Source organism: Streptomyces sp. NPDC053069, assembly GCF_044546895.1.
Taxonomy (GTDB): Bacteria; Actinomycetota; Actinomycetes; order Streptomycetales; family Streptomycetaceae; genus Streptomyces.
In genome coordinates this window covers 113,883-169,816 of record NZ_JBITZN010000008.1, presented here as the reverse complement: position 1 = coordinate 169,816, position 55,934 = coordinate 113,883, and the positions used below count along the sequence as shown (strand labels likewise).

Below are 55,934 nucleotides of genomic sequence, written 5' to 3'. Positions count from 1 at the left end.
AGGATTCCGACGCTGCGGCCGGTTTCGTCGGCCGCCTTGCGCACGCGCTGATATCGCTCCTCGTGTTCGACGTGCGTGCCATGGCTGAGGTTGAACCGGGCGACGTCCATTCCGGCCTCGACCAGTGCCTTGATCTGGTCGTACGAGTCGGTGGCGGGCCCCAGAGTGCAGACGATCTTTGCTCGGCGCATAAGTCGAGCCTAGGCCTTACCCGCGGGTAGCGATTCCGGAGCGGATGTCCGCTCAACAACCTTTGGGTGAAGCCTTATTGACAAGTGTTGAATTGTGCGGCGACTCGCTCCGATGAGCGAGCCGGCCGGCCGTTCCCTACCTCACTTCGACCAGCGGTGTGAGCCGCGGTGCCTGCCGGGCCCGCGGGATCCGGGGCCGGGACTCCTGGAGGCCGAAGGTGGTGAAGGCCGTGCGGGTGGGCAGCGTGTACGGCTCCTTTCCGGTGAGGGAGTTGAGGATGCCGGCGCTGCGCCAGGCGGCGAGGCCGAGGTCGGGCGCGCCGACACCGTGGGTGTGCAGTTCGGCGTTCTGGACGTACACCGAGCCGGTGACCGAGGGGTCGAGGACGAGCCGGAACTCCTCGTCGATCCGCGGGCGTTCGCTGCTGTCGCGGCGCACATAGGCGTCGAGCCCGGCGAGCAGGCGGCCGAGAGGGCGCTCCCGGTAGCCGGTGGCGAGGACGACGGCGTCCGTCGTCAGCCGGGAGCGGCTGTTCTGCTGGAGGTGTTCCAGATGCAGCTCGATCTTGGTGGTGGCGATGCGGCCCGCCGTACGGACCCGGACGCCGGGGGTGAGGACGGCGTCGGGCCAGCCGCCGTGCAGGGTGCGCCGGTACAGCTCGTCGTGGATGGCGGCGAGGGTGCCGGCGTCGATGCCCTTGTGCAGCTGCCCCTGGGCGGCGACCAGCCGGTCGCGGACGGGCTCGGCGAGGGCGTGGAAGTAGCGGGTGTAGTCGGGCGTGAAGTGCTCCAGGCCGAGCTTGGAGTACTCCATCGGCGCGAACGCCTCGCTGCGGCCGATCCAGTGCAGCTTCTCGCGGCCGGCGGGGCGGTGGCGCAGCAGGTCGAGGAAGACCTCGGCGCCGGACTGTCCGGAGCCGACGACGGTGACGTGCTCGGCGGCCAGGACGGCGGAGCGGTGGTCCAGGTAGTCGGCGGCGTGGATGACGGGCACGCCCGGGGCGTCCACCAGCGGCTGGAGCGCGTCGGGCACATAGGGAGCGGTGCCGACGCCGATGACGACGTTCCGGGTGTAGGTACGGCCCAGGGCCTCCGTCTCGCCGTCGGCGCCCAGCTGGGTGAAGTCCACCTCGAACACGTCCCGTTCGGGGTTCCAGCAGACCGAGTCGACCTGGTGGCCGAATCTCAGCCCGGGCAGGCTCTGCGCGACCCAGCGGCAGTAGGCGTCGTACTCGGCGCGCTGGATGTGGAAGCGCTCGCCGAAGTAGAAGGGGAAGAGCCGTTCGTGCGTTCTGAGGTAGTTCAGGAAGCTCCAGGGACTGGTCGGGTCGGCGAGGGTCACCAGGTCGGCCAGGAAGGGCACTTGGATGGTGGCACCCTCGATGAGCAGGCCGGGGTGCCAGTCGAAGCCGGGGCGCTGTTCGTAGAAGACGGCGTCCAGTTCGGCGAGCGGATGGGCGAGGGCGGCCAGGGAGAGGTTGCACGGTCCGATGCCGATACCGACCAGGTCGCGGGGGGAGGCCGGCTCGTGGCATGGGGGGTTGGTCATGCGAGGGTGCCTTCTTCCACGAGTTTCAGGAGCTGGGCCAGGTCGCCCGGCCGGGTGTGCGGGTTGAGGAGCGTGGCCTTGAGCCAGAGCCGGCCGTCGAGCCGGGCGCGCCCCAGGACGGCCCGGCCCTCGTGCAGCAGCCTGCGGCGTACGGCGGCCACGGTGTCGTCGGCGGCGCCTGCGGGCCGGAACAGGACCGTGCTGATCACCGGCCGGTCGTACAGCTCGAAGCCGGGGTGTTCCTGGATCAGCGCGGCGAACTCGGCTGCCCGGGCGCAGACGTGGTCGACCAGGGCGCCGAGTCCGGTGCGGCCGAGGGTCTTCAGGGTGACGGCGGTCTTGAGGATGTCGGGGCGGCGGGTCGTGCGCAGGGAGCGGTCGAGCAGGTCGGGGAGTCCGGCCTCGGTGTCGTCGTCGGCGTTCAGGTAGTCGGCACGGTGGTGGAGCACGGCGAGTTCGGCGGGGCGGGCGACGGCGAGGAGGCCGGCGGCGACCGGCTGCCAGCCGAGCTTGTGCAGGTCGAGGGTGGCGGTGTGGGCGGCCTCCAGGCCGGCGAGTTTCTCCCGGTGCCGGTCGCTGAAGAGGAGGCCACCGCCGTAGGCGGCGTCGATGTGCAGGCGGGCGCCGTGGGCGGTGCACAGTCCGGCGATCTCCGGCAGCGGGTCGATGAGCCCGGCGTCCGTGGTGCCGGCGGTGGCGGCGACCAGCAGTGGGCCGGAGAGCGCGGTGAGGGCCTCGTCGAGGGCGGCGAGGTCGAGCGTCCCGGCCGCGGCCGGGACGACGACCGGGTCGGGCAGGCCGAGCAGCCAGGCGGCGCGCGGCAGCGAGTGGTGGGCGTTGGCCCCGCACACGAGGCGCACGCTGCCGCCGTGGGCCTCGCGCGCCAGCAGCAGGGCGAGCTGGTTGGACTCGGTGCCTCCGGAGGTGACGAGGGCGTCGGCGAGCCCTGCGGCGTGGGCGAGTGCGCGAGTGACGGCGGCTTCCAGGGCGGAGGCGGCCGGGGCCTGGTCCCAGGAGTCCAGGGACGGGTTGAGGGCGCTGACGGCGAGGTCGGCGGCGGTGGCCACGGCGAGCGGGGGGCAGTGCAGATGGGCGGCGCACAGCGGGTCGGCCGGATCGGCGGCGCCCTCCGCCAGGGCCTGCACGAGCGCGTGCAGGGCATCGGGGTCGCCGTGGTCCGCCAGGACGTCCCCGAGGACATCGGCGACGCGCGCGGCGACGGCCTCGGGTCCCCCGGCGGGCAGCGGCCCCCCGCGCTCCCGGCTTCCGGCCGCGAGCGCGTCGAGGACGGTGCCGAGGAGGGGGCGCAGGGTGCCGGGACCGTGGGGGCCCGAGGCGAGGGGCGGCGTATGCAGAGGTTCCGCACCGCTCATCGGCTGTCCTCCCGCTCATAAGCTGACCTTCGGTATCCAGCTTGTACGGGAAGAGGACCGCTTGTCCCGAAAGAACGACGATCGCACCCGAAAGTGGGTACTGCCGTGTGAGGAAGGCGTGTTGGGGAAGAGCCTGGGTTTCGGGCGAGCCGTTCAGCCCCCTCCGCCGGAGTCCTCCCCGTGGTCCCGGGCCCGCTGAGCGCCGGCGCGACGGCAGGGACCAGCCACGCCCCGGATCACCGGATCTGCTTCTCCGGCAGCCCCTTTCCCTTCCGTTCCTCCTGTCCGCCGTTCTCCGCCTGCGCCCCCTGCTCCTGCCTGCCGCGCACCCGCAGGGCGCGGGCCAGGTCGTCGAGACGGTCGGCGAGGGTGCGGCGCAGGGCCGGGGTGGGGTCGGCGTCGCGCAGACAGGCCTCCCCCAGCCGCAGGTTCTCGGTGTCGACGGCATGCGCCGGGAAGGCCCAGCGGCCGGCTGCGACCGCTATGGCGGGGCCGCGCCGGGCGCTGACGGCGACCGCGTCCGCGTAGAAGCGCGGCACGTACTCCCGCACCAGACCGGCCTGTTCGGGCTGCCAGAAGCCCTGGGCGGTGGCCGTGAAGAGGTAGTTGGACAGGTCGTCGCCGGCGAACATCGCCTCCCAGGCCGCGCGCTTGGCGTCCGGGTCGGGCAGGGCGGCCCGGCAGCGGGCGGCGCCCTCCTGGCCGGTGGCGGAGGGGTCGCGCTCCAGCTCGGCGGCGATGGCGGCCTCGTCGGTGGCGCCGAGCGCGGCGAGCCGGCCGAGGATGCGCCAGCGCAGCTCGGGGTCGAGTTCCGGACCGCCGGGCACCGTGCCGTCGGCGAGCCAGGCGGCGATGGTGTCGGGGTGGGCGGCCACGGAGATCAGGTGCCGTACGGCGATCAGGCGCAGGCCCGGGTGGTCGCCGTCCTCGGTGCGGCGCAGCAGGTCGCGGCAGAGGGCGGTGAGGGTCGACAGGGCGGCCGGGCGGTCCTCGGGCCTCAGGTACTGGTCGGCGATCTGCCCGGAGGCGAAGGCGAGGACGCCCTGGGCGAGGGCCAGGTCCGTCTCGCGCGGGAGGTGGGCGCGGGCCGCCTCCAGGTAGGCCTCGGGCGGGAGTTCGCCGTCGCGCACGGCGTCCCGCAGGGCGTTCCAGACGACCGCGCGGGTGAGCGGGTCGGGCAGGCCGGACAGGCCGGAGCGGACCGTGGCGAAGGACTCGGCGTCGAAGCGGACCTTGGCGTAGGTGAGGTCGCGGTCGTTGAGCAGCAGCAGCGCGGGACGCTTGCCGATGGGCTGCGGGGCGGTCTGCGGGACGTCGACGTCGAGGCGCTCGCGCAGCACCAGCCGGCCCTCGTCGGCCACGTCGTGGTCGTACAGGCCGGCGGTGAGGCGGTGCGGGCGGGCGCCCGTGCGGTCGACGGTCAGGGTGCAGCTGCCGTCGGCGGCGGCGATGACCGGCGTGAGCTGGTCCACGCCGGTGGTGCGCAGCCAGCTGTCGGCCCAGGCGGGCACATCGCGGTCGGTGGCGGAGGCGAGGGAGTCGATGAAGTCGGCGAGGGTGGCGTTGCCGAACCTGTGCCGGGCGAAGTGGGTGTTGATGCCGGCGAGGAAGTCCTTCTCGCCGAGCCAGGCGGCCAGCTGGCGCAGCGCGGAGGCGCCCTTGGCGTAGGAGATGCCGTCGAAGTTGAGCAGCGCGGAGGCCGTGTCGTCGACCTTCTCGGGGGCGACCGGGTGGGTGGTGGGCCGCTGGTCGGCGTCGTAGCCCCAGGCCTTGCGGGTCACGCCGAACTCGGTCCAGGGACCGGTGAAGCGGGTTGCCTCGGCGGTGGTCTGGTAGCCCATGTACTCGGCGAAGGACTCGTTGAGCCAGATGTCGTCCCACCACTTGAGCGTGACGAGGTCGCCGAACCACATGTGGGCCATCTCGTGTGCGATGACCATGGCGCGGGTCTGCCGCTCGGTGTCGGTGACGGCGGAGCGGTAGACGAAGTCGTCGCGAAAGGTGACCAGGCCCGGGTTCTCCATGGCGCCCGCGTTGAACTCGGGGACGAAGGCCTGGTCGTAGGAGTCGAAGGGGTACGGCTCCTCGAACTTCTCGTGGTAGCGGTCGAAGCACGCGCGCGTGACGTCGAAGATCTCGTCGGCGTCGGTGTCGAGGTACGGCGCGAGGGAGCGGCGGCAGTGGATGCCGAAGGGCAGTCCCTGGTGCTCGGTGCGCACCGAGTGCCAGGGGCCGGCGGCGACGGCGACCAGGTAGGTGGAGATCAGCGGGGTGGGTGCGGCCTGCCAGACGCCGTCGCCCCGGTGCTCGGTGACGCCGTTGGCGAGTACGGTCCAGCCCTCGGGCGCCTTGACGGAGACCTCGAAGACGGCCTTGAGGTCGGGCTGGTCGAAGGCGGCGAAGACGCGCTGGACGTCGTCCATGAACATCTGCGTGTAGACGTACGTCTCGCCGTCGCTCGGGTCGGTGAAGCGGTGCATGCCCTCGCCGGTACGGGAGTAACGCATGGCCGCGTCGACACGCAGTTCGTGTGCGCCCGCGGCGAGGTTCGTCAGCGCCAGCCGGCCGTCCTGCAGCGACTCGGGGTCGAGGGGCGCCCCGTCGAGCGTGACAGCGCGCAACTCGGCGGGCTTCAGCTCGACGAAAGTGTCCCCGGCGGACCGCGCGGTGAACCGGATCACGGTACGGGAGTCGAAGGTCTCGTCCCCGGTCGTGAGGTCCAGTTCGACGGTGTAGCGGTGGACGTCGAGGAGCTGTGCTCGGAGCTGCGCTTCGTCGCGCGTGAGTACGGACATGCAGGCCATGCTGCCTGATCCCGCTGACACCGCACAGAGGGTGGGCAGCTTCACGCCTTATGTCCCACTCGTCCCCCAGCCACTCCCCCGAGCCGGTCCCGCGAGCCAGTCCCCCGACCCCGTGTCCCGACCCGTCCCCCCGACCCGGCCGCGCGCGCCTCGGCGCGAGATCAGGCCTGCGTCTGCTGTCCGTTGGCGGCGTCCTCGGCGATGCGCTCGTGGTGGCGGATCACCTCCGCGATGATGAAGTTCAGGAACTTCTCCGCGAAGGCCGGGTCGAGTTTGGCGTTCTCCGCCAGGCGGCGCAGCCGCTCGATCTGGCGGGCCTCACGGGCCGGGTCGGCGGGCGGCAGCTGGTGCACCGCCTTGAGCCTGCCGACCTGCTGGGTGGCCTTGAAACGCTCGGCGAGCAGGTGGACGACGGCCGCGTCGATGTTGTCGATGCTGTCGCGCAGCCGCTCCAGCTCCTGACGGACCTCGGGGTCCACGTCACCGTTTCCGATGTTGCTGGTGGTCATGGGCGTCAGCCTAGGGGGTCGCCGGGCCCGGCCTCGGCGGTGTCCGGAGAGTGGATCATCGGCGGATCCTCGGGGTCCGGGACGCGGTCGCTCCAGCCACCGGGGACGGTGCGGCCCTGCTGGGCGCGGAAGCGGGCCGGTGCGAGGCCCACGCGGCGGGTGAACAGCCGGGAGAAGTAGGCGGGGTCGTCGTAGCCGACGCGGCGGGCGACGGCGGCGACGGGCAGCTCGGTGGCGGCGAGGAGTTCCTTGGCGCGGCCGAGGCGGATGCCCAGCAGATAGTCCTTCGGGCTGCAGCCCGCGGCCCGGCGGACGGCGCTGCGCAGCTCGGCGGGGGTCATGCCGTGCACGCGCGCGTGGTCGGCGACGCTCATCGGCGTGCAGGCGTCCCGCGCGAGCGCCTCGAGCACCTGGTCGCCGTCCGGGGCGAGGTCGGCACGGGCACGGCGCAGGGTGACGAGGAGCTCGTGCACGGCGGCGCCGGTCTCCACCTCCAGCAGCGGGTTGCCACGGCGGGCGGCACGGGCGATACGGGCGACCACCGCGCGGGGCCCGGAGGCGTCGGAGAGCGGGACGACGGGCCGGTCCGGCTCGATGTAGCCGAGTTCGGTGTATGTGGCGGTTGCGGGTCCCGCGAAGTCCACGAAGCCCTCGTCCCAGCCGGTGTCCGGGTCGGGCGCGTAGTGGTGGGACACACCGGGGGTGAGCCAGAGCAGCGCGGGCGCGGTGACGGTCGTACGGTGGGCAGCACGCCGTGCTGGAGGCCGACGCCCAGGCACACCAGGCCGAGGCCGTGGTGGGCGGGGCCGGGGCTGAAGAACCGCATCCAGGTCTGGTACATCGGTGCTCCTCCCGGCGTCGGCGGCCGCGGACTTTTGTCCAAGCAGCGCCGATCTTCGTCCATGGTGCTGACCGCCGGAAGGGGTGAGGCTGAGGCGCATGAGCGAGTTCACGGTGGGGGCACGCGACTTCCTGCTGGACGGGCGGCCGCTGCGGCTGCTGTCCGGGGCGCTGCACTACGTCCGGGTGCACGAGGGGCACTGGCGGCACCGCCTTGCGATGCTGCGTGCGATGGGCCTGAACTGCGTGGAGACGTATGTCCCCTGGAACCTGCACCAGCCCGCCCCGGGCGACTACCGGGACGTGCAGGCGCTCGGCCGGTTCCTGGACGCGGTGCGGGAGGCCGGCCTGTGGGCGATCGTGCGGCCGGGCCCCTACATCTGCGCCGAGTGGGAGAACGGCGGACTGCCGCCCTGGGTGACGGGCGAGCCGGGCACGCGCGTGCGCACGCGTGACGAGCGTTATCTGTCGCATGTGAAGCACTGGTTCCACCATCTGATGCCCCAGGTCGTGCCCCGGCAGATCGACCGCGGCGGCCCGGTGATCCTGGTGCAGGCCGAGAACGAGTACGGCAGCTACGGCAGCGACACCGGCCATCTGGAGGAGCTGGCCGCTCTGCTGCGCGCCGAGGGCGTCACGGTACCGCTGGTCACCTCGGACGGCCCCGAGGACCACATGCTGACCGGCGGCTCGCTGCCCGGGGTGCTCGCCACGGTCAATTTCGGCTCCCACGCGCGCGAGGCCTTCGGGACACTGCGCCGACACCGCCCCGAGGGCCCGCTGATGTGCATGGAGTTCTGGTGCGGCTGGTTCGACCACTGGGCCGGCGAGCATGTCGTACGGGACCCGGAGGAGGCCGCCGGGGCGCTGCGGGAGATCCTGGAGTGCGGGGCGTCGGTGAACCTCTACATGGCGCACGGCGGCACCAGCTTCGGCGGCTGGTCGGGCGCCAACCGGGGCGGCGGCGAGCTGCACGAGGGCCCGCTGGAGCCCGATGTGACCTCGTACGACTACGACGCCCCGGTGGACGAGTACGGCCGCCCCACGGAGAAGTTCTGGCGCTTCCGCGAGGTGCTGGCCGCGTACCACTCCGAACCGCTGCCCGAACTCCCGCCCCTGCCGGCCCCGTTGGCCCGCCCGACGGAGGTCACGTTCGACGGCTGGGCGCCCTTGGGTGACGTCCTGGAGACACTGGGCGGCGCGGAGACGGTCGCACCGCTGCCGCCCTCCTTCGAGGAACTGCACGTCACCCGCGGCCTGGTGCGCTACCAGGTCGACGTGCCCGGCCCGCGGCAGCCGTACCCGCTGACCCTGCGCGGGCTGCGGGACCTCGCGGTGGTGTACGTCGACGGGGAGCGGGCCGGGGTGCTCACCGAGGAGGAGCCGCGCCTGAAGGAGCCGGTGGCGGGCCCCGCGCGCGTGGAGCTGTGGGTGGAGTCCCTCGGGCGGGTGAACTACGGGCCGCGCTTCGGCGAGGTGAAGGGCATCACCGGCGGCATCCTGCACGAGCGGCAGTTTCTGCACGGGGTACGCGCGCGTGGCCTGGATCTGGGCGCGTTCGACGGGGGCGTGGACGCGGTGCCGTTCGGTGCCCTGCCGCAGGAGGGCGCACCGGGCCTGTACCGGGGCTCGGTCGTGGTCCACGGAGCCGGCGACGCCCGGCTGGAGCTGCCCGGCAGGACCCGTGGCTTCGTCTGGATCAACGGCTTCAACCTGGGCCGTTACTGGTCGGTGGGCCCCCAGCGGTCCCTGTACGTCCCCGGCCCGGTGCTGCGGGAGGGCGCGAACGAGGTGTGGGTGCTGGAGCTGCAGCAGACGGACGCGGACCACCCGGCGCCGCCCCGTCTGCTGCCCGTGTGACCAGCCGTCCCCGCCGCCTACAGTGGAAAGGGGTTCCGGCGTCTTTGGGGGTGCGGACGTGGCGAACGGCGGACCGGTCCAGCACGGCTACCCGCACCTGGAGACGGTGCGGGCCGCCATCACCGCGCTGTACAAGCGCCTGTCCTACACCACCGTCCAGACGTTCTCGACCAGCGTGGTCCCCGCCGACGTGGCCTTCTGCGACACCGACGACCTGCATCTGGGCGCGCAGCGGGTGGCCCGCGAGATCGTGCGGCACTTCCGGCTGCCGGACGCGCGGCTGATCGTCGGCTTCCGGGAGATGACCCATGCGGCGAACGTCGAACTGGCGGCCGGCCCCGAGTACTTCGTGGAACTGAACGACCGTTTCCGCACCCACCGCAGGGACATCGGCGCGGCGCTCGCCCACGAGGTGGCGCACGTCTACCTGCACCGCCTGGACCTGTCCTTCCCGACCACGGCGGAGAACGAGATCCTCACGGACACGGTGACGACCTACCTGGGTGCGGGCTGGCTGCTGCTGGACGCCTACCGGGAGGACGCGGTCTCCTCGCAGAAGCTCGGCTACCTCACCCCGGAGGAGTTCGGTTACGTCCTGGCCAAGCGGGCGCTGCTCTTCCAGGAGGACCCCTCGGTGTGGTTCACCAGCCCGCAGGCCTACGACGCGTACGGCAAGGGGATGGCCCTGGCCCGCCGGGACGAGCAGCAGCCGCCGCTGACCGGGGCCGGCTGGGCGGGCCGGCGGCGGTACGCCCACGACCGCCGGCACGCGTCCGGTGTCCAGCCGACGGCCGCCTACGCCTTCTCCCCCGACCCCGCCGGCCGGCTCCGGGTGACCTTTCCCTGCCCTACCTGCCAGCAGCGGATCAGGGTGCCGGTGAAGGGGCGGGTGCGGGCGCGGTGCGGCTTGTGCCGGACGGTGCTGGAGTGCGACACATAGGTCCACGGCACCGCGCCGGGGGCTCCGTGTGTCAGCCGAGCTGCTCGGACGCCGCCCGCCGGGGAAGCGCCGCACACAACACCCCGCACGCCACGAACACCCCGGTCACCCACGGCATCGCATCGCCCAACGCCCTGGTCATTCCCTCCCCGACGGCCCCGAAGAACACCGTGCCGATCACGGCGGCCCCCACCGCTCCCCCGAACTGCTGAGCCGTGGAGAAGATCCCGGACGCCCCGCCGGCCAACTCCCCCGGCACCGCCGACAGCACCACGTTCACCAGCGGCACCACCAGGAAGCCCAGCCCCGCCCCGGCGACGAGCAGCCCCGGCACCAGCGGCCACGCCCCGGTGTGCGCGGCCTGCGCCCCCTCGGCCACGGCCCCGACCCAGCCGAGGCCGCCGGCCATCATCAGCGCCCCGGCACCGAGCACCAGCCGCCCGTACCGTACGGCGAGCCCGTCCGCGGCCGGCGCGGTGAGGAAACCGCCCGCCGAGAAGGCGACCGTCACCAGCCCGGCCTGCATCGGCGTGTACTCCTCGCCGGCCTGCAGCCAGACCGCGAAGGCCAGGAAGAAGCCCTGCATACCGACGGAGAACAGCAACTGGACGAGCACACCCACCGAGAACACGGGGAGCCGGAAGGCACGGGCCGGCAGCAGCGGCACCGTCCCGGGCCGGTGCCGCCGGGCCTCGTACACCCCGAGCCCCACCACGGCCACGGCACCCGCCCCCAGGCAGGCCCAGCCCCACAGCGGCCAGCCGTTCTCCCGGCCCTGCACCAGCGGCAGCACGATCGCGACCAGGCCCCCGGCCAGCAGCACACTGCCCACGACGTCCGGCCGGCCCGCCGACCGCTCCCGCGTGGCGGGGACCAGCAACAGCCCGCCGACGAAGGTCGCCGCGGCCACCGGCACGTTCACCAGGAACACCGAGCGCCAGCCCCAGCCGAACAGGTCGGCGTCCGTGAGCACCCCGCCGAGCAGCAGCCCGACGGCGGAGGCGAACCCGGCGACGGCGCCGTACATCCCGAAGGCGGCCCCGCGTTCCCTGCCCTGGAAGAGGGTGCGGAACGAGCCGATCACCTGCGGCACCAGCACGGCCGCCAGCACGCCCTGGACGGCGCGGGCGGCGATCAGCTGCCCCGGTGACCGGGCGATCCCGCAGGCCAGGCTCGCCAGTCCGAAACCGGCCGTGCCGGCGAGGAAGAGCGAGCGGCGGCCGATGCGGTCGCCGAGGTGGCCGGAGACGATCAGGGCGGCGGCGAAGCCGAGCAGGTAGGCGGAGACGACCCATTGCAGGTCGCTGGCCGAGGCGTGCAGATCACGGCTGATGGAGGGCACGGCCACGTTGACGATCGTGGTGTCCAGCAGATCCATGAGCGCCGCGATCATCATCACGACGGCGGCGGCCCAGCGGCGCGGATGGGGTGCCGTCGCGCCGGCGGGATGTTCGGCGAGCGTTGCGGACATGACGGTCTCCTCGGCTCCTGGACGGGATTTATTTCGTTCGACCTAACGAAAGAGTTGCACCGACGCAGTCGTTGCCGCAAGTAGTTAGTTCGATCGAACGAAATTTTTGCTAGCATGGAGACATGGCCGAGGAAGACGAGAAACGGGACGAGACGGCGCGGTCCGAGGCGCTGGAGCAGCTCATGCAGGTGGGCCGGGCGCACAGCGCGGTCACGGTCATGTTCCACTCGGCGGTCGCCGCCAAGCAGGGCCTGAACGCGACGGAGACGAAGACCCTCGATCTCCTCCAGCGGCACGGCCCGCTCACCGCGAAGGACCTCGCCGGGCTGACCGGACTCGCCCCCGCGTCCGTCACGGGGCTGCTCGACCGGCTGGAGGGCAAGGGTTTTGTGCGCAGGGTCGGGCACCCGACGGACAAACGCCGGGTGCTGGTCGAACTGAACCAGGGCAAGCTCGCCGAGCTGGCCGCGTTCTTCGAGGACTGGGCGCGGGACGTCGTCGAGGCGTGCGAGGAGTTCAGCACGGACGAGCTCAGGACGGTGATCCGCTTCCTGTCGGTGATGAGCGAGCGGCAGCACGCGGCGGCGGCCCGCCTGACCGGCTGACCATCGCTACGCCCCGTAGACCGCCCCCGGCCGCGCCGCCTCCGCCAGCAGCTTGCGTGCCGTCTCCCCCGCCTCGGCCGGCGTCCGGCGTGTGCCCTGGTCGGCGGTGGGGCCCGGCCGCCAGCCCTCCATGACGGTGATCCGGCCGCCTTCCGCCTCGAAGACCCGGCCGGTGACCCCCGCGCTCGCGGCCGAGCCCAGCCAGACCACCAGCGGGGAGACGTTCTCGGGGGCCATGGCGTCGAAACCGGTGGCCGGGGCCGCCATGGCCTGGGCGAAGGCGCGTTCCGTCATGCGGGTGCGGGCGGCGGGCGCGACGGCGTTGACCTGTACGCCGTAGCGGGCGAGTTCGGCCGCCGCGACCAGGGTCAGCCCGACGATGCCGGCCTTGGCGGCGCTGTAGTTGCCCTGCCCGACCGAGCCCAGCAGACCGGCCCCGCTGCTGGTGTGGACGATCCGGGCCTGCGGGACACGCCCGGCCTTGGCCTCGCCCCGCCAGTGCGCGGCAGCGTGCTTCAGGGGCAGGAAGTGCCCTTTGAGGTGAACGCGGATCACGGCGTCCCAGTCGTCCTCGTCGAGATTGACCAGCATCCGGTCGCGCAGGAACCCGGCGTTGCTCACGAGCGTGTCGAGCCGGCCGTACACGTCCAGGGCGGTACGGACCAGGGAGGCGGCGCCGTCGGTCGTGGCGATGTCACCGCCGTGCGCGACCGCCTCGCCGCCGGCGGCCCGGATCTCCGCGACGACGGCCTCGGCCGGGCTCTCCGCGCCGGGCGCCCCGTCCAGTCCCACACCCAGGTCGTTGACGACGACCCGGGCGCCCTCGGCCGCGAAGGCCAGGGCATGCGCGCGGCCGAGCCCGCGGCCGGCTCCGGTGACGGCGACCACCCGGCCCTCGCAGATTCCGCTCATCTCACTTCTCCCTGTTGACGGTTGCGGCGTCCAGAAAGACGGGCCGCTCCCCGCCCCCGTGCACGTGCAGACTGGCTCCGCTGATGTAGGCGGCGGCGTCGGAGGCGAGGAAGACGGCGGCGGACCCGATGTCGGCCGGGACGGCCAGCCGGCCGAGCGGGACGGTACGGGAGACGGCGGCGATGCCGTCGGGGCCGCCGTAGTGCAGATGCGACAGCTCGGTGTGGACCATGCCGACCACGAGCGTGTTGACGCGGACCTCCGGCGCCCATTCCACGGCCATGGAGGCGGCCAGGTTCGCCAGACCGGCCTTGGCCGCGCCGTACGCCGCCGAACCGGGCGAGGGCCGGCCGCCGCTGACGCTGCCGACCATGACGACCGAGCCCCGGCTGCGCCGCAGGTGCTCGTGCGCGGCGAGCGAGGCGGTCAGCGGGGCGATCAGATTCAGTTCGACCACCCGGGCATGCCGTTCGGCGTCGGCGTCCGCGAGCCGCCGGTAGGGCGTGCCGCCCGCGTTGTTGACGAGGACGTCGAGCCGGGGCAGCGCGGCGAAGAAGGCCCGTACGGCGGGCGGGTCGCGCACATCGAGTGGGGCGAACTCGACGCCGTCCAGGGGCTGTTCGGGCGGCCGGCGGGCGCAGGCCACGACCCGGGCACCGGTCTCGGCGAACGCCCGGGCGATCCCGGCTCCGACCCCCCGGGTGCCGCCCGTGACGACCACGGTTCTGTCACTGGTCCTGTCGCCGGTCGTGTCGCCGGTCCTGTCGCGCGGCAACTTGTCCACAGGCTCTCCCGCTTGTCTGCGCAGACTGCTAGCTTCGAAGCCTCGCACCTAACAAATGTTTGGTGGAAAGGTAGCTGATGCGCCCATGGGTGTCTCCTGTTCGTCCCCGGAAAAAGGGATTTCCGTGGTCACGGTCGACTTCCCACCGGTGAACGCACTGCCGGTGCGCGGCTGGTTCGACCTGGCCGACGCCGTGCGCGCCTCGGGCCGCGACGCCGGTGTCCGGTGCGTGGTGCTGACCGCCGAGGGCCGCGGGTTCAACGCAGGCGTGGACATCAAGGAGATACAGGCGCAGGGGCAGCAGGCGCTGATCGGCGCCAACCACGGCTGCGCCGAGGCTTTCGCGGCGGTCTACGACTGCGCGGTCCCGGTCGTCGCGGCGGTGCAGGGCTTCTGCCTGGGCGGCGGGATAGGCCTGGTGGGCAACGCGGACGCGATCGTGGCGAGCGAGGACGCCGCCTTCGGTCTGCCCGAGCTGGACAGGGGCGCGCTGGGGGCGGCGACCCATCTGGCCCGGCTGGTCCCGCAGCACGTGATGCGCGCCTTGTACTACACGGGGCGCACGGCGAGCGCCGAGGAGCTGCACCGGCACGGGTCGGTGTGGCGCGTGGTGCCGCGTGCGCGGTTACGGGCGGCGGCGCTGGAGCTGGCCCGCGAGATCGCCGCCAAGGACGGGCGGCTGCTGCGCATGGCCAAGGCCGCCATCAACGGCATCGATCCGGTCGACGTACGCCGCAGTTACCGGTTCGAACAGGGCTTCACCTTCGAGGCGGGCCTCAGCGGCCTGGCCGACCGGGTGCGCGACACGTTCGGGAAGGAGGGGGCATAGATGGGTGACAAGACGATGACCGCCGACGAGGTGGTCTCCCGGCTGGAGAGCGGAATGGTCCTCGGCATCGGCGGCTGGGGTTCCCGCCGCAAGCCGATGGCACTGGTCAGAGCCCTGCTGCGGACCGGGATCAGCGACCTCACGGTCGTGTCGTACGGCGGCCCGGACGTAGGGATGCTGGCCGCGGCCGGCCGGATCCGCAAGCTGGTCACCGCCTTCGTCACCCTCGACTCCATCCCTCTGGAACCGCACTACCGGGCGGCACGCGAGCGCGGCGCCTTCGAGCTGATGGAGATCGACGAGGCGATGTTCATGTGGGGGCTGCGCGCTGCCGCGCACCGGCTGCCCTTCCTGCCGGTCCGGGCGGGCCTCGGCTCGGACGTCATGCGGGTCAACCCCGGCCTGCGGACGGTCACTTCGCCGTACGAGGACGGGGAGACGTTCGTCGCCGTGCCCGCCCTGCGCCTGGATGCCGCCCTGGTGCACGTCAACCGCGCCGACCGGCTGGGCAACGGCCAGTATCTCGGCCCGGACCCGTACTTCGACGACCTGTTCTGCGAGGCGGCGGACGCGGCGTACGTCTCCTGCGAACGGATCGTGGACACGGCGGAGCTGACGAAGGCGGCGGCGCCGCAGACCCTGCTGGTCAAGCGGCATGTGGTGACCGGGGTCGTGGAGGCCCCGGGCGGCGCGCACTTCACGTCCTGCGCCCCCGACTACGGCCGGGACGAGACGTTCCAGAAGCGGTACGCGACCACGCCCTGGGCCCGGTTCGCGGCGCGCTACCTGGCCGGCGACGAACGTCACTACCGGACGGCGGTCGAGGAGGAGTCATGAGCGGAGCCGACCCTGCGGCCGCCCCGGTCGGACACGGCGTCGCGTCCCGCGCCGAGTACTGCGTCATCGCCTGCGCCGAGGCCTGGCGGGACGGGGGCGAGATCCTGGCGAGCCCGATGGGCCCGGTCCCGTCGGTGGCCGCCCGTCTCGCCAAGCGGACCTTCGCACCCGACCTGCTGCTGACCGACGGGGAGGCGATGCTCGTGGGCCCGGACGGCACGGTCGAGGGCTGGCTGCCGTACCGCAGGCATCTGGAACTGGTCACCGGGGGCCGCCGGCACGTGATGATGGGCGCGAGCCAGATCGACCGGTACGGCAACCAGAACATCTCCTGCATCGGCGACTGGGCGAAGCCGGCGCGGCAGCTGCTCGGGGTGCGCGGGGCACCGGTCAACACGCTGAACAACCCGACGAGTTACTGGATCCCGAAGCATTCCCGGCGGGTCTTCGTCGAGAAGGTCGACATGGTGTGCGGGGTCGGGTACGACCACGCGGCCGGTGCGCGGTACCACCGCATCCCGCGGGTCGTCTCCGACCTCGGCGTCTTCGACTTCGCCACGCCGGGCCGCACGATGCGGCTGGTCTCGGTGCATCCGGGGGTGACGGTGGAGCAGGTGCAAGAGGCGACCGGGTTCGACCTCGTGATCCCGGACGAGGTGCCGTACACGCGTGCACCGACGGCCGCCGAACTGCTCCTGATCCGTGAGGTGATCGATCCCGGCAACACCCGGGCCGGGGAGGTTCCGGTCTGATGGACACCGCGCTGACCCGGCTGGTCGGGGTCCGCCATCCGATCGTCCAGACCGGGATGGGCTGGGTGGCCGGCCCGCGGCTGGTCTCGGCCGCGGCGAACGCGGGCGCGCTCGGCATCCTGGCGTCCGCGACGATGACACGGGACCGGCTGCGCGAGGCGATACGGGAGGTGCAGTCCCGTACCGACGCGCCGTTCGGGGTGAACCTGCGCGCCGACGCGGGCGACGCGGCGGACCGCGTGGAGATCATGCTGGCGGAGGGCGTCCGGGTGGCGTCCTTCGCGCTGGCGCCCACGCGTGAGCTGATCACCGCGCTCAAGGAGGCGGGTGTGGTCGTCGTCCCGTCGGTCGGTGCGCGCCGGCACGCCGAGAAGGTGGCCGCCTGGGGCGCGGACGCGGTGATCGTGCAGGGTGGCGAGGGCGGCGGGCACACCGGCGAGGTGGCGACGAGCGTGCTGCTGCCGCAGGTGGTGGACGCGGTGGACATCCCGGTCGTGGCGGCGGGCGGCTTCTTCGACGGGCGGGGTCTGGTGGCGGCGCTGGCGTACGGGGCGGCCGGGGTGGCGATGGGCACGCGCTTCCTGCTCACCTCCGACTCGACGGTGCCGGACGCGGTGAAGGCCCGGTACCTGGCGGCGACGGTCCGGGACATCACGGTCACCCGGGCGGTGGACGGCCTGCCGCACCGGGTGCTGCGCACGGACCTGGTGGCCACGCTGGAGCGGTCGGGCCGGGCACGGGTCCTGGCCCATGCGATAGGGAAGGCGGCCGGTTTCCGGCGGCTGTCGGGGCTGACCTGGCGGCAGCTGGTCCGGGACGGACTCGCGCTCAAGCAGGGCAAGGAGCTGTCCTGGAGCCAGGTCCTGCTGGCCGCGAACACGCCGATGCTGCTGAAGTCCGCGATGGTGGACGGCCGTACTGACCTCGGCGTGATGGCGTCCGGGCAGGTCGCCGGGCTGATCGACGACCTGCCGTCCTGCGCGGAGCTGGTGGAGCGGATCGTGGAGGAGGCGGAAGAGGTACTGGAAGGGCTTGCGGGGCCGGGAGCACTCAGAGGCGTTCGATGATCGTGACGTTGGCCTGGCCGCCGCCTTCGCACATGGTCTGCAGGCCGTAGCGGCCGCCGGTGCGTTCCAGTTCGTGCAGCAGGGTGGTCATCAGGCGGGCGCCGGTCGCGCCGAGCGGGTGGCCGAGGGCGATGGCGCCGCCGTTGACATTGACCTTCTCCGGGTCGGCGCCGGTCTCCTTCAGCCAGGCCAGGACGACCGGGGCGAAGGCCTCGTTGATCTCGACGAGGTCGATGGCGTCGATGGTGAGGCCGGTCCTCTTCAGGGCGTGCGCCGTGGCCGGGATGGGGGCGGAGAGCATCCGGATGGGGTCCTCGCCGCGCACGGAGAGATGGTGGACGCGGGCGCGCGGGCGCAGCCCGTGGTCGCGTACCGCCCGCTCGGAGGCGAGCAGCAGGGCGGCGGCGCCGTCAGAGACCTGGGAGGAGCAGGCGGCGGTGATGGTGCCGCCGTCGAGGACGGGTTTCAGCGCGGCCATCCTCGCCGGCGTGGTGTCCCGGCGCGGCCCCTCGTCCACGGCGACCTCGCCGTAGGGGACCGTCTCGCGGGCGAAGCGGCCGGTGTCGATGGCGCGGACCGCCCTTCGGTGGGAGCCGAGGGCGAACTGCTCCTGCTCCTCGCGGCCGATGCCCCACTTGGCGGCGATCATCTCGGCACCGGTGAACTGGTTGACGGGCTGGTCGCCGTAGCGGGCGCGCCAGCCGGTGCTGCCGAGGAAGGGCCCGTCGGTCAGACCGAGGGGTTCGGCGGCCTGGCGGGAGGCGAAGGCGATGGGGATCTGGGACATGTTCTGCACCCCGCCGGCGACCACCAGGTCCTGGGTGCCGGACAGCACGGCCTGCGCGGCGAAGTGCACGGCCTGCTGGGAGGAGCCGCACTGCCGGTCGACGGTCACACCGGGCACCTCCTCGGGGAGCCCGGCGGCCAGCCAGCAGGTGCGGGCGATGTCCCCGGCCTGCGGCCCCACCGCGTCCAGACAGCCGAAGACCACGTCGTCCACGGCGGCCGGGTCGATCCCGGCGCGCGCCACCAGCGCCGTCAGCACATGGGCGCCCAGGTCGGCGGGATGGACGGCGCCGAGCCCTCCCCCGCGCCGCCCGACGGGTGTGCGGACCGCTTCGACGATGTAGGCCTCGGCCATGGCAACTCCCTCACAGGAAAGGGGCGTTATGCGAACGGTGTCACTCACGTACGGCGATCCCGTCCAGCACCATCGACAGGTACTGGCGGGCGATCTCCTCCGGGCTGTGCTGTCCGCCGGGCCGGTACCAGGAGGCGGCGACCCACACGGTGTCGCGCACGAACCGGTAGGTGAGGCGGACGTCGAGGTCGGCGCGGAAGGCGTGCTCGGCGACCCCGCGTTCCAGCGTGCTGAGCCAGGCCTTCTCGAACCGGCGCTGGGACTCGGCGAGGAACGCGAACCGGTCCTGGGCGGCGAGTTGCCTGCTCTCCTTCTGGTAGATCGCGACGGCCGCGCGGTGCCGGTCGATCTCCCGGAAGGACTCGGTGACGAGCGCCTCCAGCGTCTCGCGGGGCCCGAGTCCCGCGGCGAGGACGGAGTCGTAGCCGTCCCACAGCTCGTCGAGGAAGGAGCGCAGGATCTCCTCGAGCATCGACTCCTTGGAGTCGAAGTGGTAGTACAGGCTGCCCGCGAGCATCCCGGCGTGGTCGGCGATCCTGCGGACGGTGGTGGCGTTGTATCCGTGCTCGGCGAAGACCTCGGCAGCGGTGCTGAGGAGCTCGCCGCGCCGGGCCGCTGCCGGGGTCACCTGGGGCTTCTTCTTGGTCGGCACGCACCCATTGTGGTCTGTCCGTCAGGGATGCTGGCTGCTGACGGCGACGACCTCGCCGGTCAGATAGGAGGAGTAGCCGGAGGCCAGGAAGACGATCACGTTGGCCACCTCCCAGGGCTCGGCGTACCGTCCGAAGGCTTCCCGTTCGGTCAGTTCCCGCAGCAGTTCGGGCGAGGTGACCTTCGCCAGGTGCGGGTGCATGGCGAGGCTCGGGGCCACCGCGTTGACCCGCACGCCGTACGCGGCGGCCTCGATCGCCGCGCAGCGGGTCAGGGCCATCACCCCGGCCTTGGCGGCGGCGTAGTGCGCCTGACCGGCCTGGGCGCGCCAGCCGACGACGGAGGCGTTGTTGACGATCACCCCGCCGCCGGTCTCCCGCATCGCCCGCAGGGCGGCGCGCGTGCACCGGAAGGTGCCGTTCAACGTGACGTCCAGGACTCTGGACCACTGCTCGTCGGTCATGTCGACGAGGTCGGAAGTGCCGCCCAGGCCGGCGTTGTTGACGACGACGTCCAGCCTTCCGTGCTCGGCCGCGGCCGCCTCGAACAAGGCCCGCACCTGGCCCTCGTCGGTGACGTCGCACGGTACGGCGGTCACCCGGGCCGGGAACTTGCGGCCGAGTTCGGCCTCCTGCTCCTTCAGCCGGCGCGTGTGCGCGTCGCTGATCAGCACATGCGCGCCCTCTTCCAGGAAGCGGCGCGCGGTCGCTCCGCCGATGCCGGCGCCGGCCGCCGCGGTGATGACGGCGGTGCGGCCCCTGAGCAGTCCGTGCCCGGGCACGTAGGCCGGGCTCTCGACGCCTGTCATGGGGCCACGCTAACCTACCAAACACTTGTTAGGGAAGCTGCCGGAAGGGAGGCGACGGCGGTGGATCTGTCCCACTCCGAGGCGGACGAGGCGTTCCGTGCCGAGGCCAGGGCCTGGCTGCAGGCGCATGTGCCGCGCGCACCGCTGCCGTCCCTGGAGACGGCGGAGGGCTTCGCGGCGCACCGCGCCTGGGAGGCCGAACTCGCCGCGGACCGCTGGTCGGTGGTGTCCTGGCCGGAGCGGTACGGCGGCCGGGACGCGGGACTGCTGCGCTGGCTGGTCTTCGAGGAGGAGTACTGGGCGGCGGGCGCGCCGGGCCGGGTCGGCCAGAACGGCATCAGCCTGCTCGCCCCGACGCTCTTCGACCACGGCACCGAGGAGCAACGCGCACGCGTGCTGCCGCCGATGGCCACCGGCGAGGTGGTCTGGGCGCAGGCCTGGTCCGAGCCGGAGGCGGGTTCCGACCTGGCCTCGCTGACCTCCAGGGCGCTGCGGACGGACGGCGGCTGGCTGCTCAGCGGGCACAAGACCTGGTCCTCGCGGGCGGCCTTCGCCGACCGGGCCTTCGGCCTGTTCCGCAGCGACCCGGGCACCCCGAAACCCCATCAGGGGCTGACGTACCTGATGTTCGACCTGCGGGCACCGGGCGTCACGGTCCGTCCGATCGGCCGCCTGGACGGCAAGCCGGCCTTCGCCGAGCTGTTCCTGGACGACGTGTTCGTGCCGGACGAGGACGTCATCGGCGAGCCCGGGCAGGGCTGGCGGATCGCGATGTCCACGGCGGGCAACGAACGCGGGCTGACCCTGCGCGCACCGGGCCGCTTCCTCGCCTCGGCGCACCGGCTGGCCGAGCTGTGGCGGGCGCGCGGCTGCCCGGAGCACGCCCGAGCACGGGTGGCCGACGCCCTGATCGGCGCCCGTGCCTATCAGCTGTTCACCTACGCCGCCGCCTCCCGCTTCCTGGAGGGCGCGGAGCTCGGCGCCGAGTCCAGCATGAACAAGGTCTTCTGGTCCGAACTGGACCTCGCGCTGCATGAGACGGCCCTCGATCTGCTGGGTCCGGAAGGCGAGGCGGCGGACACGGACTGGTCCGAGGGGTACGTCTTCTCGCTCGCCGGTCCTGTCTATGCGGGCACCAACGAGATCCAGCGCGACATCATCGCCGAGCGGCTGCTCGGCCTGCCGAAGGGACGCCGCTGATGCGCTTCCTCGTCGACGCCGAACAGCGTGCCTTCACCGACTCCCTGCACGCGATGCTGTCGGCCGCGGACACCCCGGCGGTGATCCGGGACTGGAGCCGCGGCGACCATGCGAGCGGGCGCGCGCTGTGGTCGCGGATCGCCGAGGCGGGGGTGTTCGGCCTCGTGGTACCGGAGGAGTACGGCGGGCTGGGGCCCCATCCCGTGGAACTGGCGCTCGCCTTCGTGGAGTTGGGGCGGCATGCGGTGCCGGGTCCACTGGCGGAGACGGTCGCCGCGGCGGTCCTCGTCCAGGGCCTGCCCTCGGCCAAGCGTTTCCTGCCGGGACTCGCGGCAGGGACGGACCTGGCGACGGTGGCGGCGCCCATCGGGCACGCCCTCGGCACCGGAGCCACCACTCAAACATCCGCCGGCCACGCCCTCGACGCCGACGCGGCCACCGTCCGCCTCGCGCTCACCGCCGACGGTCTCCGCCTGTCCGCCACGGCCGCCGGTCCCCTGCGCCGCTCCTTCGACCCCGCCCGCCGCCTCACCCCGCTCACCCCGGACGGCGAACTCCTCACCCCCGATCCGCCGCGCGACCGCGCCCTCACCTGGGCCCGCCTGGCCACCGCCGCCCAGGCTCTCGGCGTCGGACTCGCTCTCCTCGACCGCACGGTCGCCCACGTCCGCCGGCGCACTCAGTTCGGCGTCCCCGTCGGATCCTTCCAGGCGGTCAAGCACCGTCTCGCGGATGCCAGGACCGCACTGGAGTTCGCCCGTCCCCTGGTCCTCGGCGCCGCGCTTTCCCTGCGCCCCGCGGACGTGGCCGCCGCCAAGCTCACGGCGTGCGAGGCGGCGTACGGCACGGCCCGTACGGCACTGCAGCTGCACGGCGCGATCGGCTACACCGCGGAATACGACCTGTCCCTGTGGCTGACCAAGGCCCGCGCGCTGCGCACGGCGTGGGGCACGCCGGAGGAGTGCCGGGAGGCGGTGCTCGCCGACGCGGTCGGGAGAGCCGGGCCGTGAGTCACGCAGGCCGCACGACGCCCGCGGCGCGTGCCGCCGCGAGCCACTGCGGGAACTCGCCGACGAGCCGGTCGTACAGCTCGGCGTCACAGACGCGCCGCGGGTCCTGGCCGGCGTGGAAGAAGCCGGCGTTGTCGACGATCCGCTTGCCCGGTACGGCCAGCTCGTCCAGCTTCCGCAGGAACTCGAACTGCCGGCTGCCGGGGTCGCCGAAGCCGACGAACTGCCAGAACAGGGGGAGTTCGGCCGCCTTGCACAGATAGCGCTCGGCGGCGAGCTTGTTGATCGGTCCCCCGTCGGTCTGGAACACCACCAGGGCGGGGTCGGTGGCGCCGCTGTCCAGGTAGTGGTCGATAACGGCGTCCATCGCCAGGTGATAGCTGGTCCTGCCCATGTGCCCGAGTCCGGTCACGATCCGCTCGACGCTGTTGTGGTGGCGGTCCAGGTGGATGTCGGTGACCGCGTCGACGTCCGTGGAGAAGAACACCACCGGCACCCGGCCGTCGTCGTCCAGATGTGCGGACAGGCCCAGCACCCGGTCGGCGAGCAGCTGCACGCTGCCGTCCTTGTAGTACGGCTTCATCGAGCCGGAGTAGTCGACCACCAGATAGACCGCGGCGCGCAGGCCGTCCAGGCCGTGCTTGGTGAGCGACACCCCGGCCGACTTGTAGGCGCCGACGAGCGCGGGCGCGGTCTGCTCCACCTTGCGCAGGCTGATCGCGGCCATGGTCTCCCCCTGGGCTGGTCAGGCGCCCGAGCCTACATGCTGCGGCGCCTGCCCAGTCCGGTCGGGGACAGTGGGCAGGCGCCGCGGTGTTCCGTACGCCGTTGTACGGGACGTTCTTCGGGGTGCCGTCAGACCGCCAGGGCGCGGTCCGTCGGGCGGATCGGGGCCGGCAGGTCGCTGGCACCGGTCAGGAACCGGTCGACACCGCGGGCGGCCGAGCGGCCCTCCGCGATCGCCCACACGATGAGGGACTGTCCGCGGCCGGCGTCACCGGCGACGAACACACCCGGCACGTTGGTCTGGAAGTCGGCGTCGCGGGCGATGTTACCGCGTTCGTCGAGGTCCAGGCCGAACTGCTCCACCAGGCCGTTCTCCCGGTCGGTGCCGGTGAAGCCCATGGCGAGGGTGACCAGCTGGGCGGGGATCTTGCGCTCGGTACCCGGCTTGGAGGTCAACTTGCCGTCGACGAACTCCACTTCCGCCAGGTGCAGCCACTGGACGTTGCCGTCCTCGTCGCCCTCGAAGTGGGTCGTGGAGACGGAGTAGACCCGCTCGCCGCCCTCCTCGTGCGCGCTGGTGACCTTGTAGAGCATCGGGAAGGTCGGCCAGGGCTGGTTGGTCGGGTGCCGCTCGTCGTTCGGGCGGGGCATGATCTCCAGCTGGGTGACGGAGGCCGCGCCCTGGCGGTGGGCGGTGCCCACGCAGTCCGCGCCGGTGTCACCGCCGCCGATGACGACGACGTGCTTGCCCTCGGCCGAGATCGGCGCGGTGACGTAGTCGCCCTCCTGGACCTTGTTGGCCAGCGGCAGGTACTCCATCGCCTGGTGGATGCCCTTGAGCTCGCGGCCCGGCACCGGCAGGTCGCGGGCCGTGGTCGCACCGGCGGCGATCACGATCGCGTCGTACCGCTTCTTCAGGTCGGTCGCCTTGAGGTCGCGGCCGATCTCGATGCCGGTGCGGAAGCGGGTGCCCTCCGCGCGCATCTGCTCGATACGGCGGTTGATGTGCCGCTTCTCCATCTTGAACTCGGGGATGCCGTACCGGAGGAGGCCTCCGACGCGGTCCGCGCGCTCGTAGACGGCGACCGTGTGGCCGGCCCGGGTCAGCTGCTGGGCGGCGGCGAGACCCGCCGGGCCCGAGCCGATGACCGCGACCGTCTTGCCGGACAGGCGCTCGGGGATCTGCGGGGCGACGTCCCCGGTCTCCCACGCCTTGTCGATGATCGAGACCTCGACGTTCTTGATGGTGACCGGCGGCTGGTTGATGCCCAGCACGCACGCCGACTCGCAGGGGGCCGGGCAGAGACGACCGGTGAACTCCGGGAAGTTGTTGGTCGCGTGCAGCCGCTCCTGGGCGGCGGCCCAGTCCTCGCGGTAGGCGTAGTCGTTCCACTCGGGGATCAGGTTCCCCAGCGGACAGCCGTTGTGGCAGAACGGGATGCCGCAGTCCATGCACCGGCTGGCCTGCTTGCTGATGATCGGCAGCAGGGAGCCGGGGACGTAGACCTCGTTCCAGTCCTTGACGCGCTCACCGACGGGCCGGGTCTTGGCGACCTCGCGGCCGTGGTTCAGGAAGCCCTTCGGGTCAGCCATTGATCGCCGCCTCCATCATCTTCTCGGTGATCGCGGTCTCGGAGAGACCGGCTCGCTCGGCGGCGTCCTTGGCGGCGAGCACTGCCTTGTACGTGCTGGGGATGATCTTGCTGAAGCGGGCCACGGCCGCGTCCCAGTCGGCGAGCAGCTTCTCGGCGACCGTCGAGCCGGTCTCCTCGGCGTGGCGGCGCACCACGTCGTGCAGCCACTGCTTGTCCGTGTCGTCCAGCGCCTCGACCGAGTCGACGTTGCCGACGTTGACGTTGTCGCGGTCGAGGTCGATGACGTAGGCGACACCGCCGGACATGCCCGCCGCGAAGTTGCGGCCGGTCGGGCCGAGGACGACCGCGTGACCGCCGGTCATGTACTCGCAGCCGTGGTCGCCCACGCCCTCGGAGACGACCAGCGCACCGGAGTTGCGGACGCAGAACCGCTCACCGGTACGGCCGCGCAGGAACAGCTCGCCGCCGGTGGCGCCGTAGGCGATGGTGTTGCCCGCGATGGTCGAGTACTCGGCGAGGTGGTCGGCCGCACGGTCCGGGCGGACGACGACGCGGCCACCGGAGAGGCCCTTGCCGACGTAGTCGTTGGCGTCGCCCTCCAGGCGCAGCGTGACACCGCGCGGCAGGAACGCGCCGAAGGACTGGCCGGCCGAGCCGGTGAAGGTGATGTCGATGGTGTCGTCGGGCAGGCCCGCACCGCCGAACTTCTTCGTCACCTCGTGGCCGAGCATGGTGCCGACCGTGCGGTTGATGTTGCGGATGGCGACCTGGGCGCGCACCGGCTGTGCCTCGGTGGCGTCGTTCGCGGCGAGGGCGTCGGCCGCGAGCTTGATCAGCTCGTTGTCCAGCGCCTTCTCCAGGCCGTGGTCCTGCTCGATCAGCTGGTGGCGGACCGCGCCCTCGGGCAGGTCGGGCACGTGGAACAGCGGCTCCAGGTCCAGGCCCTGCGCCTTCCAGTGGTCCACGGCGCGCTCGACGTCCAGCACCTCGGCGTGGCCGACGGCCTCCTCGATGGAGCGGAAGCCCAGCTCGGCCAGCAGCTCGCGGACCTCCTCGGCGATGAACTGGAAGAAGTTCACCACGTACTCGGCCTTGCCGGCGAAGCGGTCGCGCAGCGTCGGGTTCTGGGTGGCGATACCGACCGGGCAGGTGTCCAGGTGGCAGACGCGCATCATCACGCAGCCGGAGACGACGAGCGGAGCGGTCGCGAAACCGAACTCCTCGGCGCCGAGCAGCGCGGCGATGATCACGTCTCGGCCGGTCTTCAGCTGGCCGTCGGTCTGGACGACGATGCGGTCGCGCAGGCCGTTGAGCAGCAGGGTCTGCTGGGTCTCGGCGAGGCCGAGCTCCCAGGGACCACCGGCGTGCTTCAGCGAGGTCAGCGGGGAGGCACCCGTACCACCGTCGTGGCCCGAGATGAGCACGACGTCCGCGTGCGCCTTGGACACACCCGCGGCGACCGTGCCGACGCCGACCTCGGAGACCAGCTTGACGTGAATCCGCGCCTGCGGGTTCGCGTTCTTGAGGTCGTGGATCAGCTGGGCCAGGTCCTCGATGGAGTAGATGTCGTGGTGCGGCGGCGGGGAGATCAGGCCCACGCCCGGGGTCGAGTGACGCGTCTTGGCGACCCACGGGTAGACCTTGTGGCCGGGCAGCTGGCCGCCCTCGCCGGGCTTGGCGCCCTGGGCCATCTTGATCTGGATGTCGTCCGCGTTGACCAGGTACTCGGAGGTGACGCCGAAGCGGCCGGAGGCGACCTGCTTGATGGCGGACCGGCGGGCCGGGTCGTACAGGCGCTCCGGGTCCTCGCCGCCCTCACCGGTGTTGGACTTGCCGCCCAGCTGGTTCATGGCGATGGCGAGGGTCTCGTGCGCCTCCTTGGAGATGGAGCCGTACGACATCGCGCCCGTCGAGAACCGCTTGACGATCTCGGAGACCGGCTCGACCTCGTCGATCGGGATCGGCTGACGGTCGGACTTGAAGCCGAACAGGCCGCGCAGCGTCATCAGGCGCTCGGACTGCTCGTTCACCCGCTCGGTGTACTTCTTGAAGATGTCGAAGCGGCCGGTGCGCGTGGAGTGCTGGAGGCGGAAGACCGTCTCCGGGTCGAACAGGTGCGGCTCGCCCTCGCGGCGCCACTGGTACTCGCCACCGATCTCCAGCGCACGGTGCGCCGGGGCGATGCCGGAGGCCGGGTAGGCCTTGGCGTGGCGGGCGGCGACCTCCCGGGCGATGACGTCGATGCCGACGCCGCCGATCTTGGTCGCGGTGCCGTTGAAGTACTTCTCCACGAAGGCCTCGTCCAGGCCGACGGCCTCGAAGACCTGGGCGCCGCGGTAGGAGGCGACGGTGGAGATGCCCATCTTCGACATGACCTTGAGCACGCCCTTGCCGAGGGCGTAGATCAGGTTCTTGATGGCCTTCTCGGGCTCGATGCCGTCGATGAAGGTGCCCGCGCGCAGCAGGTCCTCCACCGACTCCATCGCCAGGTACGGGTTGACCGCGGCGGCACCGTAGCCGATGAGCAGGGCGACGTGGTGGACCTCGCGGACGTCACCGGCCTCGACCAGCAGGCCCACCTGGGTGCGCTGCTTGGTGCGGATGAGGTGGTGGTGCACGGCCGCGGTGAGCAGCAGCGACGGGATCGGCGCGTGCTCGGCGTCGGAGTGCCGGTCCGAGAGGACGATCAGCCGGGCGCCGTTCTCGATGGCCGCGTCGGCCTCGGCGCAGATCTCCTCGATGCGCGCGGCGAGGGCGTCACCGCCGCCGGAGACCCGGTACAGGCCGGACAGGGTCGCGGCCTTGAAGCCGGGCATGTCGCCGTCGGCGTTGATGTGGATGAGCTTGGCCAGCTCGTCGTTGTCGATGACCGGGAAGGGCAGGGTGACCGAGCGGCAGGAGGCGGCCGTCGGGTCGAGCAGGTTGCCCTCCGGGCCCAGCGAGGAGCGCAGGGAGGTGACCAGCTCCTCGCGGATCGCGTCCAGCGGCGGGTTGGTGACCTGCGCGAACAGTTGGGTGAAGTAGTCGAAGAGGAGGCGCGGGCGCTCGGACAGGGCCGCGATCGGCGAGTCCGTGCCCATGGAGCCGATCGGCTCGGCGCCGGAGCGGGCCATCGGGGCGAGGATGACGCGCAGCTCCTCCTCGGTGTACCCGAAGGTCTGCTGGCGGCGGGTGACCGAGGCGTGGGTGTGGACGATGTGCTCGCGCTCGGGCAGGTCGCCCAGCTCGATCTCGCCGGCCTCCAGCCACTCCGCGTACGGCTTCTCGGCGGCCAGGGACGCCTTGATCTCGTCGTCCTCGATGATGCGGTGCTCGGCGGTGTCCACGAGGAACATACGGCCGGGCTGCAGACGGCCCTTGCGGACGACCTTGGCCGGGTCGATGTCGAGCACGCCGACCTCGGAGCCGAGGACGACGAGGCCGTCGTCGGTCACCCAGTAGCGGCCGGGGCGCAGGCCGTTGCGGTCGAGCACGGCGCCGACCTGGGTGCCGTCGGTGAAGGTGACGCAGGCGGGGCCGTCCCAGGGCTCCATCATCGTGGAGTGGAACTGGTAGAAGGCGCGCCGGGCCGGGTCCATGGAAGCGTGGTTCTCCCACGCTTCGGGGATCATCATCAGCACGGAGTGCGGCAGCGAACGGCCGCCCAGGTGCAGCAGCTCCAGCACCTCGTCGAAGGACGCCGAGTCGGAGGCGTCCGGCGTGCACACGGGGAAGATCCGCTCAAGGTCGCGGTCGCCGAAGAGGTCCGAGACCAGCTGCGACTCGCGGGCGCGCATCCAGTTGCGGTTGCCCTTGACGGTGTTGATCTCACCGTTGTGCGCGACGAAGCGGTACGGGTGCGCGAGCGGCCACGACGGGAAGGTGTTCGTGGAGAAGCGCGAGTGGACGAGCGCGACGGCCGAGGCGAAGCGGCGGTCGGACAGGTCCGGGAAGAAGGGCTCCAGCTGGCCGGTGGTCAGCATGCCCTTGTACACGATCGTGCGGGCGGAGAGGGACGGGAAGTAGACACCGGCCTCCCGCTCGGCGCGCTTGCGCAGCACGAACGCCTTGCGGTCCAGCGCGATGCCCTCGCTGGCGCCGTCGGCGACGAAAATCTGCCGGAAGACCGGCATGGTGGAACGGGCGGTGGCGCCCAGCAGCTCCGGGGCGACCGGGACCTCACGCCAGCCGAGGACGGTGAGGCCCTCCTCGTCGGCGATCGTCTCGATCTGCGAGACGGCGGCAGCGGTCCCGTCCTCCGGCAGGAAGGCGATGCCCACGGCGTAGGAGCCCGCCGCGGGGAGGTCGAATCCGGCCACCTCGCGGAAGAAGGCGTCGGGCACCTGCGAGAGCAGACCCGCGCCGTCGCCCGAGTCGGGCTCGGAGCCGGTGGCACCGCGGTGCTCCAGGTTGCGCAGCACGGTGAGCGCCTGCTCGACCAGCGTGTGGGACGCCTCGCCGGTAAGGGTGGCGACGAAACCGACACCACAGGCGTCGTGTTCGTTGCGGGGGTCGTACATACCCTGCGCAGCAGGGCGAGCATCCATGAACGACCAGTTCTGGCCATTCGCGGAATGCTGGGACGGCTGGCGCGGCGTACGCATCGGCTCTCCCGTCGTCGTCATGAGGCATGTGGCAAGTGCCGAGGGACGACGTTGGCCCTCTGCGTGGAGTGCAAAATTTCGTGCAGATTACATGATGGGGTGGTACCCGGGAAGCGGATACTCCGTTCCAACATGCGGACGCCACGGGGTCCGTGGCAACGGTGCCGCACGGTCCGCGGCGGGTGCCGCTCAGCGGCGGCAGACATACGAGGAGGACCGTCGCGACAAGATCGATCGGATCGGCGTCCGGCGGCCCGAGGGGGCGGGGCGAGCGTCTTCGCTCTTCCCACAGGGGTGCGGCAGGCGTCATTGCCTGCGGCGCTTACGGCTCATGCCCGGTGGTCATGCATCTGAAACCAGCGAGTAACGGCTATTTATGCGGCCCATCGCATAAGTAGCGGCGTCGCTATCCTACGGCCGTTCCGAACAGGCTGCCCAGGGCGTACGTCACACCGGCCGCGGCACCGCCCAGCGCGAGCTGCCTGAGGCCGCTGTACCACCACGTCCGGGCGGTCACCCTGGCCACCACGGCGCCACAGCCGAAGAGCCCCGCGAGGGCGAGCAGCACGGCGGGCCACAGCGCGGTGGCGCCGAGCAGGTACGGCAGCACGGGCAGCGCGGCACCGAGGGCGAAGGACCCGAAGGAGGAGACGGCGGCGACGAGCGGCGAGGGCAGGTCGCCGGGGTCGATGCCCAGCTCTTCCCGCGCATGGATCTCCAGGGCCTGCTCGGGGTCCTGGGACAGCTGGCGGGCGACCTCCCGGGCCAGGCCGGGCTCCACACCCCGGGCCACATACAGCGCCGCCAGCTCGTCCTGCTCGTCCTGCGGATGCTTGCGCAGCTCACGGCGCTCGACGTCCAGCTCAGCCTCGACCAGCTCCCGCTGCGAGGCGACCGACGTGTACTCACCGGCCGCCATCGAGAAGGCGCCGGCGGCCAGCCCCGCGAGGCCGGTGATGACTATGGTCTGATGACTCACGGACCCGCCGGCGACACCCGTCATCAGGGCGAGGTTGGAGACCAGGCCGTCCATCGCGCCGAAGACCGCAGGGCGCAGCCAGCCGCCGTTGACGTCGCGATGCGTGTGGTTGTCGCGGTGCGCCTCGTGCAGCGCGGCCTGCGTTTCGATGACGGCCATGGGGACCCCCGGATAGCTTAGCCAAAGCTAACTTTGGACGAGTTCTACTTTTCGACAATACTGAACCTACGCCGATTCTTCCGCTCCCGCCAGCAAGGAAAGGCTCGGCTAACCTGCAGCTTTGCCTGACGGCAGGCCGATTTCGCTCATCCGCGCAGCAGCATGCTCAGATGCCGAGCGGGTGACTCCGGTGGTGCGGAGGCTCGCGCGGGCGCGCGCCGTGGGACACATCCGCAAAGGGTCTTCGTGGTCCCGCTGAAGGAGGCCGCCCATGGCATCGATCGCCCGCACTCCCCCGCTCCCGGCGCCCGACGACGCCACGGGACTCCGCGAGCGGGCCCGCGGCGCGCTGCTCGGCCTGGCCGTCGGGGACGCGCTGGGAGCGCCCGCGGAGAACCTGAAGCCGTCCGAGATCCGCGCCCGCTGGGGACGCATCACCGGGTATGTGGCCAAGAAGCCGTGCGGCACGGACGACACCGAGTACGCGATCTTCTCGGGGCTGCTGCTCGCCCGGCACGGCTCTGCACTCACTCCGGCGCATGTGGAGGCGGCCTGGCACGAATGGATCGCCGACCGGGCCGAGGGCCCCTTCCGGGGTGCGGGCTTCAGTGAGCGCGGCACTCTGGAGAACTTGCGCCGCGGCCTTGCGGCCCCCATCTCGGCCCAGCACCGGCATGCCTGGAGCGACGGCCTGGCGATGCGCGCGGCACCGTTCGGCGTCTTCGCGGCCGGCCGTCCCGCCGAAGCGGCCCGCCTGGTGGCGATCGACGGTTCGGTCAGCCATGAGGGCGAGGGCATCTACGGCGGCCAGGCGGTGGCGGCCGGGGTGGCGGCGGCGATGACCGGCGCGCCGGTTCCGGTGGTGATCGCCTCCGCCCTGGCGGTGATCCCCGAGGACTCCTGGACGGCACGCTCCCTACGGCGTGCGGTGGCCGTGTCCCACCGCGGCGAACGCGCGGTCCGCTGCGCGGTCGTCATCGGCGGCTATCCCTGGACCGATCTGGCCCCCGAGGCGGTCGCCCTCGCCTTCGGCGCGTACGCGGCGGCCGACGGCGACTTCGTCCAGGGCGTTCTGACCGCCGTCAACATGGGCCGCGACGCGGACACGACGGCGGCGGTGGCCGGCGCCCTGTCCGGCGCGACCCACGGCATCACGGCGATCCCGCCCCACTGGGCCGCCCCCATCGGCCCGGCCCGCGGCCACTGCCTCCCCTCCATGGCCGGCCACCACGTCCTGGACGTGGCAGAGCTGCTCGTCCCGGGGGAGGGCGGGAAGTGGGGGGCGAGGGTGACGCTTCCGGGGGCCCTTCGGGAGGGACCGGCGGACGCTCGCCCCGGCTCCCTTCGGGACGGGGCGCAGGGCGCGGTGTCCGGGTTGCTCGCGGAGGGGTCGGGGGGTGCACTGCCGGGGACGCTTCGGGAGAGGACGGGGACTGCACTTCCGGGCACGCTGCGAGAAGGAGCAGGAAGTGTTCTGCCGGGGGCGCTGCGCGAAGGAGCAGGAACTCCTCTTCCGGAGACGCACCGGGAAGGGACAGGAACTGTTCTCGCTGGGGCGCTGCGCGAAGGAGCAGGACCTGCTCTTCCGGGCACGCACCGAGAAGGGAGAGGAACCGTTCTCCCGGGCACGCTTCAAGAGCGAGCAGGAACTGCACTTCCGAACGCGCACCGGGAAGGAACGAAAGAGACGGGGGCTGCCCTGGTGAGCTCGCTCCCCGTCTGTCTCCCGCCCGCCCCCGAGGCCGGCGGCGCGCCCGGGCCGTTCGCGCCCGCCCCTCAGCCCGCCGAGTCGGGTGGCCGGGTGGGCGAGCGGGGGTCCAGCGGGCGGAGCCCCCTGGTCGGGGCGGGGAACTCCGGCACGCAGGACAGCGAGGGCCGGTCATGACGGCGCGCCGTATCGAGGGCCTCCTGCTCGGACTGGCCGCAGGCGACGCCGCCGGCTGGCCGGCAGCACGGCACCGAGCCAGCCGTATGCCCGAGTGGACCCGGCGTCTCACCCGCGAACTGGACACCTTCGCCGAGCAGAACGCCACCACCACCCTCCCGGTCCCGATCGCCCTCAACCAACCTCCCGATCCCCTCCGCCTCGGCCCCTCCGACGACGCCGAGTGGGCGGCCTTCGCCGCGGAGGCGGTGCTGCGGGCGGGTGACGACGACGCCCTCGGCGACCTCAGCCGGGAGCGCCGTACGCGCGCCGCCATCGACCTCACCTGGACCGCCGTGGCCGCGGAAGTCGCCGCGGCGGCGGACCGCGCCCCCGAGGTCGAGTCCGCCGTACTCCCCCTGCGCGCCCGTATCTCGGTGCGGGCCGGCCTCGGCAATCTCGCCGCCGGCCTGCGCCCGCCCGCCACCGGCCACGACAACCCGCACTACTTCGACGACGCCGCCTGCGTCCGCGCCTGCGTCCTCGCCGTCGCCCATCCCGGGGACCCCGAACGCGCAGCCGCTCTCGCCGAGTTCGACGCCCGCTACACCCAGGACGGCGACGGCGTGCACGGCGCCCGGGCCATGGCCGCGGCCCTCTCGCTCGCCCTCGCCGACGCCGCGACGGACACCTGTGTGGCCGCCGCGCTCGCCGAACTCCCCGCCGACACGGAGATCGGCCGCAACGCCCGCCACGCGCTCGCCCTCGCCGTGGACAGCGAGTCCGCCTTCGCCCTCGTCCCGCTCCTGGAGCACCAGATCGTCGACCACGTCTACAGCTACGGCATCGCAGCCGCCGAGACCGTCCCGGTCGCCCTCGCCCTGGCCACCTCCGCCCGCGGCCGTATCACCGAGGCCGTGCCCGCCGCCGCCTGCCTGTCCCGGGTCGCGGACTCCGCCCCCGCCCTCGCGGGCGCCCTCACCGGAGCCCTCGGCGGCGGCGCGGCCGTCCCCGGGAGCTGGCGGGACGCCTGCCGCACCCTGTCCGGCTGCGCGCTGCCCCGCCTGGCCGGCACCGACCTGGTGGAACTCGCCGGACTCCTGGAAGCCGCACAACCGGCCCGCCCAGGAGGATGATTCGGGGCATGACGCGCAAGGAGCTCAAAGGGCTCAAAGAAGAAGGCAGCCGGCCCCCTTCGGACCCTCCCGTGCACGGCCTCGACGACCGGATCACCGGCGCGCTCGTCGGAGCCGCCGTCGGCGACGCCCTCGGCGGCCCGGTCGAGGGCTACTCCCCGGAGCAGATCACCGAGCGCCACGGCGGCCGCGTCCACGGCATCGTCGGCCCCTGGCACGGCGACGCCTGGCGCACCGCCCGGCCCATCGCCCCGTACCACAAGGGCGACGGCCACGTCACCGACGACACCCTGATGACCCACGCGCTGGTCCGGGTCTACGACCGCGTCCGCGACCACCTCGACGCGTACGCCATCGCCGACCACCTGGTCCCGGACCTGATGACGAACCCGCGCTGGATCCCGGAACTGGAGACCGAGGCCCTGCCCCTGCACCGCCTCTTCCTCGCCGAGAAGTGGCTCGTGGCCCGGCTCGCCCACGGCCACGTCGACCCCCGGGAGGCGGGCGTCGGGAACATCGTCAACTGCGGCGCGGCGATGTACATGGCCCCCGTCGGTCTGGTCAACGCGGCCAACCCGGCCGCCGCCTACGCCGAGGCGCTGGACATCGCCGGCGCGCACCAGTCGTCGTACGGCCGTGAGGCGGCCGGTGTCCTCGCCGCGGCCGTCGCCGCCGCCGCGGCACCGGGTGCGACCCCCGACTCCGTCGTCGGCGTCTGCCTGTCCCTGGCGAAGGACGGCACGCGCGAGGCGATCGAGAAGGTCTGCGAAGTGGCCGGCGGTCACACCGACTTCGAGTCGGCGCTACGACCGCTGCGCGCGGCGGTGGCCCCGTACGACACCGTAGGCCCGGACTACCGCGCGCCCTCCCTCGCCGCCCGCCGCCCCTCCCGGCTGCACGCGATCGAGGAACTGCCCGTCGCCCTCGGCATGCTGCTGGTCTCCGGCGGCGACTACCGGCACGCCGTCCTCGGCGCGGTCAACTACGGCCGCGACTGCGACTCGATCGCCACGATGGCCGGTGCCCTCGCGGGCGCCCTCGGCTCGCCCGTCCCGGAGGACTGGGCCAAGACGGTAGCCGAGGCCAGCCGCCTGGACCTGTGGGCGCCGGCCCGTACGCTCACCGAGGTCACGCGGGAGGTCTTCGCACGTGACGTACGGCGGCGCCGCGCCCATGAGCAGGCGTTCACGGCCCTCGGAGGAACTGCATGCTCCGACTGACCTGGGTCCAGCCGGAGGACCTGCTGGGCCACGAACTGCGCCAGGCCCGCCTGGACGGGCGGGAACCGTCGGCGATCGAGGCGCGCTGGCGAGCGGCGGGCGGTCCGGACGCGCCGCCCCGCGCGGGCGCGTCCGCCCACGGCGTCTCGCGGTACCTGCGCCTGCTGGCGGAAGACCTGCTCGACGAACTGGCCGACCTGCCCAGTGCGTTGGCCGAGGACGAGCCGACCGATCTGGCTCGGATCGAGTCCCTGTGTCCGGACTGGCCGTCGACGCCACCGAGCTGCGCTCGACCGTCGTCCCGCGACCGAGGGCACGATGTGGTTGCTCGCGCCAGCGCGGCGGCAGCCGCATGTCGAACAGAGCCCCGCGCCCCTTCGGGGCGCTCGCAGCCTGCGCCCACCCCGGCCGCCCTGGAGGCCGCCTGGCTGGGCCGCGCCATCGGGTGCCTCCTCGGGAAACCCGTCGAAAAACTCCCCCTCGACGGCATCCGCGCTCTCGCCCGGGCAACCGGAAACTGGCCCCTCGGCACGTACTTCACGGCACAGGGCGTCCCCGAAGACGTTCTCGCGCAACACCCCTGGAACCGCCGCTCGGCCAAAACCTCCCTCGCCGAGAACATCGACGGCATGCCCGAGGACGACGACCTCAACTACCCCCTGCTCAATCTCCTGCTCCTCCAGCGCCACGGAAAGCACTTCACCACCGCCGACGTGGCACGGCTCTGGCTGGACGAGCTCCCGCCCGGCCGCACCTTCACCGCCGAACGCATCGCCTGTCGCAACCTCCTCTCCGGCATCGAGCCCCCGCACACCGCCCGCCACCGCAATCCCTACCGCGAGTGGATCGGCGCCCTGATCCGCGCCGACGTGCACGGCTGGACCAACCCCGGCGACCCGGCCGCCGCCGCCGGACAGGCGCACCGCGACGCGGTCCTCACCCACACCGCCAACGGCGTCTACGCGGCGATGTTCACGGCCGCCGTCATCGCCGCCGCCGCGACCGGCACCCAGGACGTGCACGCCTGTCTGCGCACCGGCCGACGCGTCATCCCGCCCCGCTCCCGGCTCGCGCGGGCGATCGACCACGCCGTCGAACTGGCCGCGTCCCACGAGGACTTCGACGCCGTCGTGGACGAACTGCACGCCCGCTACTCCCCCGCCCACCACTGGGTGCACGCCATCCCCAACACCGCGCTGCTCGCCGCCGCCCTCACGCACGCGGACGGCGATTTCACCGGCTCCATCTGCCGCGCGGTGTCGGGCGGCCTGGACACCGACTCCAACGGCGCCGCGGCCGGCAGCATCGCCGGACTGCTCGCGGGCGAACCCGCCGCCCTCCCCGACCGCTGGCGGGCCCCGCTGAAGAACCGGCTCGCCACCACCGTCGGCGACTTCGACGGCACCGGCTTCGACACCCTCGCCCACCTCACCCATCTGGAGGCGACCCGCTCATGACCCACATCGTCGTCCTCGGCAGCACGAACATGGACCTCGTCACCTATGTCACGAAGGCACCACAGCGCGGCGAGACCGTGACGGGGCGCGCATTCCACACCGTCCCCGGCGGCAAGGGGGCCAACCAGGCGATCGCCGCCGCCCGGGCCGGCGCCTCCGTCTCGATGATCGGCGCGGTCGGCAACGACGCCTTCGGTCTGCGGCTGCGCGACACCCTCGAACACTCCGGTGTGGACACCGACTTCCTGCGGACGGTCGAGGGCCCGTCCGGCACCGCGCACATCGTGGTGGACGACGAGGGTGCCAACTCCATCGTCGTCATCCCCGGCGCGAACGGCACCGTCGACCATCTCTCCCCCGGCGACGAGGGCGTGATCGCCTCCGCCGACGCCCTGCTGCTGCAGTTGGAGATCCCGCTGGCCGCGGTCGTCGCGGGCGCTCAGGCGGCACGCCGGCACGGGGTCCGTACGGTGCTCACCCCGTCGCCCGCCCAGCCGCTGCCCCCCGAACTCCTCGCCGCCACCGACCTGTTGGTGCCCAACGAGTACGAGGCGGTCACGCTCACCGGCCGCACCGACCCGCGCGATGCCGCCGCCGCCCTGCTGGACCTGGTGCCGGAGGTCGTCGTCACCCTGGGCGCGACCGGCAGCCTCTACCTGGCCCGGGGCACCGAGCCGCTGGTGATCCCGGCGCCGCGGGTGACCGCCGTCGACTCCACGGGCGCCGGCGACACCTTCGTCGGCGCGCTCGCGGTGGCCCGCGCCGAGGAGAAACCGGTACGGGAGGCCCTGTCCTGGGCGGCGGCCGCCGCGGCGATCTCCGTCCAGCGGGCCGGGGCGTCGGCGTCGATGCCGTACCGCCCGGAGATCGACGCCCAGTGCACCGCATGAGTACGACGAGGGCGAGGACGACGCCCGCGCCACTGACCGGTCTGCGGGTACTGGACCTGGCGACGCTGTTCGCGGGCCCGCTGGCCGCCACGCTGCTCGGTGACTTCGGCGCCGAGGTGATCAAGGTCGAGCACCCGGGGCGGCCGGACCCCTCCCGTGGGCACGGCCCGGCCAAGGACGGCATCGGCCTGTGGTGGAAGGTACTCGGCCGCAACAAGCGGACCATCACCCTGGACCTGTCCACGCCCGGCGGCCGTGCCGTCCTGCTCCGGCTCGCCGCCACCGCCGACGTGGTGATCGAGAACTTCCGCCCGGGGACCTTGGAGAAGTGGGACCTGAGCTGGGAGGAGCTGTCGGCCGCGAGCCCTCGGCTGGTCCTCGCCCGGGTGACGGCCTTCGGCCAGTTCGGCCCGTATGCGCACCGCCCCGGCTTCGGCACCCTCGCCGAGGCGATGAGCGGCTTCGCCGCGATCACCGGCGAGCCGGAGGCACCGCCGACGCTCCCGCCGTTCGGGCTCGCGGACTCGGTCGCGGGCCTGGCGACCGCCTACGCCGTGCTCACCGCGCTGGCCGCACGGGAGCGCACCGGCAGCGGGCAGATCGTCGACATGGCGATCATCGAGCCGATGCTGTCGGTCCTGGGCCCGCACCCCACCTGGTACGACCAGCTCGGTCATGTGCAGGAACGCACCGGCAACCGCTCCGCGAACAACGCCCCGCGCAACACCTACCGCACCGCCGACGGTCGCTGGGTCGCCGTCTCCACCTCCGCGCAGTCGGTCGCGGAGCGGGTGATGCGCCTGGTGGGCCGTCCGGAACTGATCGAGGAACCCTGGTTCGCCACCGGCGTGGACCGCGCCGCGCACGCCGACGTCCTGGACGAGGCGGTCGGCTCCTGGATCGCCGCCCGCACCCGCACCGAGGTCCTCAGCGCCTTCGAGAAGGCCGAGGCCGCGGCGGCCCCGATCCATGACGTCCGGGACGTCCTGGCCGACCCCCAGTACCGGGCCCTGAACACGATCACCACGGTCCTCGACCCCGAACTGGGCCCGCTGCGCATGCAGAACGTGCTCTTCCGGCTCTCCGCGACCCCCGGCGCGATCCGCTGGGCCGGCCGTCCGCACGGTGCCGACACCGAGGCCGTGCTCACCGAGCTGGGCCTCACCCCGGCCGAGATCACCTCCCTGCGCGCGGAGGGAGCCCTGTGACCGGGGCCCCGCTCACCTGGCTCTATGTCCCCGGCGACCGTCCGGCCGTGGTGACCAAGGCGCTGGCCGCGGGCGCCGACGTGGTGGTGATCGACCTGGAGGACGCGGTCGCCCGGGACCGCAAGGAGTACGCCCGCGCGGCCACGGCCGAGCTCCTCACCGAGCCCCAGCCGGTCCCGGTGCACGTCCGTCCCAACGCCCTGGACAGCCCCTGGGCCGCCGCCGACCTGACCACCCTGGCCGCGCTCCCCGGCCTCTCGGGTCTACGGCTCCCGAAGGTGACCGCCCCGGCGCAGATCAGGCAGGCCGCCGCGGCCACCCCCGTCCCCCTGTACGCCCTGCTGGAGTCGGCGCTCGGCATCGAGCACGCCTACGCCATCGCCACCGCGCACCCCGCCCTGCGAGGCATCGCCCTCGGTGAGGCGGACCTGCGGGCCGACCTGGGGGTCCGGGCCGACGCGGGCCTCGACTGGCCGCGCTCCCGGGTGATCGTCGCCGCCCGGGCCGCCGGCCTCGCCGCACCGCCCCAGTCGGTCCACCCCGACATCCGCGACCTGGACGGCCTCGCCGCGTCCTGCGCCCATGGCCGGGCCCTCGGCTTCCTGGGCCGTGCCGCGATCCACCCCCGGCAGCTGCCGGTGATCGAACGGGCCTACCTGCCCACACCGGCGGAGATCGAGCACGCGGAGACGATCCTCAAGGCAGCGGCCACGAAGGAGGGCGCCCAGGCGCTCCCCGACGGCCGCTTCGTCGATGCGGCGGTGGTGGCGATGGCCCGGCGCACCTTGTCGTTGGCCTTCAGAGGCTGAACAGCCGAGGGCGCCCGGAACGGACTCCGGGCGCCCTCGGCGTCGTACGACCAGCCGTCAGCTCTTCTTCGTCGCCGACCCGGCCTCGTCCTTCGCCTCCGCGTCGGAGGGCTCGCCCTGGTCCTCCGCCTCGGCAGCAGCAGCCGGCTCGTCACCGGTCCCCTCGGAAACGGCCGCCTCGGAAACGGCCCCCTCGGAAGCGGCCTGGGGCTCCACGACGGCTTCCCTGCCCGGCCGCTTCTTCGACGACACGACGAGGTACGTCACCGCGAGCAGGAACACGATCAGCGCGGTCCAGACGTTGAGGCGGACGCCCAGGATGTGGTGGGCGTCGTCGACGCGCATGTACTCGATCCAGCTGCGGCCCGCGCAGTACGCGGCGACGTACAGGGCGAACGCGCGGCCGTGGCCCAGCGTGAAGCGGCGGTCGGCCCAGATGACCAGCAGGCCCACGCCGACGCACCACAAGGACTCGTAGAGGAACGTGGGGTGGTAGTAGCCCGGCACCCGGCCGCCCTCGGAGGAGGTGATGTGCAGTGCCCATGGAACGTGGGTCTCATGGCCGTACAGCTCCTGGTTGAACCAGTTGCCCCAGCGGCCGATGGCCTGTGCGAAGGCGATGCCGGGCGCGACGGCGTCGGCGTACGCCGGCATCGGGATGCCCCGGCGCCGGGCGCCGATCCACGCGCCGAGGGCGCCGAGCGCGATCGCGCCCCAGATGCCCAGGCCGCCCTCCCACACCTTGAAGGCGTCCACCCAGTCACGGCCGTCGCTGAAGTACAGCTCGTAGTCCGTGATCACGTGGTACAGCCGGCCGCCGACCAGGCCGAACGGCACGGCCCAGACCGCGATGTCGGCGACGGTGCCGGCCCGCCCGCCGCGGGCGATCCAGCGCTTGTTGCCGAGCCAGACGGCCACGAAGACGCCGATGATGATGCAGAAGGCGTAGCCGCGCAGCGGGATGGGGCCGAGGTACAGCACCCCGCGCGACGGGCTGGGAATGTAGGAAAGTTCCATGGCAGGTCCGACGCTACCGTGCCGGGCCGCGGGGACCGCAAGCAGCCCGGCTACGGGTCCATAACGGGGGCGTGAGAAAAACGGACGGGGCCGGGGGCGGTCCTTACCCGCGGTCGGCCGCCTCCACCATCTGCTTGAGCTTGGCCGGGGTCATGGTCTGGTCCTGGTAGATGTTCTTCCCGCCGAGCAGGACCGTGGGCGTGCCGGTGAAGCCGCCGGTCTTGAAGGCGTTCTGGGACTTGTTCACCCAGCCGTCGTGGGTGCCGTTCTTGACGCACTTCTGGAAGGCAGGGGTGTTCAGACCGCCGACCTTTCCAGCCAGGTCGATCAGCTTGGTGTTGTCGGCGTACGCGTCGTCGGTTTCCTTGGGCTGGTTGGCGTACAGCACGTCGTGGTAGTCGCGGAACTTTCCGGTGTCCTGGGCGCAGGCCGCGGCGTTGGCCGCGCGCAGGGAGCCGGTGCCGCCGAGGTTGCCGTCGATCAGCCGGACCAGGTGGTAGTCGATTCTGAGCTTGCCGGAGTCGGCCAGCTGGTGGAGCGTCGGGCGATAGGCGATCTCAAAGGCCTGGCAGGCCGGGCAGCGCAGGTCCTCCCAGACGGTGAGCGTGGACTTGGCGCCGTCCTTGCCGACCGGGATCGCGAGGCTGTCCTTGCCCTGCGCGCCCGAGGGCGCCACGACCGGGCCCGCCTTCGCACCCTTTTCCTTGCCGGCGTTGGCGGCGAGCACGCCGATCACCGCCGCGAGGCCCAGGACGCAGACGATGCTCGCGCCCACGATGAGCGTGCGCCGCCGCTTGTCCGCGGCCTTCTGCTTCTCGCGCTCGACCGCCAGCCGCTCCCGGGCGGTGCGCTTTCCGTCACGGTTCTTCTCACTCACACCCCCAGAACGAACCGGGGAGGCGCAGCGCGCCTCCCCGGTCCCAGGTCCACTCGTTCGAGTGACCGAATGTTCTGATAGGGAAAACGACCGGCGGTCACGCCTGTCCGCGCACGCCCTTCGCCAGCTCCCCGGCCAGCTCGCGGACCGCCGCGAGACCCGACGCGTGGTCGGGGGCGTCCAGCATCCGCTTCACGAACGCCGAGCCGACGATCACCCCGTCGGCGAAGCCCGCGACCTCGGCGGCCTGGGAGGCGTTGGAGACGCCGAGTCCGACGCACACGGGCAGTTCGGTGCCGGTGGCGCGGGTGCGCTCGACCAGGTTCTGGGCCTGCGCGCCGACGGACTCGCGGGTGCCGGTGACACCCATCAGCGAGGCCGCGTAGACGAAGCCGCTGCCCGCCGCGGTGATCTCGGCGAGCCGCTGGTCCTTGCTGCTCGGCGCCACGACGAAGACCGTCGCGAGGCCGTGCTTCTCGGCGTGCTCCCGCCACAGAGCCGACTCCTGCACGGGCAGGTCGGGCAGGATGCAGCCCGCGCCGCCCGCCTCGGCCAGCTCGGCGGTGAACCGCTCGACGCCGTAGCGGTCGATGGGGTTCCAGTACGTCATGACGAGCACCGGCTTGCCGGTCGCCGCGTGGGCCTCCCGGACCGTCCGCATGACGTCGGCGATCCTGACGCCGCCCCGCAGGGCGATGTCGTCGGCGGTCTGGATGACCGGGCCGTCGAGGACGGGGTCGCTGTGCGGCAGACCCACCTCCACGACATCCGCCCCGCCCTCGAAGACGGCCTTGATCGCCTCGATGCCGCCGTCCACGGTCGGGAACCCGGCCGGGAGGTAGGCGATGAGCGCGGAGCGGCCCTCGGCCTTCGCCGCTGCGAGGGTGTCGGTCAGCAGCTGGACGTTTCCGCTCACTTGGCGTCCCCCTCGATCTCGGCGGTGTCGGCTTGGTCGGCGGCCACCTCGGCGTCGGTGTCGTACAGGCCGAAGTAGCGGGCGGCGGTGTCCATGTCCTTGTCGCCGCGGCCGGAGAGGTTGACGACGATCAGGCCGTCCCTGCCCAGCTCCTTGCCGACCTCCAGGGCACCGGCCAGGGCGTGGGCGCTCTCGATGGCCGGGATGATGCCCTCGGTACGGGACAGCAGGCGCAGGGCCTGCATGGCCGCGTCGTCGGTGATCGCGCGGTACTCACCGCGGCCGGAGTCCTTCAGGTAGGAGTGCTCCGGTCCGATGCCCGGGTAGTCCAGGCCCGCCGAGATCGAGTACGGCTCGGTGATCTGGCCCTCGTCGTCCTGCAGGACGTAGGACCGGGAGCCGTGCAGGATGCCGGGCTCGCCCGCGGTCAGGGTGGCCGCGTGCTCTCCCGTCTCGATGCCGTGTCCGGCCGGCTCGCAGCCGATGAGCCGGACGCCCTCGTCGGGGATGAAGGCGTGGAAGAGTCCGATGGCGTTGGAGCCGCCGCCGACGCAGGCGATGGCGGCGTCCGGGAGGCGCCCGGCGCGCTCCAGCAGCTGGCGGCGGGCCTCGACGCCGATCACCCGGTGGAAGTCGCGGACCATGGCCGGGAAGGGGTGCGGTCCGGCGACGGTCCCGAACAGGTAGTGCGTGTGGTCCACATTGGCGACCCAGTCGCGGAACGCCTCGTTGATGGCGTCCTTCAGGGTGCGGCTGCCGGACTTCACCGCGACGACCTCGGCACCGAGCATGCGCATGCGGGCCACGTTCAGCGCCTGGCGCTGGGTGTCGACCTCGCCCATGTAAATGGTGCAGTCGAGGCCGAAGAGGGCACAGGCGGTGGCCGTGGCGACGCCGTGCTGGCCGGCGCCGGTCTCGGCGATGACCCGGGTCTTGCCCATCCGCTTGGTGAGCAGGGCCTGGCCGAGCACGTTGTTGATCTTGTGGGAGCCGGTGTGGTTGAGGTCCTCGCGCTTGAGGAACACGCGCGCGCCACCCGCCTCCGCGGCGAAACGGGGGACCTCGGTCAGTGCCGACGGCCGGCCGGTGTAGTGGACGAGCAGGTCGTCGAGCTCTCGGGCGAACTCGGGGTCGTGCTTGGCCTTGTCGTACTCGACGGCGACCTCGTCCACAGCGGCGACGAGGGCCTCCGGGATGAACTTGCCGCCGAACGCGCCGAAGTAGCCCTCGGCGCTGGGGACTTGACCCTGCGGGTCAGGGAAGAAGAAATCGCTGGGCATGCCAGAACCTCACGGTGAGTGCGTGTGAAAGACACTGTTCGCCGTGGAGGCGGAGCCTGTCGGACGACCTCAGGCCGTGTGCGGCCGGTCGTGCCCGCGCGGCGGTAGCCGCACGTCGAACAGAGCCCCGCGCCCCTGGGGGGCGCACTGCCATCGACGTCCGTTCACCTGCCCGGGCTCGTCACCGATGACGTACCGCACCCTGCGGCCGTGGACACGCCTCGCCGGGGCACGGCAGCCCCTCGGGCGGCAGCCGCGCGCAAGGCGGGCGTACCGGTCCACGGTCGTCACGGTCGCAGTCATCGGGGTCAGCCTACCGGGTGATCAGCTCCGGCCGTGCCGCAGCGCGGGATGCTCGCCCGCGGCGACCAGGTCGGAGACGGCGGTCTTCGGGTCACGGCCGGTGACCAGGGACTCGCCGACCAGGACCGCGTCGGCGCCGGCGTTGGCGTAGGCGATCAGGTCGTGCGGGCCGCGGACACCGGATTCGGCGACCTTGACGATGTGGTCCGGGATCTCCGGTGCGACCCGCTCGAACGTGCCGCGGTCGACCTCGAGCGTCTTCAGGTTGCGCGCGTTGACGCCGATGATCCTGGCACCCGCGTCCACGGCCCGCTCGACCTCGTCCTCGTCGTGGACCTCGACGAGCGGGGTGAGGCCGATGGAGACGGCGCGCTCGATCAGCGACTCCAGGGCCGACTGGTCCAGGGCGGCCACGATCAGCAGCGCGAGGTCGGCGCCGTACGCCCGGGCCTCCCACAGCTGGTACGAGGTGACGATGAAGTCCTTGCGCAGCACGGGGATGTCCACGCGCGCGCGGACGGCCTCCAGGTCGGCCAGCGAGCCGCCGAAGCGGCGCTGTTCGGTGAGGACGGAGATGACGGCCGCGCCGCCCGCCTCGTAGTCCGCGGCCAGCCCGGCCGGGTCGGCGATCGCGGCCAGCGCGCCCTTGGAGGGGCTGGAGCGCTTGACCTCGCAGATCACCTTCACGCCGTCGCCCTTGAGCGCGGCCACCCCGTCCTTGGCGGCGGGAGCCTTGGCCGCGCGCTCCTTGAGCTCGTCGAGGCTGACGCGTGCCTGCCGCTCCGCGAGGTCGGCACGGACTCCGTCGATGATCTCGTCGAGCACACTCACGCGAGCGGCCCCCTTTCAGACGGTGGTTCCTTCAGATTTTGAAAACCTGTGGTCACTGCGATGGTATCCGGAGCTGCCTGGAGCCCTCGCATCCGGTGGACGCCGGTCCCACTTCCTGGACGTCCGCCGGGTGATCAGGGATGCAGCCAGCCGCCCGACGGCAGGTTCCGGACCGCCGTGAACACCAGCAGCACCGCACCGGCGGCCCAGAGGTGCACCGGTCCCAGGCCCACGCGCATCGGCCGGCCGCGCGCCGCGCGGATCACCCACACGGTCCACAGCACGGCGAAGCCCAGGTAGGCGGCGACACCCAGCGCGTTGTCGCGCAGGGCGGTGAGAAGGTCGCCGTGGACGAAGGCGTGCGCGCTGCGCAGGCCGCCGCAGCCGGGGCAGTACAGGCCGGTGATCCGGTACAGCGGGCAGACGGGGTAGTGACCGGGTTCGTTCGGGTCGACGGCACCGACGTAGGCGAAGGCTCCGGCGACGGCGGTGAGGAGCCCGACCGGGATGGCGAGGCGCCGCCACAGCGGGTCTGCAGGGGCGGCATACCGGGCCGGGGGCGTGACTGCGGATGGAGCCGGGGGACTGTCGGCGTTCACTCGGACATTGTCCCCTGAAGCCGACGGCACTGCAGCTCCCCGGGGCGCGGGGGTGGGCACGGCCCCGGCGGCACGACTGCCCGCAGCTGCGTCCGTACACCGCGAGGGGCGGCCCGCATCCTCTCCGGATGCGGGCCGCCCCTCGGGAAAGCAGTGTCCGCGCTCAGCTCTCCGCGCCGACCGGCTCGCGGGTCGCGGCGGGCGCCCCGGCCACCAGGAGGGGCTTCCGGTCCGCGCCGAGGCCCATGGCCTTCATGATGCCGCCGACCACCGCGCCGCCGAGGGCGAGCACCATGCCGGCCCAGAAGCCGACAGCGTTGGCCATCACCATGAAGGCGCCCGCGACGCAGAAACCGATGAAGGAAATGATGACACCGGTCCAGGCGGCCGGGGTGTGACCGTGGCTGCTGCCCGCCATGTCTGTGCTCCTCGTTGCTGTGTACGTGTCCCAGGAGAGCGTCGTACGTGTCGTACCGCTCCGAGCCCGCCCGTCACTGTCCGAGCCGGACGCTCGGCGTCCATTGTCCCGTACGGGATCGCCCGCCGGACGCGGGGGTGGCGTCTGTTTCGCCACACCCGGGGCGGGGGTCAGGCGCCCGTCGGATCCTCGCCCCGGTCCAGGGCCTTCCAGATCTCCTCGGGCCGCTCCGGGTCGACCGGCCGGGCCCTGCGGCGCGGGCGGTCGGTGCCGCGCTCGTAACGGCCGGACATGGCGGGCCACAGGCTGCCGTAGCGCAGGGCGAGCAGACCGGCGAGCAGGATCAGCACACCGCCGACGGCCGCGACGTACGGCCAGCCGGTGTGGCTGAGCGCGGCGACGGTGGCGGAGGTGTCGCCGCTCGCCTGGGCGGCCTTCTCGTCCAGTGCGGAACTGTCGGAGGCGGCGACGAGTGCGGCGGCGGTGATGCCGGCTCCGGACAGCGCGAGCAGCCCGGCGACGACGAGCCGGCCGGCCCTGCGGACGGCGAAGACGGCGACGAGCGCGGCGAGGCCCACTATGGCGAGGGCCGCGGGGACGCCCGTGACGTCGCTGCCCTTGGCGGTGAGCGGGAACGCGCCGCCGGCCACCGTCGCGGTGCCCTCCGCCCAGCGCTGCCGGGTCGCGAGCAGCGCCACGGCCGCGCCGAGCGCACCGCACAGGAGGGCCACGGCGAGGCTCCGCCGGCCGGACCGGACGGGCGCGGCGGCTTCGGTACGGGGGTGAGGTACAGCAGTCACGCGTACCACTATCGCCTGAACCCCGCGCGAGCCGACACCCGGGTCCGTCAAGCCATGGGCGGGTCGAGTTTCAGCCATGATCCGCTCAGGAACGGCACATGAACTCTCAGGAACCGCGAAGGAAGGTTCCCAGTTCAACATCCATCTTGTTGACGTGACCCCGCCATCCGTACGTCCCGTACGCGCACACCTCGGCGCTGAACGACGTCACCGGCGGCTCCAACGGCAGCTGCGGCGGCTCGTACCTGTGCACCGGCACCACCGGCTACGACGGGCCGTCGGGGCTCGGCACCCCGAACGGCACCGCCGCGTTCACCGGCTGAACCCTCCTATGAGCTGAGCCGGTTGGCCGTGTGCACCGCGCGGAGGACCGCCGCCGCCTTGTTGCGGCACTCCTGGTCCTCCGCCACCGGGTCGGAGTCGGCGACGATGCCGGCTCCGGCCTGCACATATGCCGTGCCGCCCCGGAGCAGCGCCGTACGGATGGCGATCGCGGTGTCCGAGTCGCCCGCGAAGTCCAGGTAGCCGACACAGCCGCCGTACAGGCCGCGCCGGGACGGCTCCAGTTCGTCGATGATCTGCATCGCGCGGGGCTTGGGCGCGCCGGAGAGGGTGCCCGCCGGGAAACAGGCGGTGAGCACGTCGAAGGCGGTGCGGCCCTCGGCGACCCTGCCGGTGACCGTGGAGACGATGTGCATCACGTGCGAGTAGCGCTCGATGGACATGAAGTCGACCACCTCGACCGAGCCGGGCTCGCAGACCCGGCCGAGGTCGTTGCGGCCGAGGTCGACCAGCATCAGGTGCTCGGCGCGCTCCTTGGGGTCGGCGAGCAGCTCCTCGGCGAGGGCCTGGTCCTCCTGCGGGGTGGTCCCGCGGGGCCGGGTGCCGGCGATGGGGTGGACCATCGCCCGCCCGTCCTCGACCTTCACCAGCGCCTCGGGGGACGAGCCGACGACGTCGAAGCCGTCGAAGCGGAACAGGTACATGTACGGGGACGGGTTCGTGGCCCGCAGCACCCGGTAGACGTCCAGGGCACTGGCGGTGCACGGGGCCTCGAAGCGCTGCGAGGGCACGACCTGGAAGGCCTCGCCCGCGCGGATGCGTTCCTTGATGTCCTCGACGGCCACCTGGAAGTCCGGGCCGCCCCACAGCGCGGTGTACTCGGGCAGCTCGGAGGGCGGCAGGACGGCCGGGGGCTGGGCGACCGCGCGCGTGAGGTCGGCCTCCATGGCGTCGAGGCGGGCCACGGCGTCGGCGTAGGCCTCGTCCACTCCGGTGTCGAGGTCGTTGTGGTTGATCGCGTTGGCGATCAGCAGGACCGAGCCCTCCCAGTGGTCCATGACGGCGAGGTCGCTGGTCAGGAGCATGGTCAGCTCGGGCAGGTTCAGGTCGTCGCGCTCGCCGGGGCCGATCTTCTCCAGGCGGCGGACGATGTCGTAGCCCAGATAGCCGACCATGCCGCCGGTGAAGGGCGGCAGGCCCTCCTGGTGAGGGGTGTGCAGGGCCTGGATCGTCGCCCGCAGGGCGGCCAGCGGGTCACCCTCGACGGGGACGCCGACGGGCGGGGTGCCGAGCCAGTGGGCCTGTCCGTCGCGCGCGGTCAGCGTGGCGGCGCTGCGGACTCCCACGAAGGAGTAGCGGGACCAGGAGCGGCCGTTCTCCGCGGACTCCAGCAGGAAGGTGCCGGGGCGCTCCGCGGCGAGCTTGCGGTAGAGCGCGACCGGGGTGTCGCCGTCGGCGAGGAGCTTGCGCGTGACCGGGATGACACGCCGGTCGGTGGCGAGCTTGCGGAAGGTCTCGAGGTCCATGGCGGCTGACCTTACTGATCAGTGGTCCGGACGGCGGAATCGGCGTCCCTGAGGAGCACGTCCTCGTCGAAGCAGGTGCGCGCGCCGGTGTGGCAGGCCGCGCCCAGCTGGTCGACCTTGACCAGCACGGTGTCGGCGTCGCAGTCCAGGGCGACCGACTTCACCCACTGGACGTGGCCCGAGGTGTCGCCCTTGACCCAGTACTCCTGGCGGCTGCGGGACCAGTAGGTGCAGCGGCCGGTGGTCAGCGTGCGGTGCAGCGCCTCGTCGTCCATCCAGCCGAGCATGAGCACCTCACCCGTGTCGTACTGCTGGGCGATGGCGGGCAGGAGTCCGTCGGAGCTGCGCTTGAGGCGGGCGGCGATCTCCGGGGCGAGGCCGCTGGGGGGCACACTGCGGGGCGAAGCGCCTCCGTCGGGGGCGGTGGTCGGGCGACGGGCGGGAGTACCGGTCGTACGGGTCATGGGTGCCATTGTGCCGCGCGGGTACGACAACGCCGGTGCCGTGTCCATTGGATGGTCACGGCGGCGCGACGGGGTGGTGACGGTTGGGCGGACGCGGCGCCTGGTCGTAGGCTGATCACATGTCGACCTTCGCCAAGCGTGAACGGCTTCTGCTCGCCGACCTCTTGGAAACCGTCGGTCCGGACGCGCCGACCCTCTGCGAGGGCTGGCGCACCCGGGACCTGGCCGCGCATGTGATCGTGCGCGAGCGCCGCCCGGACGCGGCCGGGGGCACGCTGATCAAACAGCTCGCGCCGCGCCTGGAGAAGGTGATGGCCGAGTACTCCGCGAAGCCGTACGAGGAGCTGATCCAGCTGATCCGTACCGGCCCGCCGCGCTTCTCGCCGTTCCAGCTCAAGCAGGTCGACGAGGCGGCCAACATCGTCGAGTTCTACGTCCACACCGAGGACGTCCGCCGTGCCCAGCCGGACTGGAGCCCGCGTGAGCTGGACCCGGTCTTCCAGGACGCCCTGTGGTCCCGGCTGGAGCGCACCGCGCGGCTGGTGGCCCGGGGGGTGCCGACGGGGCTGGTGCTGCGCCGCCCGGACGGGCAGACGGCGGTGGCGCACCGGGGTGCGCCGGTGGTGACGGTGACCGGAGAGCCGTCGGAGCTGCTGATGTTCGCGTTCGGCCGGCAGAACGCGGCGAAGGTGCAGGTGGACGGCGACGCGGACGCGATCGCCAAGCTGCACGAGTCCAAGCAGCTGGGCATCTGATCCGGGCGGTCGGGCAGCCGACCGGGCCCGGGCTTCGGGAGCCGCACCCGCTGGGGTCCGGCGCGGCCGGTCCGGTCGGCGCGGTGCGTGATCAGCCGGGCAGTTCCGCGCGGCGCAGGGCCGGTACGACGAGGAAGACGAGCCCGCCGAGGCCGCACACGGCGGCGCTGACCACGTAGACCGGCCCGAGCCCCCAGACGCCGATCGCGGTGGCCGCGACGGGCATGCTCAGCGGGGTGAGACCGAGGCTGACCAGGCTGGAGACGGCAGTGACGCGGCCCAGGCGGGCGGGGTCCGACTGGGTCTGCAGCAGGGCTCCGCACAGGGCGCCGCTGAGCCCGGTGAGCAGGCCGACGAGCAGGGCCGTACCGACGGCCGCCGCCAGGGTCGGCGCGAACGCGAGGGCGCCGACGGCCACGGATCCCGCGGCGCACGCGCACCCGGTGACCAGTCCGGCGCGCGGCAGCCGTCCGCGGACCGTCAGCAGCAGCGAGGCGGCTCCCGCACCGACCCCGAATCCGGCCAGTACCCAGCCCATGCCGGAGGCCCCCCAGCCGCGATGGTCGGCGAGCAGCGTCAGGCCGACGTTCAGCGGACCGACGAACCCCAGGTCGCCGAGGGCGATGGCCAGCATCAGCGGGGCCAGGACGCGGTGCCGGCGGATGTACCGCAGACCGACGCGAAGGTCACTCCAGACGGTACCCGCCGCACCGGGCACGTCGTCCCGCACGGTCCCCGGCACCGCGGGCGCGTCGTCCCGGGTGGTTCCCGGCACCGCGGGCGCGTCGTCCCGGGTGGTTCCCGGCACCGCGGGCGCGTCGTTCCGGGTGGTCCCCGGCACCGCGGGCGCGTCGTTCCGGGCGATCCCCGGCACCGCGGGCGCGTCGTCCCGGGTGGTCCCCGGCACCGGAGGTGCATCACCGTCGGCGAACCCCCGCACCGCAGACGCATCCCCCTCAGCGACCCCCAGCACCACGGTCGCGTCGCCCCGCGCGACCCCCCGCACCGCAGGTGCCTCGCACCGGCCGACCGCCGGCACCGCAGGCGCATCACCCCGGCCGACCCCCGGCACCTCAGACCCACCACCCCAGGCGACTCCCAGCACCTCGGACACGTCATCCCCGACCGTCCCCGGCACCTCGGACGCGTCCCCCCGCACCGGCCCCGCCTCCCGCGCCGCCCGGTGTGCCGGCAGGTCCCGTACCTGTACGGACAGCAGCAGTGGCACGGAGACGGCGATGAGCAGGCCGGCGAGCGCGAAGGCCGCCGGCGCGCCGCCGACGGCCACGCCGAGGCCGCCGAGCGGTGCGCCGACGACGCCGGCGAAACGGATGGCGAGGCCGCGCATGCCCTGGACCCGGGCGAGCTGGTCCTTCTCGGTGAGGCGGGCCGGGAGAGCGCCGACGGCGGGCATGAAGACGGCGTCGACGGTGCCGAAGACCAGCGCCAGCAGGGCGAGTGGCCACAGACCGGGGCGGGTGACGGCCAGCAGGGCGGCCACGGCGAGGACCGCGGCGCAGCGCACGGCGTCACTGCCGATGACGACCCGGCGCGGCCCGAACCGGTCGGCGACGACTCCCCCGCCCAGCATCAGCACGGCCCTGGGCAGCGCGCTGGCCGACATCACCAGCCCGGCCTGCGCAGGCGTCCCGGCCCGCACGGCGGCCCAGGACAGGGCGAGGTAGTAGATGTTGTCGCCCAGCATCGAGGAGGTGTAGGCAGCGAGCCAGCGCCGGACGTTGGGGTCGCGGTGGGCCTGCGGGGCGGTCGCCGGCGGTATGAGCGTGGTGGTCACGGAGGAGGGCCCTCTCAGACGCGGAACGGGAAGCCGTACACGTGCAGCGCGACGTGCTCGCGCCCTTCGGTGTCGCCGGCGGCCTCTCGGGCGCGCCCCTGCTCGTCGTAGCGTTTGAGCAGGTCGTGCATGTCCTTCTTCAGTCCGGCCAGTTCCTCGGCGGTCAGCCTGAGCAGCGACTCGGAGTCATGGGCGGCCGTGTTCCACTCCGCGCCCCAGTGGGCCCGCTCGTCCAGGTATCTGCGGTACATCTCGGCGCGCTGTTCCAGGAACATGCGCGAGGCCGCCAGATGGGCGGCCACCTTCTCGGGGGCGTCCTGGAAGTCCTGGTCGCGGATGGAGACGCCTTCGGAGGAGGGCTGCCACCAGCGCTCGCGGGCGTCCGCGCTGCGCGGCTCGGCCTCCTCCACCAGGCCGTGCTCGGCGAGCTTGCGCAGGTGGTAGCTGACCAGCGAGACGGCCTCGTCGACCTGTTCGGCGAGCTGCGAGGCGGTGGCCGCCTCGGCGATGAACAGCAGCCGGTACAGCTTCATGCGCAGCGGGTGCGCGAGCGCCTTCAGGGTGCCCACGTCCGTGATCCGGCGCTCCTCTTCCTGTGCCATACCCCCACGCTAGATACGAAAGAAAAGTTGCACAACAGATTTTGCGCAACTTCCCTTTCGCATCTGCCCTGCATCAGCGGGGCGTCACCGCACCGGGTGCCCGGCCTCCCGCAGCGTCTGCTTCACCTCGCCGATCCTCAGGTCGCCGAAGTGGAAGACCGACGCGGCCAGTACCGCGTCCGCGCCGGCCTGGACGGCCGGCGGGAAGTGGGCCAGTGCACCGGCGCCGCCGGACGCGATCACCGGGACGGTCACGTGCTTGCGGACGGCCGCGATCATCTCCAGGTCGTAGCCGTCCTTCGTGCCGTCCGCGTCCATCGAGTTCAGCAGGATCTCGCCCGCGCCCAGCTCGGCCGCCCGGTGCGCCCACTCCACGGCGTCGATGCCGGTCCCTCTGCGGCCGCCGTGGGTCGTCACCTCGAAGGAGCCCGACTCGGTGCGGCGGGCGTCGACCGACAGGACCAGGACCTGGCGGCCGAAGCGCTCGGCGATCTCGCGGATCAGGTCCGGACGGGCGATCGCGGCGGTGTTCACGCCCACCTTGTCGGCGCCCGCCCGCAGCAGCTTGTCCACGTCCTCGGCCGTGCGGACACCGCCGCCGACCGTCAGCGGGATGAACACCTGCTCGGCGGTGCGGCGCACCACGTCGTACGTCGTCTCCCGGTTGCCCGAGGACGCGGTGATGTCCAGGAACGTCAGCTCGTCGGCGCCCTCGGCGTCGTACACCTTCGCCATCTCGACCGGGTCGCCCGCGTCGCGCAGGTTCTGGAAGTTGACGCCCTTGACGACCCGGCCGTTGTCGACGTCCAGGCAGGGGATGACTCGGACCGCCACGGTCATGAGGTCACGGCTCCTTAGGAGGCCCTACTGGCCTCTGAATGCTTCTAGTTCCACTTCGACCAGGATGCGCGGGTCGACGAAGCCCTCGACGACCAGCAGGGTCGAGACCGGGCGTACGGAGTCGAAGATCTCCTTGTGCGCCCGGCCGACGGCGTCCACGTCCCGCACATGGGTCAGGTACATCCGCGTACGGATGACGGAGTCGATGCCGAGTCCGCACTCGCCGATCGCCTCGATGGCGCTGGTGAAGGCCACTTTGGCCTGTTCGTAGGGGTCGCCCTCGCCGTACAGCACATCGCCCCGGAAGGACGTCGTGCCCGCCACCAGCACACGGTCGCCCGCCGCCACGGCACGTGCGAAACCGAAACTCTCTTCCCAGGGACTTCCGCTCTGCACGCGCCGCACGGCTTCGGTCATGACGACACAGCCTCCAAGGCCTCTTCCAGGGTGAACGCCTTCGCGTACAGGGCCTTCCCGACGATGGAGCCCTCGACACCGAGGGGTACCAGCTCGGCGATGGCCCGCAGATCGTCCAGGGACGACACGCCGCCCGAGGCCACGACCGGGCGGTCCGTCGCCGCGCACACGTTCTTCAGCAGCTCCAGGTTCGGGCCCTGCAGCGTGCCGTCCTTGGCGATGTCGGTGACGACGTACCGGGCGCAGCCCTCCTTGTCGAGGCGTTCCAGCGTCTCGTAGAGGTCGCCGCCGTCGCGGGTCCAGCCGCGGCCGCGCAGGGTGGTGCCGCGCACGTCCAGGCCGACCGCGATCTTGTCACCGTGCTCGGCGATGACCTTGGCGACCCACTCCGGGGTCTCCAGGGCGGCCGTGCCGAGGTTGACGCGCGTGCAGCCGGTGGCCAGGGCGGCGGCCAGCGAGGCGTCGTCGCGGATGCCGCCGGACAGCTCCACCTTGATGTCCATCGCCCGGGCGACCTCGGCGATCAGCTCGCGGTTGTCGCCCGTGCCGAAGGCGGCGTCCAGGTCGACCAGGTGCAGCCACTCGGCGCCGGAGCGCTGCCAGGCGAGGGCGGCCTCCAGCGGGGAGCCGTAGGAGGTCTCGGTCCCGGACTCGCCGTGCACGAGGCGGACGGCCTGGCCGTCACGGACGTCGACGGCGGGGAGGAGTTCGAGCTTGGCCATGGTCTACAGGGTTCCGATCCAGTTGGTGAGGAGCTGGGCACCGGCGTCGCCGGACTTCTCGGGGTGGAACTGGGTGGCCCACAGGGCGCCGTTCTCCACGGCGGCCACGAACGGCTTGCCGTGCGTCGACCAGGTGACCTTGGGGGCCTCGATCACCGGGTTGTGCGTCTGAAGGGCCCAGTCGTGGACGGCGTAGGAGTGCACGAAGTAGAAGCGGGCGTCGGCGTCCAGGCCGGCGAACAGCTGGGAGTCGGCCGGGGCCTCAACGGTGTTCCAGCCCATGTGGGGCACGACGTCGGCCTGGAGCGGCTCGACCGTGCCGGGCCACTCGTCCAGGCCCTCGGCCTCCACGCCGTGCTCGATGCCGCGCGCGAACAGGATCTGCATGCCGACACAGATGCCCATCACGGGCCGCCCGCCGGACAGCCGGCGGTCCACGACCCAGTCACCGCGGGCGGCGCGCAGGCCCTGCATGCAGGCGGCGAAGGCACCGACGCCCGGCACGAGCAGTCCGTCGGCGTTCATGGCCTTGTCGAAGTCGCGCGTTATCTCGACGTCGGCGCCCACGCGCGCGAGGGCACGCTCGGCGGAGCGGACGTTGCCGAAGCCGTAGTCGAAGACGACGACCTTTTTCGTTGCAGCGCTCAATTCCACACCTCCAGCCGCATGACGCCCGCGACGAGGCACAGGCCCGCGCCGATGGAGAGCAGCACGATGAGGCTCGTGGGCATCTTCTGCTTGACGAAGGAGATGATGCCGCCGACCAGAAACAGGCCGACGACGATCAAAAGGGTCGAAACACCGTTCATGGGTTTACAGCGCGCCCTTCGTGGAGGGGAGGATGCCGGCCGCGCGCGGGTCGCGCTCGGAGGCGTAACGCAGCGCCCGGGCCAGGGCCTTGAACTGGCACTCCACGATGTGGTGCGCGTTGCGCCCGTAGGGCACGTGCACGTGCAGCGCGATCTGCGCCTGGGCCACGAAGGACTCCAGGATGTGCCGGGTCATCGTGGTGTCGTACTCGCCGATCATCGGCGCCATGTTCTCGGGCTCGGTGTGCACCAGGTAGGGCCGGCCGCTCAGGTCGACCGTCACCTGCGCCAGCGACTCGTCCAGCGGAACCGTGCAGTTGCCGAAGCGGTAGATGCCCACCTTGTCGCCGAGCGCCTGCTTGAAGGCGGCGCCGAGTGCGAGGGCGGTGTCCTCGATGGTGTGGTGGGAGTCGATGTGCAGGTCGCCGTCGGTCTTCACGGTCAGGTCGAACAGGCCGTGCCGGCCGAGCTGGTCGAGCATGTGGTCGTAGAAGCCGACGCCGGTGGCGATGTCGGTCCGGCCGGTGCCGTCGAGGTCTATCTCGACGAGGACCGAGGTCTCCTTGGTGGTGCGCTCCACGCGTCCAACGCGGCTCATGAACCCTGCTCCTTCTTCATCTCACGGACCGCGTCGAGGAACGCGTCGTTCTCCTCCGGGGTTCCGGCCGACACCCGCAGCCACCCCGGTACACCGTTGTCCCGGACCAGGACGCCCCGGTCGAGGATCTTCTGCCAGGCCTCGTGGGCGCTCGCGAACCGGCCGAACTGCACGAAGTTGGCGTCGGACTCGACGACCTCGTAACCGGTCGCGCGCAGCTCGGCGACCAGCCGGTCCCGCTCGGCCTTCAGCTGCTCGACGTACTTCAGCAGCGTGTCGGTGTGCTCCAGCGCGGCCAGCGCGGTCGCCTGGGTGATCGCCGACAGGTGGTACGGCAGCCGGACGAGCTGGACGGCGTCCACGACCGCCGGGTCGGCGGCGAGGTAGCCGAGGCGCAGGCCCGCCGCGCCGAACGCCTTCGACATGGTCCGGGAGACGACCAGGTGCGGCCGTCCCTCCAGCAGGGGCAGCAGCGAGTCGCCGTGGCTGAACTCGATGTACGCCTCGTCCACGATCACCATCGACGGCTTGGCCGCCTGGGCCGCCTCGTACAGCGCGAGGACCGTCTGCGGCGGGACCGCGTTGCCCGTGGGGTTGTTGGGGGTGGTGATGAAGACGACGTCCGGCTTGTGCTCGGCGATCGCCCGCTCGGCGGCGGCGAGGTCGATCGTGAAGTCCTCCTTGCGGGGACCCGAGATCCAGCCCGTGCCCGTGCCGCGCGCGATGAGCGCGTGCATCGAGTACGACGGCTCGAAGCCGATCGCGGTACGGCCCGGTCCGCCGAAGGTCTGCAGCAGCTGCTGGATGACCTCGTTCGAGCCGTTGGCGGCCCATACGTTCTCGATGCCGAGCGGGTACTTGCCGGTCTTCGTCAGGTACTTGGCCAGCTCCGTGCGCAGCTGGACCGCGTCCCGGTCGGGGTAGCGGTTCAGGTCACGGGCGGCCTCCCGCACCCGCTCCGCGATCCGCTCGACCAGCGGCTCCGGCAGCGGGTAGGGGTTCTCGTTGGTGTTCAGCCGTACGGGGACGTCCAACTGGGGCGCGCCGTAAGGGGACTTGCCGCGCAGCTCGTCCCGTACGGGAAGATCGTCGATCCTCACGTCGCTCACTTGCTCTCGGGTACCTTCCAGCCGAACCTCGCCTTGATCGCCGCGCCGTGCGCCGGCAGGTCCTCCGCCTCCGCCAGCGTCACCACGTGATGCGCGACCTCGGCCAGCGCGTCCTTCGTGTAGTCGACGATGTGGATACCGCGCAGGAAGGACTGCACGGACAGGCCCGAGGAGTGGCAGGCGCAGCCGCCGGTGGGCAGGACGTGGTTGGACCC

General features: G+C 72.4%; 51 protein-coding genes and 5 pseudogenes (2 of these 56 cut by a window edge). 18 read left to right on the top strand and 38 right to left on the bottom strand.

Annotation, left to right across the window (positions count from 1 at the left end):
- The 6 genes and pseudogenes from pyk to ACIGXP_RS20330 all read right to left on the bottom strand — a co-directional run.
- Positions 1–191, bottom strand: partial view of a pyruvate kinase gene (gene pyk / locus ACIGXP_RS20355; protein ID WP_363213617.1) — the start only. Its footprint begins 1,246 nt before the window's first position; 191 of the gene's 1,437 nt are visible here — the first part of the coding sequence; it begins with the start codon at positions 189–191; its stop codon lies beyond the left edge, outside the window.
- A 136-nt stretch (positions 192–327) separates the two neighbouring features.
- Positions 328–1,740, bottom strand: coding sequence for a lysine N(6)-hydroxylase/L-ornithine N(5)-oxygenase family protein (locus tag ACIGXP_RS20350; protein ID WP_399770110.1), 1,413 nt, complete (start codon positions 1,738–1,740; stop codon positions 328–330).
- Positions 1,737–3,095 (bottom strand): pyridoxal phosphate-dependent decarboxylase family protein, encoded by a 1,359-nt coding sequence (locus tag ACIGXP_RS20345; RefSeq protein WP_399770501.1) that lies wholly within the window; start codon positions 3,093–3,095, stop codon positions 1,737–1,739. The genes ACIGXP_RS20350 and ACIGXP_RS20345 overlap by 4 nt, the downstream gene beginning before the upstream one ends.
- A gap of 254 nt (positions 3,096–3,349) precedes the next feature.
- Positions 3,350–5,908, bottom strand: a complete 2,559-nt coding sequence (gene pepN, locus ACIGXP_RS20340) for an aminopeptidase N (RefSeq protein ID WP_399770108.1) — start codon at positions 5,906–5,908, stop codon at positions 3,350–3,352.
- A gap of 170 nt (positions 5,909–6,078) precedes the next feature.
- Entirely contained in the window at positions 6,079–6,426 is a 348-nt protein-coding gene (locus ACIGXP_RS20335) for a chorismate mutase (protein WP_363213614.1), read from the bottom strand.
- 5 nt (positions 6,427–6,431) lie between these two features.
- Positions 6,432–7,267: pseudogene (locus tag ACIGXP_RS20330) on the bottom strand (helix-turn-helix domain-containing protein).
- Between the two features lie 98 nt (positions 7,268–7,365).
- Here ACIGXP_RS20330 and ACIGXP_RS20325 point away from each other — a divergent pair.
- A complete protein-coding gene (locus tag ACIGXP_RS20325) occupies positions 7,366–9,126 on the top strand; it encodes a beta-galactosidase family protein (protein WP_399770107.1) in 1,761 nt (586 codons plus the stop codon).
- Between the two features lie 58 nt (positions 9,127–9,184).
- Entirely contained in the window at positions 9,185–10,066 is an 882-nt protein-coding gene (locus ACIGXP_RS20320) for a hypothetical protein (protein WP_363213611.1), read from the top strand.
- A gap of 31 nt (positions 10,067–10,097) precedes the next feature.
- Here the strand turns inward: ACIGXP_RS20320 and ACIGXP_RS20315 are convergent, their stop codons facing one another.
- Positions 10,098–11,537 (bottom strand): MFS transporter, encoded by a 1,440-nt coding sequence (locus tag ACIGXP_RS20315; RefSeq protein ID WP_399770105.1) that lies wholly within the window; start codon positions 11,535–11,537, stop codon positions 10,098–10,100.
- Positions 11,538–11,659: 122 nt separating this feature from the next.
- Here ACIGXP_RS20315 and ACIGXP_RS20310 point away from each other — a divergent pair, with 122 nt between their 5' ends.
- Positions 11,660–12,142, top strand: a complete 483-nt coding sequence (locus ACIGXP_RS20310; RefSeq protein ID WP_399770103.1) for a MarR family winged helix-turn-helix transcriptional regulator — start codon at positions 11,660–11,662, stop codon at positions 12,140–12,142.
- Positions 12,143–12,148: 6 nt separating this feature from the next.
- Here the strand turns inward: ACIGXP_RS20310 and ACIGXP_RS20305 are convergent, their stop codons facing one another.
- Together ACIGXP_RS20305 and ACIGXP_RS20300 are read right to left on the bottom strand one after the other, a co-directional pair.
- Positions 12,149–13,054 (bottom strand): SDR family oxidoreductase, encoded by a 906-nt coding sequence (locus ACIGXP_RS20305; protein ID WP_399770101.1) that lies wholly within the window; start codon positions 13,052–13,054, stop codon positions 12,149–12,151.
- 1 nt (position 13,055) lies between these two features.
- On the bottom strand, positions 13,056–13,829 hold the full coding sequence (locus ACIGXP_RS20300; protein WP_399770498.1) for an SDR family oxidoreductase: 774 nt from the start codon (positions 13,827–13,829) through the stop codon (positions 13,056–13,058).
- A 94-nt stretch (positions 13,830–13,923) separates the two neighbouring features.
- On the opposite strand from ACIGXP_RS20300, the gene ACIGXP_RS20295 reads away from it, so the two are divergent.
- The 4 genes from ACIGXP_RS20295 to ACIGXP_RS20280 are packed head-to-tail and all read left to right on the top strand — an operon-like array spanning position 13,924 to position 17,323.
- Positions 13,924–14,667 carry an enoyl-CoA hydratase family protein gene (locus tag ACIGXP_RS20295; RefSeq protein ID WP_399770099.1) on the top strand — a complete coding sequence of 248 codons (744 nt, stop codon included), beginning with the start codon at positions 13,924–13,926 and terminating at the stop codon, positions 14,665–14,667.
- Positions 14,668–15,504, top strand: coding sequence for a CoA transferase subunit A (locus ACIGXP_RS20290; RefSeq protein ID WP_399770097.1), 837 nt, complete (start codon positions 14,668–14,670; stop codon positions 15,502–15,504).
- Positions 15,501–16,256 (top strand): CoA-transferase, encoded by a 756-nt coding sequence (locus ACIGXP_RS20285; RefSeq protein ID WP_363213605.1) that lies wholly within the window; start codon positions 15,501–15,503, stop codon positions 16,254–16,256. Before ACIGXP_RS20290 ends, ACIGXP_RS20285 begins: the two co-directional genes overlap by 4 nt.
- Positions 16,256–17,323, top strand: coding sequence for an NAD(P)H-dependent flavin oxidoreductase (locus tag ACIGXP_RS20280; RefSeq protein WP_399770094.1), 1,068 nt, complete (start codon positions 16,256–16,258; stop codon positions 17,321–17,323). The genes ACIGXP_RS20285 and ACIGXP_RS20280 overlap by 1 nt, the downstream gene beginning before the upstream one ends.
- Here ACIGXP_RS20280 and ACIGXP_RS20275 read toward each other — a convergent pair.
- Genes ACIGXP_RS20275 through ACIGXP_RS20265 form a run of 3 tightly spaced genes read right to left on the bottom strand, consistent with a single transcriptional unit; the run spans position 17,307 to position 19,923 of the window.
- Positions 17,307–18,464, bottom strand: a complete 1,158-nt coding sequence (locus ACIGXP_RS20275) for an acetyl-CoA C-acetyltransferase (protein WP_399770092.1) — start codon at positions 18,462–18,464, stop codon at positions 17,307–17,309. The genes ACIGXP_RS20280 and ACIGXP_RS20275 overlap by 17 nt on opposite strands.
- Before the next feature lie 40 nt (positions 18,465–18,504).
- On the bottom strand, positions 18,505–19,116 hold the full coding sequence (locus ACIGXP_RS20270; protein ID WP_363213601.1) for a TetR/AcrR family transcriptional regulator: 612 nt from the start codon (positions 19,114–19,116) through the stop codon (positions 18,505–18,507).
- 21 nt (positions 19,117–19,137) lie between these two features.
- Positions 19,138–19,923, bottom strand: a complete 786-nt coding sequence (locus tag ACIGXP_RS20265) for an SDR family oxidoreductase (protein WP_399770089.1) — start codon at positions 19,921–19,923, stop codon at positions 19,138–19,140.
- 60 nt (positions 19,924–19,983) lie between these two features.
- On the opposite strand from ACIGXP_RS20265, the gene ACIGXP_RS20260 reads away from it, so the two are divergent.
- The gene (locus tag ACIGXP_RS20260; RefSeq protein ID WP_363213599.1) at positions 19,984–21,123 is read left to right on the top strand and encodes an acyl-CoA dehydrogenase family protein; all 1,140 of its coding nucleotides are present in this window, start codon (positions 19,984–19,986) and stop codon (positions 21,121–21,123) included.
- The gene (locus ACIGXP_RS20255) at positions 21,123–22,133 is read left to right on the top strand and encodes an acyl-CoA dehydrogenase family protein (protein WP_399770087.1); all 1,011 of its coding nucleotides are present in this window, start codon (positions 21,123–21,125) and stop codon (positions 22,131–22,133) included. The genes ACIGXP_RS20260 and ACIGXP_RS20255 overlap by 1 nt, the downstream gene beginning before the upstream one ends.
- A gap of 1 nt (position 22,134) precedes the next feature.
- On the opposite strand, the gene ACIGXP_RS20250 is transcribed toward ACIGXP_RS20255, so the two are convergent.
- From ACIGXP_RS20250 to ACIGXP_RS20235, 4 genes are all read right to left on the bottom strand, one after another.
- On the bottom strand, positions 22,135–22,860 hold the full coding sequence (locus ACIGXP_RS20250) for a VWA domain-containing protein (RefSeq protein ID WP_399770084.1): 726 nt from the start codon (positions 22,858–22,860) through the stop codon (positions 22,135–22,137).
- 128 nt (positions 22,861–22,988) lie between these two features.
- A complete protein-coding gene (locus ACIGXP_RS20245; RefSeq protein WP_363213596.1) occupies positions 22,989–24,452 on the bottom strand; it encodes a glutamate synthase subunit beta in 1,464 nt (487 codons plus the stop codon).
- Positions 24,445–29,037 carry a glutamate synthase large subunit gene (gltB, locus tag ACIGXP_RS20240; protein WP_399770081.1) on the bottom strand — a complete coding sequence of 1,531 codons (4,593 nt, stop codon included), beginning with the start codon at positions 29,035–29,037 and terminating at the stop codon, positions 24,445–24,447. The genes ACIGXP_RS20245 and gltB overlap by 8 nt, the downstream gene beginning before the upstream one ends.
- Positions 29,038–29,443: 406 nt before the next feature.
- On the bottom strand, positions 29,444–30,175 hold the full coding sequence (locus ACIGXP_RS20235) for a VIT1/CCC1 transporter family protein (protein WP_399770078.1): 732 nt from the start codon (positions 30,173–30,175) through the stop codon (positions 29,444–29,446).
- A gap of 271 nt (positions 30,176–30,446) precedes the next feature.
- Here ACIGXP_RS20235 and ACIGXP_RS20230 point away from each other — a divergent pair.
- The 7 genes and pseudogenes from ACIGXP_RS20230 to ACIGXP_RS20200 form a co-directional block, all read left to right on the top strand.
- A pseudogene (locus ACIGXP_RS20230) lies at positions 30,447–31,439 on the top strand (ADP-ribosylglycohydrolase family protein); the annotation flags it as partial.
- Positions 31,440–32,056: 617 nt separating this feature from the next.
- Entirely contained in the window at positions 32,057–33,175 is a 1,119-nt protein-coding gene (locus tag ACIGXP_RS20225; protein ID WP_399770075.1) for an ADP-ribosylglycohydrolase family protein, read from the top strand.
- Between the two features lie 8 nt (positions 33,176–33,183).
- Entirely contained in the window at positions 33,184–34,395 is a 1,212-nt protein-coding gene (locus ACIGXP_RS20220; RefSeq protein ID WP_399770073.1) for an ADP-ribosylglycohydrolase family protein, read from the top strand.
- Positions 34,383–35,852 carry an ADP-ribosylglycohydrolase family protein gene (locus tag ACIGXP_RS20215; RefSeq protein ID WP_399770070.1) on the top strand — a complete coding sequence of 490 codons (1,470 nt, stop codon included), beginning with the start codon at positions 34,383–34,385 and terminating at the stop codon, positions 35,850–35,852. The genes ACIGXP_RS20220 and ACIGXP_RS20215 overlap by 13 nt, the downstream gene beginning before the upstream one ends.
- The gene (rbsK, locus tag ACIGXP_RS20210; RefSeq protein WP_399770067.1) at positions 35,849–36,742 is read left to right on the top strand and encodes a ribokinase; all 894 of its coding nucleotides are present in this window, start codon (positions 35,849–35,851) and stop codon (positions 36,740–36,742) included. The genes ACIGXP_RS20215 and rbsK overlap by 4 nt, the downstream gene beginning before the upstream one ends.
- Entirely contained in the window at positions 36,739–37,950 is a 1,212-nt protein-coding gene (locus ACIGXP_RS20205; protein ID WP_399770065.1) for a CaiB/BaiF CoA transferase family protein, read from the top strand. The genes rbsK and ACIGXP_RS20205 overlap by 4 nt, the downstream gene beginning before the upstream one ends.
- Complete coding sequence (locus ACIGXP_RS20200) at positions 37,947–38,759, top strand: HpcH/HpaI aldolase/citrate lyase family protein (protein ID WP_399770063.1); 813 nt, start codon at positions 37,947–37,949, stop codon at positions 38,757–38,759. Before ACIGXP_RS20205 ends, ACIGXP_RS20200 begins: the two co-directional genes overlap by 4 nt.
- Before the next feature lie 57 nt (positions 38,760–38,816).
- On the opposite strand, the gene lgt is transcribed toward ACIGXP_RS20200, so the two are convergent.
- The 9 genes from lgt to ACIGXP_RS20155 form a co-directional block, all read right to left on the bottom strand.
- Positions 38,817–39,776, bottom strand: a complete 960-nt coding sequence (gene lgt, locus ACIGXP_RS20195) for a prolipoprotein diacylglyceryl transferase (protein WP_399770061.1) — start codon at positions 39,774–39,776, stop codon at positions 38,817–38,819.
- Positions 39,777–39,879: 103 nt separating this feature from the next.
- Entirely contained in the window at positions 39,880–40,653 is a 774-nt protein-coding gene (locus ACIGXP_RS20190) for a DsbA family protein (protein ID WP_399770059.1), read from the bottom strand.
- A 97-nt stretch (positions 40,654–40,750) separates the two neighbouring features.
- A complete protein-coding gene (trpA, locus tag ACIGXP_RS20185; protein ID WP_363213584.1) occupies positions 40,751–41,569 on the bottom strand; it encodes a tryptophan synthase subunit alpha in 819 nt (272 codons plus the stop codon).
- Positions 41,566–42,849, bottom strand: a complete 1,284-nt coding sequence (trpB, locus tag ACIGXP_RS20180; protein WP_363213583.1) for a tryptophan synthase subunit beta — start codon at positions 42,847–42,849, stop codon at positions 41,566–41,568. The genes trpA and trpB overlap by 4 nt, the downstream gene beginning before the upstream one ends.
- A 69-nt stretch (positions 42,850–42,918) precedes the next feature.
- A complete protein-coding gene (trpM, locus tag ACIGXP_RS20175) occupies positions 42,919–43,152 on the bottom strand; it encodes a tryptophan biosynthesis modulator TrpM (protein WP_399770056.1) in 234 nt (77 codons plus the stop codon).
- A gap of 21 nt (positions 43,153–43,173) precedes the next feature.
- On the bottom strand, positions 43,174–43,983 hold the full coding sequence (gene trpC / locus ACIGXP_RS20170; protein WP_399770054.1) for an indole-3-glycerol phosphate synthase TrpC: 810 nt from the start codon (positions 43,981–43,983) through the stop codon (positions 43,174–43,176).
- 134 nt (positions 43,984–44,117) lie between these two features.
- Positions 44,118–44,510 (bottom strand): DUF2752 domain-containing protein, encoded by a 393-nt coding sequence (locus ACIGXP_RS20165; RefSeq protein ID WP_399770495.1) that lies wholly within the window; start codon positions 44,508–44,510, stop codon positions 44,118–44,120.
- 235 nt (positions 44,511–44,745) lie between these two features.
- Positions 44,746–45,000 (bottom strand): HGxxPAAW family protein, encoded by a 255-nt coding sequence (locus ACIGXP_RS20160; protein WP_399770052.1) that lies wholly within the window; start codon positions 44,998–45,000, stop codon positions 44,746–44,748.
- 170 nt (positions 45,001–45,170) lie between these two features.
- Positions 45,171–45,809: a TIGR02234 family membrane protein gene (locus ACIGXP_RS20155; RefSeq protein ID WP_363213683.1), complete on the bottom strand. Its 639-nt coding sequence runs from the start codon at positions 45,807–45,809 to the stop codon at positions 45,171–45,173.
- Positions 45,810–45,976: 167 nt separating this feature from the next.
- Here ACIGXP_RS20155 and ACIGXP_RS20150 point away from each other — a divergent pair.
- A pseudogene (locus ACIGXP_RS20150) lies at positions 45,977–46,123 on the top strand (subtilase); the annotation flags it as partial.
- A gap of 6 nt (positions 46,124–46,129) precedes the next feature.
- Here ACIGXP_RS20150 and ACIGXP_RS20145 read toward each other — a convergent pair.
- Complete coding sequence (locus tag ACIGXP_RS20145) at positions 46,130–47,608, bottom strand: anthranilate synthase component I (protein WP_399770050.1); 1,479 nt, start codon at positions 47,606–47,608, stop codon at positions 46,130–46,132.
- 11 nt (positions 47,609–47,619) lie between these two features.
- Positions 47,620–48,072, bottom strand: a complete 453-nt coding sequence (hisI, locus tag ACIGXP_RS20140) for a phosphoribosyl-AMP cyclohydrolase (protein WP_399770048.1) — start codon at positions 48,070–48,072, stop codon at positions 47,620–47,622.
- Positions 48,073–48,191: 119 nt separating this feature from the next.
- On the opposite strand from hisI, the gene ACIGXP_RS20135 reads away from it, so the two are divergent.
- Positions 48,192–48,827 carry a TIGR03085 family metal-binding protein gene (locus ACIGXP_RS20135; protein WP_363213578.1) on the top strand — a complete coding sequence of 212 codons (636 nt, stop codon included), beginning with the start codon at positions 48,192–48,194 and terminating at the stop codon, positions 48,825–48,827.
- A gap of 91 nt (positions 48,828–48,918) precedes the next feature.
- Here ACIGXP_RS20135 and ACIGXP_RS20130 read toward each other — a convergent pair.
- The 11 genes and pseudogenes from ACIGXP_RS20130 to hisD form a co-directional block, all read right to left on the bottom strand.
- Positions 48,919–49,536, bottom strand: a pseudogene (locus ACIGXP_RS20130) (MFS transporter); the annotation flags it as partial.
- Positions 49,537–49,989: 453 nt separating this feature from the next.
- Positions 49,990–50,622: pseudogene (locus ACIGXP_RS20125) on the bottom strand (MFS transporter); the annotation flags it as partial.
- Between the two features lie 14 nt (positions 50,623–50,636).
- On the bottom strand, positions 50,637–51,224 hold the full coding sequence (locus ACIGXP_RS20120) for an ArsR/SmtB family transcription factor (protein ID WP_399770045.1): 588 nt from the start codon (positions 51,222–51,224) through the stop codon (positions 50,637–50,639).
- An 84-nt stretch (positions 51,225–51,308) separates the two neighbouring features.
- On the bottom strand, positions 51,309–52,064 hold the full coding sequence (gene hisF / locus ACIGXP_RS20115; protein WP_399770043.1) for an imidazole glycerol phosphate synthase subunit HisF: 756 nt from the start codon (positions 52,062–52,064) through the stop codon (positions 51,309–51,311).
- A 24-nt stretch (positions 52,065–52,088) separates the two neighbouring features.
- A complete protein-coding gene (locus ACIGXP_RS20110) occupies positions 52,089–52,481 on the bottom strand; it encodes a RidA family protein (protein WP_363213573.1) in 393 nt (130 codons plus the stop codon).
- Complete coding sequence (gene priA, locus ACIGXP_RS20105; RefSeq protein WP_363213572.1) at positions 52,478–53,203, bottom strand: bifunctional 1-(5-phosphoribosyl)-5-((5-phosphoribosylamino)methylideneamino)imidazole-4-carboxamide isomerase/phosphoribosylanthranilate isomerase PriA; 726 nt, start codon at positions 53,201–53,203, stop codon at positions 52,478–52,480. The genes ACIGXP_RS20110 and priA overlap by 4 nt, the downstream gene beginning before the upstream one ends.
- Before the next feature lie 3 nt (positions 53,204–53,206).
- The gene (gene hisH, locus ACIGXP_RS20100) at positions 53,207–53,851 is read right to left on the bottom strand and encodes an imidazole glycerol phosphate synthase subunit HisH (RefSeq protein ID WP_399770040.1); all 645 of its coding nucleotides are present in this window, start codon (positions 53,849–53,851) and stop codon (positions 53,207–53,209) included.
- Positions 53,848–54,012 (bottom strand): hypothetical protein, encoded by a 165-nt coding sequence (locus ACIGXP_RS20095; protein WP_363213570.1) that lies wholly within the window; start codon positions 54,010–54,012, stop codon positions 53,848–53,850. The genes hisH and ACIGXP_RS20095 overlap by 4 nt, the downstream gene beginning before the upstream one ends.
- A gap of 4 nt (positions 54,013–54,016) precedes the next feature.
- On the bottom strand, positions 54,017–54,610 hold the full coding sequence (gene hisB, locus ACIGXP_RS20090) for an imidazoleglycerol-phosphate dehydratase HisB (protein WP_030783530.1): 594 nt from the start codon (positions 54,608–54,610) through the stop codon (positions 54,017–54,019).
- Complete coding sequence (locus ACIGXP_RS20085) at positions 54,607–55,719, bottom strand: histidinol-phosphate transaminase (protein ID WP_399770037.1); 1,113 nt, start codon at positions 55,717–55,719, stop codon at positions 54,607–54,609. Before ACIGXP_RS20085 ends, hisB begins: the two co-directional genes overlap by 4 nt.
- Positions 55,716–55,934 carry the 3' end of a histidinol dehydrogenase gene (hisD, locus tag ACIGXP_RS20080; RefSeq protein ID WP_399770035.1) on the bottom strand. The gene runs 1,107 nt beyond the window's last position, so only the last 219 of its 1,326 coding nucleotides appear in the window; the start codon falls outside the window, past its right edge; the stop codon is at positions 55,716–55,718. The genes ACIGXP_RS20085 and hisD overlap by 4 nt, the downstream gene beginning before the upstream one ends.

Coding starts and splice junctions, on each gene's coding strand:
- ACIGXP_RS20350 (WP_399770110.1), bottom strand. CDS start 1,740: ATGACCAACCCCCCATGCCACGAGCCGGCCTCCCCCCGCGACCTGGTC.
- pepN (WP_399770108.1), bottom strand. CDS start 5,908: ATGTCCGTACTCACGCGCGACGAAGCGCAGCTCCGAGCACAGCTCCTC.
- ACIGXP_RS20335 (WP_363213614.1), bottom strand. CDS start 6,426: ATGACCACCAGCAACATCGGAAACGGTGACGTGGACCCCGAGGTCCGT.
- ACIGXP_RS20325 (WP_399770107.1), top strand. CDS start 7,366: ATGAGCGAGTTCACGGTGGGGGCACGCGACTTCCTGCTGGACGGGCGG.
- ACIGXP_RS20315 (WP_399770105.1), bottom strand. CDS start 11,537: ATGTCCGCAACGCTCGCCGAACATCCCGCCGGCGCGACGGCACCCCAT.
- ACIGXP_RS20310 (WP_399770103.1), top strand. CDS start 11,660: ATGGCCGAGGAAGACGAGAAACGGGACGAGACGGCGCGGTCCGAGGCG.
- ACIGXP_RS20305 (WP_399770101.1), bottom strand. CDS start 13,054: ATGAGCGGAATCTGCGAGGGCCGGGTGGTCGCCGTCACCGGAGCCGGC.
- ACIGXP_RS20295 (WP_399770099.1), top strand. CDS start 13,924: ATGGGTGTCTCCTGTTCGTCCCCGGAAAAAGGGATTTCCGTGGTCACG.
- ACIGXP_RS20290 (WP_399770097.1), top strand. CDS start 14,668: ATGGGTGACAAGACGATGACCGCCGACGAGGTGGTCTCCCGGCTGGAG.
- ACIGXP_RS20285 (WP_363213605.1), top strand. CDS start 15,501: ATGAGCGGAGCCGACCCTGCGGCCGCCCCGGTCGGACACGGCGTCGCG.
- ACIGXP_RS20280 (WP_399770094.1), top strand. CDS start 16,256: ATGGACACCGCGCTGACCCGGCTGGTCGGGGTCCGCCATCCGATCGTC.
- ACIGXP_RS20275 (WP_399770092.1), bottom strand. CDS start 18,464: ATGGCCGAGGCCTACATCGTCGAAGCGGTCCGCACACCCGTCGGGCGG.
- ACIGXP_RS20265 (WP_399770089.1), bottom strand. CDS start 19,923: ATGACAGGCGTCGAGAGCCCGGCCTACGTGCCCGGGCACGGACTGCTC.
- ACIGXP_RS20255 (WP_399770087.1), top strand. CDS start 21,123: ATGCGCTTCCTCGTCGACGCCGAACAGCGTGCCTTCACCGACTCCCTG.
- ACIGXP_RS20250 (WP_399770084.1), bottom strand. CDS start 22,860: ATGGCCGCGATCAGCCTGCGCAAGGTGGAGCAGACCGCGCCCGCGCTC.
- ACIGXP_RS20245 (WP_363213596.1), bottom strand. CDS start 24,452: ATGGCTGACCCGAAGGGCTTCCTGAACCACGGCCGCGAGGTCGCCAAG.
- gltB (WP_399770081.1), bottom strand. CDS start 29,037: ATGCGTACGCCGCGCCAGCCGTCCCAGCATTCCGCGAATGGCCAGAAC.
- ACIGXP_RS20235 (WP_399770078.1), bottom strand. CDS start 30,175: ATGGCCGTCATCGAAACGCAGGCCGCGCTGCACGAGGCGCACCGCGAC.
- ACIGXP_RS20225 (WP_399770075.1), top strand. CDS start 32,057: ATGACGGCGCGCCGTATCGAGGGCCTCCTGCTCGGACTGGCCGCAGGC.
- ACIGXP_RS20220 (WP_399770073.1), top strand. CDS start 33,184: ATGACGCGCAAGGAGCTCAAAGGGCTCAAAGAAGAAGGCAGCCGGCCC.
- ACIGXP_RS20215 (WP_399770070.1), top strand. CDS start 34,383: ATGCTCCGACTGACCTGGGTCCAGCCGGAGGACCTGCTGGGCCACGAA.
- rbsK (WP_399770067.1), top strand. CDS start 35,849: ATGACCCACATCGTCGTCCTCGGCAGCACGAACATGGACCTCGTCACC.
- ACIGXP_RS20205 (WP_399770065.1), top strand. CDS start 36,739: ATGAGTACGACGAGGGCGAGGACGACGCCCGCGCCACTGACCGGTCTG.
- lgt (WP_399770061.1), bottom strand. CDS start 39,776: ATGGAACTTTCCTACATTCCCAGCCCGTCGCGCGGGGTGCTGTACCTC.
- trpB (WP_363213583.1), bottom strand. CDS start 42,849: ATGCCCAGCGATTTCTTCTTCCCTGACCCGCAGGGTCAAGTCCCCAGC.
- trpM (WP_399770056.1), bottom strand. CDS start 43,152: ATGACTGCGACCGTGACGACCGTGGACCGGTACGCCCGCCTTGCGCGC.
- ACIGXP_RS20160 (WP_399770052.1), bottom strand. CDS start 45,000: ATGGCGGGCAGCAGCCACGGTCACACCCCGGCCGCCTGGACCGGTGTC.
- ACIGXP_RS20145 (WP_399770050.1), bottom strand. CDS start 47,608: ATGGACCTCGAGACCTTCCGCAAGCTCGCCACCGACCGGCGTGTCATC.
- hisI (WP_399770048.1), bottom strand. CDS start 48,072: ATGACCCGTACGACCGGTACTCCCGCCCGTCGCCCGACCACCGCCCCC.
- ACIGXP_RS20135 (WP_363213578.1), top strand. CDS start 48,192: ATGTCGACCTTCGCCAAGCGTGAACGGCTTCTGCTCGCCGACCTCTTG.
- ACIGXP_RS20120 (WP_399770045.1), bottom strand. CDS start 51,224: ATGGCACAGGAAGAGGAGCGCCGGATCACGGACGTGGGCACCCTGAAG.
- hisF (WP_399770043.1), bottom strand. CDS start 52,064: ATGACCGTGGCGGTCCGAGTCATCCCCTGCCTGGACGTCGACAACGGC.
- ACIGXP_RS20110 (WP_363213573.1), bottom strand. CDS start 52,481: ATGACCGAAGCCGTGCGGCGCGTGCAGAGCGGAAGTCCCTGGGAAGAG.
- priA (WP_363213572.1), bottom strand. CDS start 53,203: ATGGCCAAGCTCGAACTCCTCCCCGCCGTCGACGTCCGTGACGGCCAG.
- ACIGXP_RS20095 (WP_363213570.1), bottom strand. CDS start 54,012: ATGAACGGTGTTTCGACCCTTTTGATCGTCGTCGGCCTGTTTCTGGTC.
- hisB (WP_030783530.1), bottom strand. CDS start 54,610: ATGAGCCGCGTTGGACGCGTGGAGCGCACCACCAAGGAGACCTCGGTC.